Here is a 55858-nt window from a genome sequence, read left to right as displayed (position 1 = left end):
GGATGCCGCCATCGTGGAGACCACCCTGACGCTGGCCGCGAGCCTGGGCCTGGATGTGGTCGCCGAGGGCGTGGAGCATGCCGAGCAGCTCGATTGGCTCGCCTCGCGGGGCTGCCGGGTCTTCCAGGGCTACCACTTCCGGCGGCCGGCACCGCTCGAGGAGCTCACGCTCGGCTGAGCGTGAGCTCCTAGCCTCAGCTCCATAGCTGGCCCACCGGGGTGTCGGGGGAGTAGTGGTGGGCCACCTGGGCGTGCAGCAGCTCGGCGGTGGCCAGGGCGTCCACCAGGGCGTGGTGCCCTTGGTAGGCGGGCAGGCCGTAGCGCGCGCGGCTGTTGTGCAGGCGGATCGAGACCGGCGGGCGCCCCAGCCAGCGCCGGAAGCGTGCCCACAGCGGCTGGCGGTGCAGCCGCGCTTCCAGCGACATGGTGTCGATCACCGGGAAGCGCAGCCCCTCCCCCAGCCGGGACTGGATGGCAGCGTCGAGGAAGGGCCGCTCGATATGGCGGTAGTGCACCACCGCCACCCGCCCCTTCAGCACCTCGAGCAGCTCCGGCAGGATCGCGGCAAGATCGGGGGCGTTCTCCACCTCGCCGTGGGTGATGCGGTGCAGGATCACCGACTGCTCGGTGAGCTCCTGGACCGGCTTGAGCACCCAATAGCGTCGCTCGCGCAGGGGAATCCGGGCCAGGGTGAAGGGCACCACCCCGACGCTGACGATGGCATGGCGGCGCGAGTCGAGCCCGGTGGTCTCGATGTCGAGCGCCACCATTGGCACCTCGCCGATGGGCGTGGCCGGGTCCGGGCAGCCCGTGGCGAAATAGTCCTTGAGCAGCCTGTGTTGGACCCGGGCGGCGCGATCAGCCAGGTAGTCGGGCCAGCCGGGTGTCTGCTGGCGCACCGCGCCTGGCAGCCGAATCACCGGGTCCCTCGCGGGCGACGCGCCGCGCTGGCCGGGACCGGATAGCGGAACTTGAGAAACTTCTGGGCGTTGCTGAGCACCTGGAAGGCGTCCTTGAGGGTGTGGCGCTCGGCGTCGGAGACGTTCTCCGGCTCGATGTTGTTGTCCGGGGTGCGCTCCTGCTGCAGGTCGAACACCTGATGGCGAATGCGCGCCATGGCGAGGAACTCCAGGGCGTAGCGCAGTTTGTCGCTGACCCCCGGCGCCAGCAGCTGGGTGCGGTCGATGTCGTCGAGGCGCTCGAAGCTGTTCTGGGCCCGGGAGCCGCAGGCCAGGGCATGCACCCGGATCAGGTCGGTGAGCGGTGCGGTGCCGCGCCGCTTGAGGTTGATGGAGTTGTTCTGCTTGCCATCCTTCTCCATCACGAAGGTGCGGAAGAAGCCCAGCGGCGGGGTGCGATTGAGGGCATTGCGCGCCATGGCGGCCAGGAACAGCGGGCTCTTCGGCGCCTGCTCGGCCACCAGGTCCTGCAGCTGCTCGACGAAGACGTTCTCGCCGTGGACGACATCGAGGTCGAAGAAGATCGAGCTGTGCAGCAGCCGCTCCGGGGTCGGGTCGTGGATCCAGTCCTCGAAGTAGCCCTTCCAGACCGCCAGCGGCTGCCGCCAGCGCGGGTTGGTGGCCATGATGTCGCCGCTGCAGTAGGTGTAGCCGCAGGCGTCCAGGCCGTCGCTGACGATCTTCGCCATCGCCAGGAAGTAGGCGTCGTGGGCCTCGGGGTCGAAGGCGTCATCCAGCACCAGGGCGTTATCCTGGTCGGTGACGATGGACTGCTCGTTGCGCGCCATGGAGCCCATGGCCATGAAGCAGTAGGGCACCGGCGGCGGGCCCAGGGCCTCCTCGGCCAGCTCCAGCAGGCGGCGGGTGAAGCTGCGCCCGATGGTGGAGAGCGCGCTGCCGATCATGCGCGAATCGGCGCCATCCTCCACCATGCGCACGAAGGCGGCACGCACGTCCGGGGCCAGCCGGGCGAGCCCCTCCGCCGAGGACTGGTTGAAGATGTTGCTGACCAGGTAGAGGCTGGAGTGGGTCTCGTAGCGGATGATGTCGGAGAGGTGCACGATGCCCACCGGATGGCGCCGATGCATTACCGGCAGGTGGTGGATATTGTTGCGCAGCATGGTGAGCATCGCCTCGTGCACCGACTCGTCGGACTGGATCGCCACCAGGTGGTGGTCCACCACCTCCCCCACCGGCGTCTCGGGGCCGCGGCCCTCGGCGATCATGCGCCGGAAGTCGCTGTCGGTGAGGATGCCGCACACCTGCCAGGCGCGCTCCTCGCTGTCCCGGAAGGTGTAGCGGGGGTTGTCGCCGGGGGCATCCAACACCAGCACCGCCGAGGCGCCGAGGTCGCCCACCAGGCGCGCGGCCTCCTGCACCGTGGTGCTCGCCACCACCATCACCGGATAGCGGGTCAGCAGCTTGCGCACCCGAGTGATCATCATGTCGTTCTGCTTCTTGTGCTGCTCCACCGCCGACTCGAGGCGCGGGCGCTCCAGTTCCACGAACTCGGCGAAGTGCTCATCCTCCTCGCAGAGACGCTGGAAGAGCGCATCCGGGAGGAAGTAGATCAGGCTGTCCTCCAGCGCCCGCACGGGGTAGCGGACCCGGTGATTCCGCAGCAGGCTGAAGTGGCCGAATATATCGCCCTCACCGCGGCGGTCGTAGAGGTCGCCGTTGCGGCGATAGACCTCCACGGCGCCGCTGCGGATGTAGCCCAGTTCGTGGATCTCCTGATCGAGCAGCAGGATCTCGCTGCCGGCACGGTAGTAGGCCACCTCGACCTGGCCGGCGATCTCGTCGAGCAGGTCGTCCGAGAGGGCATCGAAGGGCGGGAAGCGCCCCATATGCTGGCGGATTTCCAGCAGTTCCACTTCCATGAGTCGCGCTCCCGTCCGGCTGGTCACATGCCGGAAGTCTGGGAGCTGCCGGCGGCGCTGTAAAGCCGGCACACATGCAAACGGCCACCCAGAGGGGTGGCCGTTCACGCTGCCGATGGGAGTCGGCGTGGAGTCAGGACCGGCTTACGACTGGGCCATCTCCTGAACACGCTGCATCAGCTCGGGATCCTGCTGGATGGCCTGACCGATGGCGTTGAAGGTATCCACGTCAAGACCGCTCTCCTCGACTACCTCGACCATCTTGTCGTTGGCTTCCATGCGCACCTCCTGCTGGGAGGCCTCATCCTCGGCGGAGTGCAGGCGCTCGGTGTACTCCTGGGAGATCACGGCGATCTCCTGGGAGGCATCGGCGAACTGCTGTAGCTGCTCGTCGGAGAAGTCCATGGCCGGGGCGGCGGCCTGGGGCTGCTCGGGAGCGGCTGCCGGGTCCTGTGCCGGATCCTGCTGGGCGTGGGCGGTGGCGGACATCAGGCCAGCGCTGAGCAGGGCGGCAGAGAAGAGAGCGGTCATCCGTTTCATGAGTTCCTCCAGACGTTATAGGACCCCGTCGGGGCGTTGCGTGCATGTGGGAACTGTGACGGCAGCGACCGGTCGGCGTTCAGAATTTTCGTGTAAAACTTTGAAACATGAAGTGTGAGCAACTTTACATTCGTTGCCGATAAGCGACACCCTGAGTCACCGCTTCGCCATCAGGCCCGGCATGGGCGGCTTCGAGGCATCGCCTGTGAATGGGAATGACATTCATTACGATAGAGAGCCGCCGACAGCCTGCCGGGGGCTAGGCGAAACTCGAGCGGCGCAGTATGGTCGTGGGCTGACCCGACTTCCTGACATGGATGTTTCGCATGCCCCCTGCCTCCCGCGCTGCCAGTCTCTGGCTTGCCGCCATGCCGCTGCTGTTCGTGGTGCTGTGGAGCACCGGCTTCATCGGTGCCAAGTTCGGCCTGCCCTACGCCGAGCCCTTCACCTTCCTGTTCATCCGCTTCGCGCTGACCCTGGCGCTGCTGATCCCCCTGGCCCACTGGCTCTCCGGGGAGTGGCCCCGGGGTGCGCGGCTGTGGGGGCATATCGCCGTCTCCGGTCTGCTGGTGCACGGCGCCTACCTGGGCGGGGTCTTCTACGGCATCTACCTGGGCATGCCGGCGGGGCTCGCCTCGCTGCTGGTGGGTCTGCAGCCGCTGCTCACCGCCGGGCTCGCCGGGCCGCTGCTGGGCGAGCGGCTGGGCGGGCGCCAGTGGCTGGGGCTGGTGCTGGGGCTCGTCGGCGTCACCCTGGTGCTGGGCGGCAAGCTCGACCCGGGCGAGGCGCTCTTCCAGGGCTTCGGCGCCGGCGCCCTGCTGGCCATCCTGATCGCGCTGCTGGGAATCGCCGGCGGCACCCTCTACCAGAAGCGCCACTGCACCGGCATGCCGCTGCTCTCCGGCACCGTGGTGCAGTACCTGGCGGCGGGCGCGGTGCTGGGGCTCGGGGCCCTGCTCTTCGAGGAGCGCAGCGTGACCTGGACGCCCACCTTCGCCCTCACCCTGGGCTGGCTGGTGCTGGTGCTGTCGATCGCCGCCATCCTGCTGCTGATGGCGCTGATCAGGCGCGGCGAGGCCTCGCGGGTGGCGAGCCTCTTCTACCTGGTGCCGCCGGTCACCGCCCTGCAGGCCTGGTGGCTCTTCGACGAGGCGCTGCCGCCGGTGTCGCTTGCCGGCATGGCCGTCGCCATCGCCGGGGTGGTGCTGGTGGTCAGGGGGCAGCCTTCGCCAGCCGGCAGGCAGCGTACTTGAACTCCGGGATCTTGCCGAAGGGGTCCAGCGCCGGGTTGGTGAGCAGGTTGGCCGCCGCCTCCACGTAGGCGAAGGGCACGAAGACCATGCCGTCGGGCATCCCCGGGTCGCTCCGGGTCGCCAGGGTGATCTCGCCGCGCCGGGTGGCGATGGTGATCGCCTCCCCCGGCGCCACCCCGAGGCGGTTGAGCTCCCCGGGGGAGAGGCTGGCCGTCGCCTCGGGCTCCAGGGCGTCGAGCACGCTGGCGCGCCGCGTCATGGCGCCGGTGTGCCAGTGCTCCAGCAGCCGCCCGGTGGTCAGCACCGTGGGGTAGGCGTCATCCACCGGCTCGTCCGGCGGCAGCGGCCGGGTGGGGGCGAACCTGGCCCGCCCGCCGGCCCGCGGGAAGGCATCGGCGAACACCACGTCCTCGCCCGGGGCATCCTCGGCGGGGCAGGGGTAGGTCACCGAGCCTTCGCGGGCCAGGCGCTCCCAGGAGATGTTGTCGAGGGAGTGCATGCCTCGCTTCATCTCGGCGAACACCTCGCTCGGGTGGGCATAGTCCCAGCCAAGGCCGAAACGCCGGGCGATCTCCTGGATGATCCACCAGTCGGGCCTCGCCTCCCCCGGCGGCGCCACGGCGGCGCGGCCCAGCTGCACCTGGCGGTTGGTGTTGGTCACCGTGCCCTCCTTCTCCGGCCAGGCGGTGGCCGGCAGGATGACATCGGCAAACTGGGCGGTCTCGGTGACGAACAGATCCTGCACCACCAGGTGCTCCAGGGCCGCCAGGGCCTGGCGGGCATGGTTCAGGTCCGGGTCGGACATGGCAGGGTTCTCGCCGAGGATATACATGCCGCGGATCCGGCCGGCGAGGATGGCGTCCATGATCTCCACCACGGTGAGCCCGGGCTCGGGGTCGAGCTCGGCGCCCCAGAGCTCCTCGAAGGCGGCGCGCAGCTGGGCGTCGCCCACCGGCTGGTAGTCAGGCAACACCATGGGGATCAGGCCGGCATCCGAGGCGCCCTGGACGTTGTTCTGGCCGCGCAGCGGGTGAAGGCCGGTGCCGGGGCGCCCGGTCTGGCCGCAGGCCAGCGCCAGCGAGATCAGGCAGCGGGCGTTGTCGGTGCCGTGCACGTGCTGGGAGATGCCCATGCCCCAGAAGATCATCGCCCGCTCGGCGGTGGCGTAGGCGCGGGCGATCTCGCGGATGACCTCGGGGGCCACGCCGCACAGGCCGCTCATTGCCTCCGGGGTCATGTCCACCACGCTCTGCTTGAGTGCCGCGAAGCCCTCGGTATGGGCGTCGATATAGGCCGGGTCGTACAGACCTTCACTGACGATGACGTTGAGCATGGCATTGTAGAGCGCCACGTCGCTGCCGGGGGAGAAGCGCACGCTGCGCCAGGCGTAGGCATCCAGCGCCTGGCCGCGGGGGTCGAGGATGATCAGCCGGGTGCCGTTTCTCGCCGCCTGCTTGAAGTAGGTGGCTGCCACCGGGTGGTTCACCGCGGGGTTGCAGCCGGTGAGGATCACCACATCCGCCTCGAGCGCCTGCATGAACGAGGCGGTGACCGCCCCGGAGCCCAGGCACTCCATCAGTGCGGCCACCGAGCTGGCGTGGCAGAGCCTTGTACAGTGGTCCACGTGGTTGGAGCCGAAGCCCACGCGCACCAGCTTCTGGAAGAGCCAGGCCTCCTCGTTGGAGCACTTGGCGCTGCCGAAGCCGGCCAGCGCCCCGGGGCCGTGGGCCGCCTTGAGGTCGACGAGCCCGGTGGCGGCCATCTCCAGCGCCTCCTCCCAGCTCGCTTCAAAGAAGTGGGTCAGCGGCCTTGCCGGATCGAAGTCGGGATCGAGCCCCTTGGCCACGCCGGGCCGGCGGATCAGCGGCCTGGTCAGGCGTGCCGGGTGATTGGGGTAGTCGAAGCCGAAGCGCCCCTTGACGCACAGCCGCCCCTGGTTGGCGGGGCCGTCCCGGCCCTCGACGAAGAGAATGCGCCCAGGCCCCGGAGCTGTTCCGGCGACAGGACTGCGGGGAGGCGCTACAAGTCCTTCCATGGAGGCTACCTCGGCCATCCCTGGTCCTCGGACCTCCCCTTCGTCCTGCCCCCGGCGCTCCTCGACGTGTGGTACGTCATCCTTCACATGGTAGGTAAGCTGGCAGCCCACCCCGCAGTAGGGGCAGACGGAATCCACGGCGCGGTCGGCCACGGCGGAGTCGCCGCGGCCCGCCTCGTCGATCAGGGTCGCCGGCATCAGCGCCCCGGTGGGGCAGGCCTGGACGCACTCGCCGCAGGCCACACAGGTGCTCTCCCCCATGGGGTCGTCGAAGTCGAAGACGATCTTCGCCGCCGCACCGCGATGGGCCAGGCCGATGACGTCGTTGCCCTGCACCTCGCGGCAGGCGCGCACGCAGAGCCCGCACTCGATGCAGGCGTCGAGATTGACGTTCATCGCGGTATGGGAGGCATCCTGGAAGCGCTGTGCCTCCCGCGGGCGCACATGGTGAACGGTGGGGGCGTCGCGCTCGTCGCGTGCCGGCAGCCACTCGCGTACCGCGCTGGCATCGATGGCCAGCGCCTCGGCCATGGCCCAGAGATGGCTGGCGCGGTCGGGGCTCGCCTTCCGCTCGGGCTGGTCGGCGAGCAGCAGTTCCAGCACGGATTCCCGCGCCTCGCGGGCGCGCTCGGAGCTCGCACTCCTCACCACCATGCCGGGGGCCGCCTCACGGAGGCAGCTGGCCGCCAGCACCCGCTCCCCCTCGATCTCCACCATGCAGGCGCGGCAGTTGCCGTCGGCCCGATAGCCCGGGGCGTCCTTGAAGCAGAGATGGGGAATGGTCTCGCCAAAGCGTCTGGCCACCTGCCAGAGGGTCTCGCCGGGACGGGCGCTCACCTCGACGCCGTCCAGGGTCAGGATAAAGGTCTCGGGGTTCGGGGTCTGCGTGGTCTGCATGGTCTGCCTCCCTACCCTTTCACGATGAGGTTCTGAGCTTCGAGCTCGCCGCGGAAGTCGCGCAGCAGGCTCAGCACCGGATTGGGCGCCGCCTGGCCCAGGCCGCAGATGGAGGCGTCCATCATCACCCGGGCGAGGCGCTCGAGCGCCTCGACGTCCCAGGCATCACGCTCGAGCAGGGTCAGCATCTTCTCGGTGCCCACCCGGCACGGGGTGCACTGGCCGCAGGATTCGTCGGCGAAGAAGGCCAGCAGATTGGCGGCCACCGCACGCAGATCGTCCTGGTCCGAGAGCACGATGATCGCCGCCGAGCCGATAAAACAGCCGTGCTCCTGCAGGGTATCGAAGTCCAGCGGGATATCCGCCTTGCCGGCCGGGAGTATGCCGCCGGAGGCGCCACCGGGCAGGTAGCCGGCGAGGCGGTGCCCATCGGCCATGCCGCCGCAGTACTCCTCGAGCAACTCGGCCAGGGTGATGCCGGCGGGGGCCAGGTGCACCCCGGGCCGCTTGACCCGGCCGGAGACCGAGAAGCTGCGCAGCCCCTTGCGCCCGTGCCGGCCCTGGCCGGCGAACCAGTCGGCGCCCTTCTCGTGGATCAGCGGGATCCAGTAGACCGTCTCGACGTTGTTGACCAGGGTCGGCCGACCGAAGAGCCCCCACTGGGCCACGAAGGGGGGCCGGTGGCGCGGCTTGCCGGGCTTGCCCTCCAGGGACTCGATCAGCGCCGACTCCTCGCCGCAGATGTAGGCGCCGGCGCCGCGGCGCAGCACCACGAAGCCGGGGGCGACCAGGCCCGCGGCCTCGAGCTCGGCGATCGCCTCGGTGAGCACACGGTGCAGCCCGGGATATTCATCGCGCAGGTAGATGTAGAGCGCGCTGGCCTCCACCGCCCAGGCGCTGACCAGGGCCCCCTCCAGGAAGCGGTGCGGCTCACGTTCGAGATAGAAGCGGTCCTTGAAGGTGCCGGGCTCGCCCTCGTCGGCGTTGATCACCGCGTAGCGGGGGCCGGGCTCGGCGCGCACCGCCTGCCACTTCTTGAAGGTGGGGAAGCCCGCCCCGCCCAGGCCGCGCAGGCCGGCGCGCTCGAGCTCATCGATCAGCACCTCGACGCCCACCTCGCCGGCGCGACACCGGGTCAGCAGCGAGTAGCCGCCACCGACGCGGTAGTCGGCCAGGCGCTGCCAGAGGATCGCCTCGGGATGGGTGTGGTTGGTATCCACCACCGCCTCGACCCCCTCCGGGGTGGCGTAGAGCAGGTGGTGATGGCCCACCTCGACCACCGGGGCGGTGTCGCAGCGTCCCATGCAGGGGGCACGCACCACCCGCACCCGCTCCGGGTCGAGGCCCGCCGCCAGCCGTTGGCGCAGGGCCTCGGCGCCGGCCAACTGGCAGGAGAGCGAATCGCAGACCCGCACGGTGACCTCCGGCGGCGGGGCCTCGCCGTCGTGGACCACGTCGAAGTGGGCATAGAAGGTGGCCGTCTCGTAGATGGCCGCCATGGGCAGGTTCATGTAGGCGGCCAGCGCCCTGAGCTCCACCAGGGAGAGGTGACCGTGGGCATCCTGGATGGCGTGCAGGTGCTCGATCAGCCTGTCGCGACGGCGCAGCTCCGGCGCCTCGCGCTCGTCGCCGAGCAGCACGCGCAGGGCGGCCAGCGCCACCGGCGCCAGTTCACGGCCGCGGGTCTTGCCGCGCAGGCGGCGCTTGGGGTTGACGGTCGATTCGGTCATGGCGGGCTCCCGGAGTCGGCGGGCAGACGAGGCTAGAGTCTTTCAAGATAGGCCGGCCCGCCCAGGTTGTTCATCTGCTGGCGGATCCAGGCGCTGCGCCGCTCCACGTGCGGGCTGGGGCGCGCCGCATCCCAACCCCGCGGGTTGGGCAGGATGGCCGCCAAGCGGCTGGCCTGCACGGTCGTGAGCTGGCCGGCAGAGACCCCGAAGTAGTGCTGGGCCGCGGCCTCCAGGCCGAACACGCCGCTGTCCCATTCGGCGATGTTCAAATAGACCTCGAGGATGCGCTGCTTGGGCCACAGGGTCTCGATCAGCAGGGTGAACCATGCCTCCAGCCCTTTGCGCGCCCAGCTGCGCCCGGTCCACAGGAAGAGGTTCTTGGCGGTCTGCTGGCTCAGGGTGCTGGCCCCGCGCAGCCGCCCCCCGGCACGGTTGGACTCCCAGGCGCGGCGCATCTCCACCAGGTCGAAGCCGCGATGCTCGGGAAAGCGCTGGTCCTCGGCAGCGATCACCGCCAGCTTGGCGTGGTCGGAGAGCGCCTCCCAGGGGCGCCACTGGTGGCGAAGCTCGATGGGCTCCCGGGAGATCCAGGACTGCACCTTGCGCTCCACCATCACCATGGAGCCGAACACCGGCAACTGGCGAAACAGCAGCACCAGCAGTACCGAGAACACCACGAAGCCCAGCACGACGCGCCACAGCCAGCCCCACAGCCGGCGGCCCCATGCCCTGACCATTCCTCTTCTCACTATCGCTCGACCCACGACCACTCGCCCCTGCGAACCCGACGCCAGACGACCAGTATACGGGCTCGCATCGCGGCAAGGGAGGCGAGCGGCCGGCGCATCCTCAACGCGCTAGAGATTCTTGTGCAGCCGTTCGGCGTGATAGCGCAGGTGATCCTCGATGAAGGAGGCGATGAAGTAGTAGCTGTGATCGTAGCCGGGCTGCCGACGCAGGGTGAGCGGGTGGTCGTGCTCGGCGCACACCGCCTCCAGCCGCTCCGGCCTGAGCTGCTCGTCGAGGAAGTCGTCGGCCTCGCCCTGGTCGATGAACAGCGGCTGGCGGGAGGCACCGCGGGCCACCAGCTCGCAGGCGTCGTACTGGGTCCACTTGCCGCGGTCCTCGCCCAGGTAGCCACCAAAGGCCTTCTGGCCCCAGGGGCACTCCGACGGATTGACGATGGGCGCGAAGGCCGACACCGAGCGGTAGTGGCCGGGCCGGCGCAGGGCCATGATCAGTGCCCCGTGGCCGCCCATGGAGTGGCCGCTAATCGACTCGCGCCCGTTCACCGGGAAGTGCTGCCTCACCACCGAGGGGAGCTCCTCGGCGACGTAGTCGTACATGCGATAGTGTTTCTTCCAGGGCGACTGGGTGGCGTTGACATAGAAACCGGCACCGCTGCCGAAGTCATAGCTGTCATGCTCGCCGGCCAGGTCGGTACCCCGCGGGCTGGTGTCGGGGCAGACGATGGCGATGCCCAGCTCCGCCGCCAGGCGATGGGCACCGGCCTTCTGCATAAAGTTCTCGTCGGTGCAGGTCAGGCCGGAGAGCCACCACAGCAGCGGCACCCGCTCGGTCTCGGCTTGGGGAGGCAGGTAGATGGCGAAGACCATCTCGCAGTCCAGCGCCCGGGAGCGGTGGCGGTAGCGCTTGTGCCAGCCGCCGAAGCTCTTGTTGGCCGACACCAGCTCCAGGTTCTCGGTCATGGTCATGGGAAATCTCCGGGCGGCCGGGACTCCTGTCCCAGCCGCGCTGTCAGGGGTCAAGGGCGATACGGCCCCCGGCGCATCAGTAATGGAGGACGGTGCGGATGCTCTCACCCCGATGCAGCAGCTCGAAGGCCTCGTTGATCTTCTCGAAGGGCATGTCGTGGGTGATGAAGTCGTCGATGTTGATCTCGCCCTTCATGTACTGCTCCACGTAGCCCGGCAGCTCCGAGCGCCCCTTGACGCCGCCGAAGGCGGAGCCCTTCCAGACCCGGCCGGTGACCAGCTGGAACGGACGGGTGGAGATCTCCTCGCCGGCACCGGCCACGCCGATGATGATCGACTCGCCCCACCCCTTGTGGCAGCACTCCAGCGCCGAGCGCATGACGTTGACGTTGCCGATGCACTCGAAGGAGTAGTCGACGCCGCCGTCGGTCAGGTCGACGATCACCTGCTGAATCGGGTCGCTGTACTCCTTGGGGTTGACGAAGTCGGTGGCACCGAACTGCTCGGCCAGCTTGAACTTCTCCGGGTTGACGTCGATGGCGATGATCCGGCTCGCCTTGGCCATCACCGCCCCCTGGATCACGGCCAGGCCGATGGCGCCGAGGCCGAAGACGGCCACGGTAGAGCCCGGCTCGACCTTGGCGGTGTTCATCACCGCGCCGATGCCGGTGGTCACGCCGCAGCCCAGCAGGCAGATCTTGTCCAGGGGCGCCTCCTTGGAGACCACCGCGAGCGACACCTCGGGGAGCACGGTGTACTCGCTGAAGGTGGAGGTGCCCATGTAGTGGTGCAGCATCTTGCCGTCCAGCGAGAAGCGGCTGGTGCCATCGGGCATCAGGCCCTTGCCCTGGGTGGCGCGCACGGCGCCGCACAGGTTGGTCTTGCCGGAGAGGCAGAACTTGCACTTGCCGCACTCGGCGGTATAGAGCGGGATGACGTGGTCGCCGGGACGCACGCTGGTCACCCCCTCACCCACCTCCTGAACGATGCCGGCGCCCTCATGGCCCAGCACCGCCGGGAAGTTGCCCTCCGGGTCGGCACCGGACAGCGTATAGGCATCGGTATGGCAGACGCTGGTGGCGGCCATCTTCACCAGCACCTCGCCGGCCTTGGGGCCCTCGACGTCGATCTCGACCAGCTCGAGGGGCTTGCCCGCTTCCAGGGCGACGGCGGCGCGTGATTTCATGGCGATATCCTCGTTGACGATGAACAGGCAGTGGGAACAGTGTAGGCAAAGCACCGGCCTGGGATAAACTGCACCAAATGCATGACATTATTGCTGTGAGGCAATAATCAACGAGGAACCTGCCATGCAGCGCTGGGATCGTATCGAAGCCTTCGTGGAAGTGGTGCGCCTGGGCACCTTCGCCGCCGCCGCCCGGGAGCTGTCCGTCTCGCCCTCCCACGTCAGCCGGCTTGTGGCCCAGCTCGAGCAGCAGCTCGGTACCGCCCTGCTCTACCGCACTACGCGCCAGACCCACCTGACCGACGAGGGGCGGCTCTATTTCACCCACTGCCGCCAGCTGTTCGACGGCTTCCGCGAGGCCGAGGCGGCTCTCAGCGACCTCCAGGAGCGCCCTCGGGGCCTGCTCAGCCTCACCTCGGCCACCACCTTCGGCGAACGCTTCATCGCCCCCCTGGTCAACGACTTCCTGCTGGCCCACCCGCGCCTCGAGGTGCGCATGCATTTCACCAACCGCCAGGTGGACATCATCGACGAGGGCTTCGATATCGCCATCCGCATGGGGCGGCTGGAGGACTCGAGCCTGGTGGCCCGTCGGCTCTGCGAGCGGCGCGAGTACGTGGTGGGAGCACCAGCCTACTTCGCCCATGTTTCCCAGCCCCACGCCCTGGCGGAGCTCTCCCGCCACCGCTGTCTGATCGGCACCCGAGACCACTGGCGCTTTGCCGTGGAAGGCGTACGTCGCGAGGTAAGGGTATCCGGAGCATGGCGCGCCAACTCGGGTCCTGCCCTGCTGGATGCCGCCCTCAAGGGGCTGGGCCTGGCCCAGCTGCCCGACTACTACGTGGAGGAGCACCTGGCCAGCGGCGCCCTCATTTCGGTGCTCGACGCCTATCGCCATGACGATACTGCCGTCTGGGCGGTCTTTCCACGCCACCGCCAGCGCTCCCCAAAGGTACGCCAGTTCATCGATCATCTGGTGGCGCATCTGCCCAGCAGCCTGCCAGGACGAACCGGCACCGGTGCGGGCAGCGGCGTGATGGCCTCGAGCTTTCTCTGGCACCGGTGAGCGCCGCGCCAGGCGCATCAAAAAAGGCGCCCCGGGGGGCGCCTGAAGGTAGAAGTGAAGAGTATGGTCGGGGCCTCGGCGTTGCGCGACCGGACGCCCCTTGCCGACTACTTGAAGTTCTTGCGGTAGGACTTGAGGATCTCGCCGACGATACCGCTGCGGAAGCTCAGCACGCAGATCACGAAGATCACCCCGAGGATCGGCCCCACCCAGTTGCCCAGCGGCGACTGCGCCAGCAGGTGCTGCAGGCTGACCACGATGCCGGCGCCGACCACCGGGCCGAACAGGGTGCCCACCCCGCCCAGCAGGGTCATCAGGATCACCTCGCCGGACATGTGCCAGTGGGCATCGGTCAGCGAGGCGAGCTGGAAGACCACCGTCTTGGTGGAGCCGGCCAGGCCCGCGAGGCCCGCGGAGAGGACGAAGGCCACCAGCTTGTAGGCGTCGACGTTGTAGCCCAGCGAGATCGCCCGCGGCTCGTTCTCGCGGATCGCCTTGAGCACCTGGCCGTAGGGCGAGTGCACGGCGCGCTGGATGACCGCGAAGCCGAACAGGAAGACGGCGAACACGAAGTAGTACATCGCCAGGTTGTTGCGCAGGCTGATGATGCCGAACAGCTCGCCCCGCGGCACCCCGTGCAGGCCATCCTCGCCGCCGGTGAAGGGCGACTGGACGTAGACGAAGAACACCAGCTGGGCCAGCGCCAGGGTCACCATGGCGAAGTAGATGCCCTGGCGACGGATCGACAGCGCCCCGAACACCGCCCCCAGCGCCACGGCGACCAGGGTGCCGGCGATGATGCCGAGCTCAGGGGTCAACCCGGGATAGCTCGCCAGCAGGTAGCCGGTGATATAGCCACCGGTGGCCAGGAAGGCGGCGTGGCCGAAGGAGAGCAGCCCCGCGTAGCCGAGCAGCAGGTTGAAGGCGCAGGCGAAGAGCGCGAAGCACAGCACCTTCATCAGGAACACCGGGTAGGCGACGAAGGGCGCCACCAGGCCGATGCCGATCAGCACCAGGTAGAAGACGTTGCGGCGAATATCGGCGCGGCGCTGACGCTTCATGGAGGGAGTCAGCGTCTGGGTCTGGGTCGCGGACATGGTCATGCCTCCTTGCCGAACAGGCCGGCGGGTCGCAGCAGCAGCACCAGGATCATCACCAGGAAGATCACGGTGTTGGCCGCCTCGGGGTAGTACACCTTGGTGAGGCCCTCGATCAGGCCCATGCCGAGGCCGGTGAGCACGGCGCCCAGGATCGAGCCCATGCCGCCGATCACCACCACCGCGAAGACCACGATCAAGAGGTTGGAGCCCATGGTGGGCGACACCGGATAGAGCGGTGCGGCCAGCACCCCGGCGAAGGCGGCCAGCGCCACGCCGAAGCCGTAGGTGAGGGTGATCAGCAGCGGCACGTTGACGCCGAAGGCCTGCATCAGCGCCGGGTTCTCGGTGCCGGCGCGCAGGTAGGCGCCGAGGCGGGTGCGCTCGATCATGTACCAGGTGGCGAGGCACACCACGATGGCCGCCACCAGCACGAAGGCGCGGTACTTGGGCAGGAACATGAAGCCAAGCTGGAAGCCGCCCTGGAGCGCCTCGGGAGTCGGGTAGCGAGCCCCTGAGACGCCGAAGAAGTTGACCAGGGTGCCCTCGAAGATCAGCGCCAGGCCGAAGGTCAGCAGCAGGCCGTAGAGGTGGTCCAGGTGGGCGATGCGGCGCAGCAGGGTGCGCTCGAGCAGCATGCCGAACAGGCCGACGAAGAGCGGCGCGAGCAGCAGCGCCGCCCAGTAGTTGATGCCCAGGTAGCGCATGCCGAGCAGGGTGGCGAAGGCCCCCAGCATGTACATGGCACCGTGAGCGAAGTTGACGATCTTCAGCAGGCCGAAGATCACCGCCAGGCCCAGGCTGAGCAGGGCGTAGAAGGCACCGTTGATCAGGCCGAGCAGGAGCTGGCCGAGGAACACCGCCAGCGGCACCCCGAATATCATCGTCATGTCAGGAATCTCCCGTCAGAGGGGGCGGCGGCTCGCGCCGCCGCCGGTCTGCTCGCTTCAGTTCTGCACCAGCTTGCACTGGCTCTCGGAGAGCGGACGGAACGCCTCCTCGGCGGGAATGGTGGCGAGGATCTCGTAGAGGTCCCACTCGTGCTCGGACTCCTCCGGCGACTTCACCTGGGCCAGGAACATGTCGTGGACCATGCGGCCGTCCTCGCGAACGCGACCGTTGCGGGAGAAGAAGTCATTGATCGGCTTCTCGCCCAGGGCAGCGCGCACGGCGACAGGATCATCGGTGCCCAGCTCGGCCACGGTCTCCAGGTAGTGCATGGTGCTGGAGTAGATGCCGGCCTGGACCATGGTCGGCATGCGACCCACGCGCTCGTAGTAGCGCTCGGCCCACTCGCGGGACTCGTCGTCCATGTTCCAGTACCAGCCGGTGGTCAACAGCAGCCCCTGGGTATCCTCGAGGCCCATGGCGTAGACGTCGTTGAGGAAGACCAGCAGACCGGCGAGCTGCTGGCCAGCCTCGACTACGCCGAACTGGCTGGCGGTCATGATGGAGTTGACGGTATCGGAGCCGGCGTTGGCCAGGCCGATGATCTTGGCGCCGGAGCCCTGGGCCTGGAGGATGTAGGAGGAGAAGTCGTCGGTGGGGAAGGGATGACGCACGCCACCAATGATCTCGCCACCGGCCTCCTCGACCACCCGGGTCACGTCGCCTTCCAGGGCGTGACCGAAGGCGTAGTCGGCGGTGAGCATGAACCAGGTGTCGCCACCCTGCTCGACGATCGCCTTGGCGGTGCCGTTGGCCAGCGGGTAGGTGTCATAGACCCAGTGGATATGGTTCGGGGTGCAGTGCTCGTTGGTGATGCTGGAGGCCGCGGAGCCGGAGATGATGCCCAGGCCGTTGTTCTCCTCGATCACCCGGGTAGCGGCGATGACCACCGAGGAGGCCACCAGGCCGGAGACCAGGTCGACGTTGCGGGTATCGAACCACTCGCGCACGGTATTGGCGCCCACGTCGGCGCTGTTGCGGTCGTCGGCACTGAAGACCTGGATCGGGGCGCCGTTGACGTTGCCGCCGAAGTCTTCCACGGCCATGCGCAGGGCCTCGAGGCCACCGGGGCCGGCCAGGTCGCGGTAGGTGCCGGACATGTCGGCCAGGTAGCCGATACGCACCTCTCCGTCGCTGATCTCGGCCTGGGCGGTGGTAGCCATGGCAGCGGTGGCGGCCAGGGCAACGGCGGCGGTGAGGCTCTTCTTGATGAAGGTCATGCTGATCTCCTCTGCCCCGAAGCGGGGCTCTTGTTGTTGTTGCGATGTGGTGTTGCGGCGTGTTGTTGGGATTCGGTGTTGTGAATTGCGGTGGCGCTGCGACGCTGGCCCGGCCTACACCCCCAGCAAGGTGTGCAGGTGCTCGCGCCGGCTCGGCAGCTCGGCCGCCGAGATCTCCTCAACGATCAGGCCGTGATCCATCACGAAGTGGCGGTCGGCCAAGGGGGCGGCAAAGCGGAAGTTCTGCTCCACCAGCACGATGGTCATGCCGCGCTCCTTGAGCTTGACCAGCACCTCGCCCAGCTTCTGGACGATGACCGGCGCCAGCCCCTCGGTGATCTCGTCGAGCAGCAAGAGCCGCGCCCCGGTGCGCAGGATCCGCGCCATGGCCAGCATCTGCTGCTCGCCCCCGGAGAGCCGCGTGCCCTGACTGCGCCGCCGCTCGTAGAGGTTGGGGAACATCGCGTAGATCTCGTCGATCGACATCCCGCCGGAGCGCACCGTGGGCGGCAGCAGCAGGTTCTCCTCGACGTCGAGGCTGGCGAAGATGCCGCGCTCCTCAGGGCAGTAGCCAATCCCCAGCCGCGGGATGCGGTGCGCCGGCATGCCCAGCGTCTCGGTGCCGTTGATCATGATCGAGCCGGTGCGCCGGCCGACCATGTTCATGATCGCCTTGAGGGTGGTGCTGCGCCCGGCGCCGTTGCGCCCGAGCAGGGTCACGAGCTCGCCGCGCTTCACGTTGAAGTCGACACCGTGGAGGATGTGCGACTCGCCGTAGAAGGCGTGCAGGTCGCTGACCCGCAGCATCTCGGCGCCGTCGCGGTCCTGGTACTGCAGGGCCGGGGCCTGCATCGCCTGGGCTGCCTGGTTCATGCCGTGGCCTCCTCTTCCGCCGCTTCGCTGCCCATGTAGGCCTCCTTGACCCGCGGGTCGGCGGAGACGGTGGCGTAGTCGCCCTCAGCCAGCACCGCGCCGCGGGCCAGCACGGTGATGCGATCGCACAGCCGGCTCACCACACTGAGGTTGTGCTCCACCATCAGCACGGTGCGCCCCCGGGCGACCCGGCGGATCAGCTCGACGATGCGGTCGACGTCCTCGGCGCCCATACCCTGGGTCGGCTCATCAAGCAGCATCAGGGTGGGGTCCATGGCCAGGGTGGTGGCGACCTCCAGGGCCCGCTTGCGGCCGTAGGGCATCTCCACGGTGAGCACGTCGGCGTACTCGGCGAGCCCCACCTCCTCGAGCAGCTCGATGGCGCGGTCGTTGAGGTGGTCGAGGGTGCGTTCGGACTTCCAGAAGTGGAAGGAGGTGCCCATGGGACGCTGCAGCGCCACGCGCACGTTCTCCATGGCGGTCATGTGGCCGAACACCGCGGAGATCTGGAAGGAGCGCACGAGGCCCAGGCGGGCGATCTCGTTGGCCTTCATGCCGGTGATCGGCTTGCCGCGGTAGAGGATCTCGCCGCGGGTGGGCGGCAGGAACTTGGTGAGCAGGTTGAAGACCGTGGTCTTGCCCGCCCCGTTGGGGCCGATCAGGGCATGGATATGCCCCTCCTGGACCTGCAGGTTGACATCGTCCACGGCGGTGAAGCCGCGAAACTCCTTGGTCAACCCCCGAGTCTCCAGAATGAAGTCCTGGGTCATGTGACGTCCTCTCTGGATCGCAGAAGCGATCCGCCGTTATTGCTGTTGTCGTTGTTGTGCGCCGTTGTCGTTGTTATGGCCATCTCGGCAGCGGACTGGCCGATGCGTCTCCGCGTTCGGCACTTTACGTTAACGTAAGCTAGAGGAGTCGAGACGTCACGGCAATAGCCTGTTGGGCATGACTCGACCAATGGCGTAGTTCCAGGCTTTTCAATAGCTTGAAAACAAACCGTCCAGCTGATACAGAGCCTTGAAAAGAAAGAAGTTTACCCGACCATGGACAACATGAGACCTAGGTAGTAGAATACATGCAATCATGAATGTCTCGATCCGGAAGCCCCTACACGCCATGTCTCAGCTCCCCCCTCCCGGCCAGCCCTGGCCGATCGGCTTTACCGCTACCTGCCTGCGCGCCACCCTCTATATCCTGCTGATCGCAGGGCTTGCCCAGGGCGCCTACATCGAGGCGCTGCACTTCCCCGAGGTGCGCTTCTCGGAGTACGGCTTCACCGAGCTCGCCCAGAGCGCGGTGCTGCTCACGGCGTCGCTGCTGCTGCTCTATACCCGCCAGGTGCTGAAGGTGCTGCCCACCGTCACCCTGCTGATGTTCGCCTTCACCTTCAGCTCCTTTATCCGGGAGCAGGACTACTTCCTGGATACTCGGGTGGCCTACCATACCTGGAAGGTGCTGGTGGCCCTGGTGATAGTGCCGATCCTCTTCTGGGTGATCCGCGAGCGCAAGCGCTTCGTCGAGGAGTTCGCCAGCTACGCCAACAGCTTCTCCTTCGGCCTCTTTGCCGCAGGGGTGCTCACTACCTACGTCTTCTCGCGCCTCTACGGCCGCCAGGACTTCTGGATGGCGGTCATGGAGGAGCACTATGTGCGCACCTTCAAGGACGCCGCCGAAGAGGTGGTGGAGCTGCTCGGCTATGCGCTGATCCTGATCGCGGTCATCGAGCTGACCCTGCTCGCCCGGCGCTGGGCCCTGGCCCGCCGTAACGGCTGAGCCGGACGTCGCGAAAAGCAAGAAGCCCCGCAGGCTGTGCCTGCGGGGCTTCTTCGTTGCGGCGGGACATTCGCCCCGAGCCTGCTCCCTGACCCTACTCGTCGAGGAAGGAGCGCAGCGGCTCCGAGCGCGACGGGTGGCGCAGCTTGCGCAGCGCCTTGGCCTCGATCTGGCGGATTCGCTCGCGTGTGACATCGAACTGCTTGCCGACCTCCTCGAGGGTGTGATCGGTGTTCATGTCGATGCCGAAGCGCATGCGCAGCACCTTGGCCTCGCGCGCGGTGAGGCCACCGAGCACGTTGCGGGTCGCCTCGATCAGCCCCTCGCCGGTGGCGGAGTCGATGGGCAGGATCATGGTGCTGTCCTCGATGAAGTCGCCCAGGTGCGAGTCGTCGTCGTCACCGATGGGGGTCTCCATGGAGATCGGCTCCTTGGCGATCTTGAGCACCTTGCGCACCTTGTCTTCCGGCATCTCGAGACGCTCGCCCAGCTCCTCGGGGGTGGGCTCGCGGCCCATCTCCTGGAGCATCTGCCGGGAGACCCGGTTGAGCTTGTTGATGGTCTCGATCATGTGCACCGGAATACGGATGGTGCGCGCCTGGTCGGCGATGGAGCGGGTGATCGCCTGACGAATCCACCAGGTGGCGTAGGTGGAGAACTTGTAGCCGCGGCGATACTCGAACTTGTCCACCGCCTTCATCAGACCGATATTGCCCTCCTGGATCAGGTCCAGGAACTGCAGGCCACGGTTGGTGTACTTCTTGGCGATGGAGATCACCAGGCGCAGGTTGGCCTCGACCATCTCCTTCTTGGCACGGCGCGCCTTGGCCTCACCGATGGAGAGGCGACGGTTGACCTCCTTGATCTCCTGCACCGGCAGGCGAACCATCTCCTCCTCGAAGGCGATCTTGCGCTGGGCACGCTGGATGTCGGTGCGCAGCGGCTCGAGGCGGTCGGCGTACTTGGGGAACTCCTGCCCGAAGGCGTCGAGCCACTCGGGGTCGGACTCGCTGCCCGGGAAGGCCTTGATGAAGGTCTTGCGGGGGATGCGCGCCTTCTTGACGCACAGCTGCATCACCGCCTTCTCCTGGGCACGCACCTGCTCGACGCTGATACGCACCTGGTTGACCAGGCGCTCGAAGTGCTTGGGCACCAGCTTGATCGGCGAGAACAGCTCGGCCAGGCGCGCCAGCTCTTCCTGGGCCTGCTTTGAGCCGCGTCCATGGGCCTCGATGGCGGCCTGAGCCGCGGCGCTCTGCTCGCGGATCTGCTCGAAACGCGCGCGCGCCTCCTCCGGGTCCGGACCGCCTTCGTTGCTGGTGGTGTCTTCCTCGTCCTCGTCGTCCGCGCCGTCGCTCTCCTCGTCCAGCTCGTCGCTGACCTCGGGCTCGGGCACCTCGGCTTCGGCCACCCCGGGGATGCCCTCGTCGGGATCGATGAAGCCGGAGAAGAGGTCCGACAGGCGACCGGGCGCCTCCTCATCCTGCGTGGCGTCGTAGGCCTCGAGGATGGAGTCGACGGCACCGGGCAGGTAGGCCAGCGCGGACATCACCTCGCGGGTCCCCTCCTCGATGCGCTTGGCGATCTCGATCTCGCCCTCGCGGGTCAGCAGCTCCACGGTCCCCATCTCACGCATGTACATGCGCACCGGGTCGGTGGTACGGCCCACGTCGCTCTCCACCGCCGCCAGGGCCGCCACGGCCTCCTCGGCGGCAGACTCGTCGGTGGAGTGATCCGACATCATCAGGGTATCTTCATCGGGGGCTTCCTCGACGACGCTGATACCCATGTCGTTGATCATGCCGATGATGTCTTCCACCTGATCGGGGTCGGCGATATCCTCGGGTAGATGGTCGTTGACCTCGGCATAGGTCAGGTAGCCCTGTTCCTTGCCGCGCGCGATCAACTCCTTCAGACGTGACTGCTGCTGCGCATTTCCAGCCATAGAAACCCTATCTCGACGAAGAAGAATGAAGCACCTGAAGCGCTCGGTGGAGAAAACTCGTGAAGCCGAACAGTATAGCGCCGTAACGCCCCTTTCTGCCAGTTCGCTCTATTTGCGCAGTCAATCAGGTGTGTTAGGTTGTCAGGTTGCCCCTTGGGTGGCGCTCTCTCCTATGTGGTGATGGTAGGAGAAAAATCAACCCTGGCGCCAACCTGAATAATGCTAGTTGACCTTCCGGTCAGCCATGCAGTTCGGTGAGCAGGACCATCAGCCGCTGCTTCTCCTCCCGCGAAAGCCGTTCCCCGCTCCTCTCCCTGGCCAGCAGGGCGTCGATCTCCTCCTGGGGAGAGCGCCGCTGCCGCGTCCTGCGAAAGTGAGCCACCAGCCCTTCCAGCTCGGCGCCACGCGCCTCCCTCGGGATCAGCAGCTCGCGGCGCGCCAGGGCGGCGAGGCGCTCGCCCTCGGCGCTGCCATGGAAGTGAGCCAGCAGCACCTGGGCGCTGCGATAGCGACCGGCCCGCAGCAGGCGAATCACCTCACGGCACAGGCGGCCGTCGGACTCCTCCTCCGGGCACCAGTCGTCCTCCTCCGGCAGCCGCGCCACCAGCGCCGGCTCGTGAACCAGCAACTGCAGGGCGCGGGCCACCAGGCTCAGCGCCCCGCCGGAGGGCGCCACCGGGGCCGCACTCTCCCCCAGCGGCGGCGCTTCGGACATGCCGGCGGGCTCGTCCAGCGGCGCACCCGCACCGGGCACCTCCCGCCCCGGCGCAGACTCGGCGGCGGCCGAGCGCGCCAGCAGAGCGCTGAAGTCTGCCGCCTCGACGCCGGTACGCCGCGAGAGCTCGCTGAGCATCAGCGACTTCAGCACCCCCTCCGGCAGGCGGGCCAGCGCCGCCAGCACCTGGCTGGCATAGCGCTCGCGATCCTCGATCCTCGCCAGGTCGCGCCCCGCCGCCGCCTGGTCGAAGAGGAACTCCGACAGCGGGCTGGCGCAGGTGATGCGGTCCTGGAAAGCCTCGGCCCCCTCGCGACGCACCAGGGTGTCCGGATCCTCGCCCTCGGGCAGGAACAGGAAGCGCGCCTGGCGCCCGTCGATCATCAGCGGCAGCACCGTCTCCAGTGCCCTTGAGGCGGCCTGGCGCCCGGCGCGGTCGCCGTCGAAGCAGAACACCACCTCCCTGACCAGGCGGAACAGCCGGATCAGGTGCTCCTCGCTGGTGGAGGTGCCCAGGGTGGCCACCGCATTGCGGATGCCGAACTGGGCCAGGGCCACCACGTCCATGTAGCCCTCCACGATCACCAGGCGCTCCAGGCGATGGTCGGCCTGGCGGGCTTCAAAGAGGCCGTAGAGCTCGCGCCCCTTGTGGAACACCGGGGTCTCGGGCGAGTTGAGGTACTTGGGCTTGGCATCGCCCAGCACCCGGCCGCCGAAGGCGATGGTGCGGCCCTTGATGTCGCGGATCGGAAACATCACCCGGTCGCGGAAGCGGTCGTAGGTGCGTCCGCTCTCCTCGCGATGCACCAGCAGGCCATACTCCACCTGCACCGCCTCGCCGATGCCCCGCTCGGTCAGGTGGCGCTTGAGCGACTCCCAGTCGTCCGGGGCATAGCCGATGCCGAAGGTCTGCTGTACCTCCGGCGAGAGGCCGCGCCGCTCCAGATAGCCCCGGGCGCCCTGGCCCTCGGGCATCTTCAGCCGCTCGCGGAAGAAGCTGGCGGCCAGCTCGAGCAGGTTGACCCCCTCCTTGCGCTTGCGTTCCCGCGCCTGGGCCCGCGGGTCATCGGCGCCCTCGCGAGGCACCTCCAGACCCAGCCGGCCGGCGAGCTGCTCCACCGCCTCCGGGAAGCGCAGCTTGTCGTACTCCATCAGGAAGCGCAGGGCGTTGCCGTGGGCGCCACAGCCGAAGCAGTGATAGAACTGCTTGTCGGCGCTGACGGTGAACGACGGCGTCTTCTCCTGATGGAAGGGGCAGAGCCCGGAGTAGTTGCGGCCGGCCTTCTTCAGCTTGACCCGCTCGCCCACCACCTCGACCACGTCGACGCGGGCCAGCAGGTCATCGAGGAAGCGCTGGGGAATCTGTCCTGCCATGGAATCGGATCACCTCGACGAGCCGCGATGCGATCGCTTCAGGGCGTCGGCACCCGCTGGGTACCGCCACCCAGGAAAAAACAAGCGGCCACCGGATGGCGGCCGCTTGGCGTCCTCCTGAGACGGCCGGGTCCGGAGCCCCGACTATCTCCAGCACGGATCAATAGAGCCGTTCGAAACGCTTGCGCTCACGCTGGACCTTCTTGGCGTGACGCTTGACGGCAGCCGCCGCCTTGCGCTTGCGCTCTGCGGTGGGCTTCTCGTAGGACTCGCGACGACGTACCTCGGAGAGAACACCGGCTTTTTCGCAGGAACGCTTGAAGCGACGCAGTGCGACGTCAAACGGCTCGTTATCACGTACTTTGACAGAAGGCATTAAGCACTCACCTACCTTAGGTAACTAGAGTTCGGTTAGTACGCACACCCCTGCGGGTGGCAGCTTTCGCGACGAGAAAGCACCCGGAACGCCGGGAGGCGAGCCGGAAGGCGAAAACGGTCGCGGGAAATCGCCACCTGGGTGCACGACCCAGTCTTGCAGCGCACAGTAGTCTAGTCGTGCCCCCCACCCTTTGCAAATGCTTTCCACCCCCAAACCGCGTAGAATGCCGGGCTGTTCCGCACAACCGAGCCGACACCATGCGCGTACTGGGCATCGAGACCTCCTGCGACGAGACCGGCGTCGCCCTCTTCGACACCGAGCACGGCCTCGTCGCCGATGCGCTCTACAGCCAGGTGGCCATGCACGCCGAATACGGCGGCGTGGTGCCGGAGCTGGCCTCCCGCGACCACACCCGGCGCCTGCTGCCGCTGATCCAGCAGGTGCTCGACGAGGCGGGGCTCTCCCGCGGCGAGCTGGATGCCATCGCCTACACCGCGGGCCCCGGCCTGGTGGGCGCCCTGATGGTGGGCGCCGCCACCGCCCATGGCATGGCCCGGGCGCTGGGCATCCCGGTGCTCGGGGTTCATCACATGGAGGGCCACCTGCTGGCGCCCATGCTGGAGGATGAGCGCCCCGAGTTCCCCTTCGTGGCGCTGCTGGTCTCAGGCGGCCACACCCAACTGGTCGAGGTGAGGGGCCTTGGCGACTACACCCTGCTGGGCGAGTCCGTGGACGACGCCGCCGGCGAGGCCTTCGACAAGGCGGCCAAGATGCTCGGCCTGGACTACCCCGGCGGTCCCCAGGTGGCGCGACTGGCCGAGCAAGGAGACCCCAAGCGCTTCCGCTTCCCGCGGCCGATGACCGACCGCCCGGGGCTCGACTTCAGCTTCTCGGGCCTCAAGACCCACACCCTGACCGCCATCCGCCAGCTGGAGGAGGCGGGCGAACTGGACGATCAGGCCCGCGCCGACGTGGCCCGCGCCTTCGAGGAGGCGGTGGTGGACACCCTGGTGATCAAGTGCCGCCGCGCCCTGGATCAGACCGGCCTCAAGCGCCTGGTGATGGCCGGCGGGGTCAGCGCCAATGCGCGGCTGCGCGAGCGGCTGGAGCACGAGTGCGCCAAGCGCAGCGCCCGGGCCTACTACCCCCGCGGGCGCTTCTGCACCGACAACGGCGCGATGATCGCCTATGTGGGGGCACAGCGGCTGCTGGCCGGCGAGCGCGACGAGCAGGGCGTGATGAAGGCGGTGCCGCGCTGGCCGATGGATACGCTGAAAGCGCCTTAAAGCCTACGCCTGAACGCCGGGTAACGAGACTCGCGATCCCGGGGGCGAAACCCTGCCACTTCGCTTGCCGCTTGCACGTCGGGGCACAACATAATCCTTCACGGGTGCCCCTCAATCGACATCCCTGTCGATTGACGTGCGCGGCGGCGCTCGTTGCCAGCGCCCCCGGGTAGATATCGCTTCGCTTCGTTACCCGGCCGTCCTCGGCACACACCAGACAAAGCTAAAGCCCCGGTTCGTCGCCGCGGCCCAGACGCTGGATATTGAGCACGTGGCGCACCAGCACCAGCAGCGTGAAGGCGATCACCACGATCACATGATCCGGCGCCAGCCACAGGCTGGCGAGGGGCGCGGCGGCGGCGCTGGCCAGCGACGCCACCGCGGCGGTGCGCACGCGCCAGGCAAGCAGCGCCCAGAGCAGCGCGCATACCAGCGCCACCCCCGGGGTCAGCACCAGCATCACCCCGAAGGCGCTGGCCACCGCCTTGCCGCCCCGGAAGCGGTGCCAGAGCGGATAGCTGTGGCCCAGCAGGACCGCCAGCCCCACCAGGCCCTGGGCCCAGGGCGGCATGCCCAGCAGGATCGCCAGCAGCAGCACCGGCATGCCCTTGGCGGCATCCACCAGCAGGGTGGCCAGCGCCAGGCGTCGGCCGTGGAGGCGCAGCACGTTGGAGAACCCCGGGTTGAAGGAGCCGTCCAGGCGTGGGTCGCCGACGCCGGCCAGCCGGCAGACGGTCAGGGCCCCCAGCCAGCTCCCGCTGAGATAGCCCAGCGCTACCAGCGGCAGCATCGGGGCCCAGAGCGGCAGCGACAAGATGAGCGGCGCTTCCATGGCCGGCCTCCCGAGAAGGAACAGGCCCCATTCTGCCAGGCACAGCGAGGCGCGCCCAGCGCCTGCGGTGTTCGCCGGCGGGCGGCTCGCGTACAATCCCGCCACGCCTGCCGCAGGCGATTCGACGACTGCGGCGCCCACCCTCTGACTGCGGAAGTACCCCCACCATGGATCTCGTGCTGATCGAGTCCCTCGGCGTCGACACCGTCATCGGAGTCTACGACTGGGAGCGCACCATCACCCAGCGCCTGGTGCTCGACCTGGCGCTGGCCACGGATATCCGCCCGTCCGCGACCGCGGACGACATCACCCTGACGCTGGACTATGCCGCCATCAGCGAGCGCATCCAGGCCTTCGCCGCCGCGCACGACTTCGCCCTGGTGGAGACCTTCGCCGAGCGGCTGGCCGCCACCCTGCGCGAGGAGTTCGCCATTCCCTGGCTGCGGCTGACCGTGCGCAAGCCGGGAGCGGTGCCCGCCGCGGCGGCCGTCGGCGTACAGATCGAACGCGGCACTCGCCCGGAGGCAAGCTGATGGCCCTGGTCACGGTGAGCATCGGCAGCAATATCGAGCGCGACCGCCACGTGCACGCCTGCCTGGATGCCCTGGCGGAGACCTTCGGAGAGCTCCGGATCTCGCGGGTGTTCGAGAGCGAGCCGGTGGGCTTCGAGGATGGGCGCAACTTCTACAACCTGGTGGCGGCCTTCGACAGCGACTGGACGGTGGGGGAGCTGCAGGCCTGGTGCAAGCGCCTGGAATTCGCCAACGGCCGGCGCAAGGAGAGCCCCAAGTTCAGCCCGCGCACCCTGGACATCGACCTGCTCACCGTGGGTGAGCTCACCGGCGAGCATGACGGCGTCGCCCTGCCCCGCGACGAGATCAGGCATCACGCCTTCGTGCTGCAGCCCCTGGCCGAGCTGCTGCCCGAGGCCCGCCACCCCGAGAGCGGCGAGACCTATGCGGCGCTGTGGGCCGGCTTCGAGGCCGGCAGCCAGCGCCTGTGGGCGGTCGAGTTCCACTGGGCCGGGCGAATGATCTCCCGGGCCCACTGACCCGACTCAGGACGCCGGGGGCGCCAGCGCCGCCTCAATGACCTCGCACCGCCGCCGGGCCAGCTCCTCGCCCAGCGCGCGCCCCTGGAAGCCCTCCTCCACCAGCGTCGTCGGCAGCACCTGGGCCGCCAGCCGCCAGGCCAGCGCCAGGTCGTCGGCCAGCGCCGGCGCCTCGAGGCTCACCAGGCTCACCAGCGGGGCCACCCGCTCGCCGCGCCGCCAGGCATCGATGGCATCCAGCCAGCCCAGTATCCGCTGCCCCGGCAGCGCCCCCTCGCGCGCCTCCCGGCACAGTTCCCGGGTCAGCGCCGCCTGGCGAGCCAGGGCGGCATGGGCCCTGGGCAGGCGCAGCCGTTCGGCCAGGGCGCTTCGCGCCGCCTCGTCCAGGTGCTCCACCAGTCGCGCCCAGCGCCAGCGCGCCAGCGCCTCGCCATCGAGCTCTTCCGGCAGGCAATGGAGCCTGCCCAGGGCCTCGTCCAGCGCCTCGGGGTCGGCCGCGAGTTCCGGCATCAGTACCGCCAGGGCACCGCACGCCTCCAGCGCCTGGAAGTAGACCTCCGGCCAGGGCTCGGCGAGCGCCTTCTCGGTCTCGGTCCAGACCCGCTCGGCCACCAGGTGGCCGATCTCACCGCTGGCCACCAGCTCCCGCATCAGCGCCCGGGTCTCCTCGGCGATGGTGAAGCCGAGCCCGGCATAGCGGGCCAGGAAGCGCGCCGCCCGCAGCACTCGCAGCGGGTCCTCGACGAAGGCCGGCGAGACATGGCGCAGCACTCGCGCCTCCAGGTCGGCCAGGCCGCCGTAGGGGTCGATCAGCTCCCCCTCGGGGCTCTCGGCCATGGCGTTGAGGGTCAGGTCGCGGCGGGCGAGATCCTCCTCGAGGGTCACCTCGGGGCTGGCGTGCACCACGAAGCCGGTGTACCCGTGGCCGGCCTTACGCTCGGTGCGCGCCAGGGCATACTCCTCGTGGGTCTCGGGATGCAGGAAGACCGGGAAGTCGCGCCCCACCGGCTTGAAGCCGCGGCGGCGCATCTCCTCCGGCGTGGCCCCCACCACCACCCAGTCGTGGTCGTAGACCGGCCAGCCCAGACGCGCATCGCGCACCGCCCCGCCCACGCAGAAGACCTCGAGGCCCTCCACGGCGGGGTCCCGCGTCACGTCCAAGGGTCAGGCCTCCACGCGGTCGGGATGGCGAAGCTGCCACTCGGTGAAGCCGCCGTCGAGGCTGTAGACCTCGGACAGCCCCTGGCCGGCCAGCCAGGCGGCAGCCTGCTGGCTGGAGTGACCGTGATAGCAGACCACCACTACCGGCCGCTCGGCCGGGGTCTCGCCGAGGAAGGCGCCGACGCTGTCGTTGTCCAGGCGCCGGCTGCCGGGGATGTGCCCCTGGGCGTAACTCATGGGGTCGCGGATATCGACCAGCGCCGCCTCGCGGCCCTCGTCGAGCCAGGCCTGCAGGGTCGGGATATCGAGATGCTGGAAGCTCATGGTGGCCTCTCGTGGTCAGGGCTTGAAGGGTATCGCCGGCGTCAGCGCCGCCGGCTGGGCACGCTTGTGCGCTCGCCGCTCTCGAGGGCCAGGGCGGTGAGCGCCCCGCCCCACACGCAGCCGGTATCCAGGGCCTGGGCGTCGACGCGACTGTGCGGGGTCGCCCCCTGCAGGGCCGCCCAGTGGCCGAACAGCAGCCGGGCGCCGTCGCCGCGGGGGTACTGGAACCAGGGAGCGAAACCCGGCGGGGCGCTGCCGAGCCCCTCCTTGGCGGAGAAGTCGAGCCTTCCCTCGGCATCGATGAAGCGCATGCGGGTGAAGACGTTGACGATGGCCCGCAGCCGGTCGACGCCATCGAGGTCGTCGCGCCACAGCGCCGGGGCGTTGCCGTACATGCGCTCGAGGAAGGCCCCGGCGTGCTCGCCGCCGAGCACGGCCTGGACCTCCCGGGCCAGGCCGGCGGCCTGGTCCAGCGACCACTGGGGCAGCAGGCCGGCGTGGGTCATCAGGGTGTCCTGCCCGAGGGTGTCGCGCACCAGCAGCGGCCGCGACTGCAGCCAGTCCAGCAGCGCCTCGCGGTCCGGTGCGGCGAGGATGGCGTCCAGGGTGTCCTTGCGGTTGAGGGCCGCGCCGCCGCGGGCCACGGCGAGCAGGTGCAGGTCGTGGTTGCCGAGCACCACCCGGGCCGCCTCACCCAGTGCCATCACCTCGCGCAGGCAGGCCAGCGACCCCGGGCCGCGGTTGACCAGGTCGCCGGCCAGCCACAGTCGGTCGCGGCGGGGATCGAAGTCGAGGGCCTCGAGGAGCTCGACGAACTCGGCGTGACATCCCTGGAGGTCGCCGATGGCATAGGTGGTCATATGGCGCTCCCGGCAAGGGTGAAACAGTGGATTCAGTGTACCTGGTTGGGGCCGGCCAGGCGGAAGGGGGCGATGGCCACCTCGAAGGGGCGCTGGGAGGCGGTATCCACGCAGGTGTAGTCGCCCTCCATCACCCCCACGGGGCCATCGAGGATCGCCCGGCTGGTGTAGCGGAACTGCTGCCCCGGCCCGATCATCGGCTGCTGGCCCACCACCCCCTTGCCGCGCACCTCCTGGACCTTGCCGCTGCCCTGGGTGATCTTCCAGTGGCGGGCCATCAGCTGGATGCTGTGGCGCGAGGCGTTGTGCACCGTCACCGTGTAGCTGAACACGTAGCGCCCCTCGCCCGGCGCGGACTCCTCCTCGCGGAATTCGGGCTCCACCTCGACCCTGATCTGGCCCTGCAGGGCCTCGGGCAGCACCGGCCTCATTCCGGCACCTCCTCGCCCGCCTCGGCGCCGCTTTGGGCCAGGTGGTTGGCGATGCGCACGAACTCTTCCACGGTGAGGGTCTGGGGGCGGCGGGCGGGATCGATGCCGAGCGCCTCGAGCGCCTCCGCCGTGATGCGTCCCTTGAGGTTGTTGCGCAGGGTCTTGCGGCGCTGGCCGAAGGCCTCGCGCACCAGGGTGAAGAGCAGCGCCTCGTCGGTGGCCGGATGGGGCAGCTCGGCATGGGGCGTCAGGCGCACGATGGCGGAGTCCACCTTGGGCCGAGGCACGAAGGCCTCGGGCGGCACCACGAACAGCGAGTCCACCCGGCAGCGGTATTGGGCCATCACCGAGAGCCGCCCCCAGTCGGGGCCGCCCGGTTCGGCGGCCAGGCGCTCCACCACCTCCTTCTGCAGCATGAAGTGCATGTCGGCGATGGCATCGCCGGACTGCAGCAGGTGGGCGATCAGCGGGGTGGAGATGTTGTAGGGCAGGTTGCCCACCACCCGCAGCCGCTCGCCCTCGCCTCGCAGGGCGCGGAAGTCGAACTTGAGGGCGTCGCCCTCGTGGATCACGAAGCCGGGGTAGTTGAAGAACTGCACCCGCAGCCCGGGAATCAGGTCGCGGTCGAGCTCGATCACCTCGAGATGACCCTCGGCGGCCTCCAGCAGCGGCTCGGTGAGGGCGCCCTGGCCGGGGCCGATCTCCACCAGGCGCTCGCCGGGGCGCGGCCCGATGGCACGCACGATGCGCGAGATGATGCCGCGGTCGCACAGGAAGTTCTGGCCGAAGCGCTTGCGGGCCCGGTGAACCGGGGGGCGAGATGACATTCAGGGGTGTCCTTCTATATCTGTCTTAGATGCGGTATTGACTTCAATGCGGGGCTGATCTGGCGGCAAGCCTGCGAGCGGGGCCGGCCTTCCGGAGGCGCTGTAAATACATCCTTGTACGCTACCGACGCCATCCCTGGCGTAGGACCTCCTCTTTGGCTTGCCCCCAGCGCCCCTCGCGTTGGTATTAAAAAGAACTTCCGGCCATCTCCGCGCCCAGGGCCACGGCCACGCGCAGGCTGCCGGGGTCGGCGCGCCCCGTGCCGGCGAGATCCAGGGCGGTGCCGTGATCCACCGAGGTGCGCACGAAGGGCAGCCCGAGGGTAATATTGGCCGCGCTGCCGAAGCCGGCGTACTTGAGCACCGGCAGGCCCTGGTCATGATACATGGCCAACACCGCGTCGACCCCCTCGAGGTGACGCGGCGTGAACAGGGTATCGGCGGGGAGCGGGCCGTCCAGCCGCAGCCCCTCGGCGCGCAGCGCCGCGAGCGCCGGCTCGATCACCTCGAGCTCCTCGCGGCCCAGGTGGCCACCCTCGCCGGCGTGGGGGTTGAGCCCGCACACCGCGATGCGCGGCGCCGGGAGGCCATACCAGCGCTTCAGCTCCGCATCGAGGATGCGCAGTACCCGCGAGAGGCGCTCGGCGGTGATGGCATCGGCCACCTCGCGCAGCGGCAGGTGGGTGGTGGCCAGCGCCACCCGCAGCGCCGGCGAGCCCCGCCAGCCGGGTCGGGTGGCGTGCAGCGCGAGGTCGGTGGCGAGCATCATCACCACTTCCTCCACCCCGCAGGCGTCGCGCAGGTACTCGGTGTGACCGGTGAAGCCGGCGTGGCCGGCATCGAGGATCACCCCCTTGTGCAGCGGTGCGGTGACCATCCCCGCGGCGTGGCCGGCGCGACAGGCGGCGATCGCCACGTCCAGGGTCTCGAGCACATAGGCGGCATTGGCTGCGTCCAACTGGCCGGGGCGGGACGGCGTCCGCAGGGCCACCGGCCACACCGGCAGTCGCCCGGGAGCGGCCTCGGGCACCGCCTGGCCGGGGGCGAGCACGAGAGGCTCGAGGGCGATGCCGAGCCCGGCGGCGCGCTCGGCCAGAAGCCCCGGGTCCCCCACCGCGACCACCCGGGCCGCCGGCCGTGACTGAGCCGCCAGCATCACGACCAGCTCCGGACCGATGCCGGCCGGCTCGCCGGTGGTCAGCGCCAGCAGCGGAGGCTCGGCCAGCGACATCAGCGGCCGTCGAGCCGGTTGTCGACGAAGGCCTGGGAGCGGATCTCCTGCAGCCAGACCTCCAGCTCCTCGTTGGCGCGGCGCTGGAAGAGTGCCTGCTGGGCCTGCTGGCGGCTGGCGCCCTCCTGCTCCATGAAACGCTCCACCTCCCGTTCGGAGAGGTTGACCCGGCTGCCCACCCGGCGCTGCTGCAGCTCGCGCAGCACCAGCTCGCGGCGGATCTCCTCGCGCACGGCGGCGAGTGCCAGGCCGTCGGCCTCCAGGGCGTCGGCAAACTGCTCAAGGCTCATGCCATTGCTCTCGGCGATGGCCCGCACCTGGCGGTTGAGCTCGGTGTCGTCGATGGAGAGCCCGGCCTCCCGGGCCATCTGCAGCTGGATCTCCTCGAGGATCATCTGCTCGAGGAGCTGCTCGCGCAGCACCCGCTCGGGGGGGAGGTCGATCTGCTGGGCGGTGAGCTGGCTGCGGGTCTGGGCCAGGCGCTCCTCCAGCTCGCTCTCCATGATCGCCCCCTGGTTGACCACCGCCACGATGCGATCCAGGGCCTGGCGCTGCATGGACTGGAACTGCTGGGCCTGGATGTCCAAGGGGGCGACGGCAAGGCCCAGCGCCAGGGCGAGCCCGGCGGCCAGGAAGGGGGTCCGGCGGCGCAATGTCTGCTTCTGTTTCATCTTTCCTCTCTGGAAGTTGGCAACGGCAGGGGCACCCGGGTCAGAAGGCGGTGGAACGGTAGCCCGGGATGGCCTCCTCGAAGTAGCTGTCGGCCTCACGGCCCACGCCGCCCAGACCCTTGAAGACGAAGCGCAGGAAGATCCCGCGATCGGTGAAGTCATCGTCGATGCGTGCCGTGTCGTTGTCGTCGATCCACTCCCGCCACACCAGCTGCAGACCGTAGCAGCAGTCGTTCCACTGCACACCCGCCAGCTGCTCCAGGGAGCGGTCGTTGGTGTGGTCGTAGAGGAAGCGGCCGATCAGGTCGACGCGGTGGTTGGCCTTCCAGGCGAACGACAGGTCGTACTCCTCGCGGTTGAAGTCGCGGAACTCGTCGTCTCCCGGCTCGGCCGAGGGATCGAAGCCTTGGAGCTCCCAGCGGTAGCCGAGGTTCAATGCGTGGCCCGCCGGGGATCGGTACTGCAGGTCGAGGGAGGTGCGCTCGGTCTGCTCGAAGTTGTCGTCGTAGAGCCACTGCCAGCGGGTGCGCCAGCGGTCGGTGATCTGCCAGTCGGCCCGCGCCACCACCGGCGAGCGGTCCCGAGTGGCCCGGTACCAGCCCTGGAAGTCCCGGTCGGGGTCGGGAATCACATCGGGATCACCGTTCATGTCGATGGTGCGATCCTCGAAGTAGTAGGCCTGGCCGAGGCCCACGGCGAGCCGCTGGCGCCCGCGCTCGTCCTCGAGGAGCCGCGAATCGACGCCCAGCGAGAGGCGATTGAGATCGCCGACGCGGTCGCTGCCCGAGAAGCGGTGGGGCGACCAGAGCTGGCCCCAGGAGAAGGCGCGCTCGCTGGTATCGAAGTCGGGGAACTCCGACTGGTCCCGGGCCGGCACATAGGCGTAATTGGCGCGGGGCTCCAGGGTCTGGCGGTAGCCGCGCCCCCCCAGCTCCAGCTCGCGCTCGAAGACCAGGCCACCGTCGAGGGAGGCCACCGGCACCTCGCGAGTCAGGGAGGTGTCGCGGTCGGTCTGGCGCTCGCCATAGTCGAGCTCGTAGGCGGTGGCCAGCCACTCCAGGCGCGGCTCCAGGTGCCCCCAGCTCTCATCGAAGCGCCAGCCCATCGCCGGCGTCAGGTGCAGCCGCGAGCCGATGGCGGACTCGCGCAGCGGCACCCGGTTCTCGTCCACGTCGCGCCAGAAGTAGGTGTAGTTGGAGCCCCACTGCTGGTAGAAGCCCCCCTGGTTCCAGCGCGCACTGGCGGAGAGGCTTGGCAACCGGTAGAAGGGCTTGTCACGGTCGGCCAGGGGGTCGTCGAGCCTCTGGAAGCCCTGGGCCCGGGCGTCGAGGCGCCAGACGTCGCCGCGGTAGTCGATCTGGGCCAGGCGCGGCATGGCAGAGGTATTCTGCTCGGCGAAGTCGCTGCCGAAGTCGTCGAAGTAGCGTCCGTCGCTGGCCGCCCCGTAGCGCAGCTGGTAGCGGCTGCGCGGGTTGAGGGTGCCGGCGTGACGGTAGTCGACATACCAGCGATCCTCGCCCTCGTAGCGGCGCGAGGCGGCGTTCGGGTCGTCACTGCTGCCGCCGTCGTCCCGATTCAGATAGGCCCCCTCGATCTGACCGGCATCGCTGGGGAAGAGGTAGCGGTATTCGCCGCCCAGCAGCAGGCCCCGATCGGTGATCCAGCGCGGCGTGATGGTGGCGTCGTGGTTGGGCGCGATGTTCCAGTAGAAGGGCTGGGCGTAGTCCACGGCATCGCTGGAGATCCCCACGGCCGGCCACAGGAAACCGGTGTGGCGGCGATCGTCGATAGGAAAGCGCACCCAGGGCCAGTAGAAGACCGGCACCCGCCCCACCTCGAGCCTTGCATTGCGGGCGGTGCCGAAGCCGCTCTCGCGGTCGAGCACCACGTCGCCCCCCACCAGGCGCCAGAGGTTGTCACCGGGGTCGCAGGTGGTGAAGCTCGCCGAGGAGAGCCGGTAGCGACCATCCTCCAGGCGCTCCAGCTGCAGGGCATCGCCGCGCAGGTGGCGGTCGTGGACCACGTAGTGGGCGTTGTCGATGCGCGCCGCATCGCTGACCAGCGACAGCTCGGCGGCCTCACCGCGCACCAGCAGGTTCTGGTCGCGCAGCGCCAGGGGACCCTCGGCGAAGGCGCGCTCGCGGCTGCCGGGCACTCGCACCTGGGGGGTCTCGAGCTGGGCGGTGTCGCGACGCAGCACCACCTCGCCGCGCAGGATCGTCTCGCCATCCTCGCCGTAGCTGGCGCTGTCCGACTCGCTGGCCACGCGCCCCGGCGGCGGCTCGGCAAGGCGGTAATCGGGCATCACGTAGACGCCGCGGCACAGGGCGCCGGCGGGGCGACCATCGCCCCAGGGGCGGAAGTCCAGCGACTCGGCGGGCAGGGAGGCGGGCGAGGCCGCCGCATAGGGAGCGCCGGCCAGGCTCAGGGTCGCCAGGCCGGCCAGAGCCGTCCATGTGAGTCGCTTGCCCATGTTCCTCGATGTCCTTGGCGGGGTGAATCGGTATTATACAGGCCGCACCGCGCCAGTGCTGCCGGCGGACCACGCAGCGCCCAGCATGCGGCGAGCCCCCGCGGCCGTCAACCGACCCGCCGCCGGACCCTTCACGTCACCCAGGAGCCAGCCACCATGTCCGACGCCGCCCCCTCGCGCCTCGCGCTGCTCAGCCGGTGGGCCGCCGAGCGCCACGGCCTGCCGGCCGGAGAGATCGACCTGCACCTGGCCGCCGGCGACGCCAGCTTTCGCCGCTACTATCGGCTGTCGCTGCCGGGTGGCGTTACCCGCATGCTGATGGACGCCCCGCCGGAGCAGGAGGACAGCCACCCCTTCGTGGCCATCGCCCGGCGCTGGGCCGCCGCCGGCCTGCCGGTGCCACGTCTTCACGGTGAGGACCTCGCCCGCGGCTTCCTGGAGCTCGATGACCTGGGCGACACCCCCCTGCAGGCCTGCTTCGGCCACGAGGACGACGCCGCCACCCTGGCCTGGCACGAGCGGGCCATTGCCCTGATCCATGAGCTGCAGAACCGCGCCGGCCCGGACGAGCTGCCCCGCTTCGACAGGGCCCTGCTGGGCCGCGAGCTCGATCTCTTCCCCGAGTGGTGCCTGGGCGAGTGGCTGGATCTGGCGCCGCCGCCCGGGTGGGGCGACCTGCGCGAGGCGCTGATCGCCTCGGCCCTGTCTCAGCCGGTGGTCACGGTGCACCGCGACTATGACGCCATGAACCTGATGGTGCACGGCGACACCCTGCACCTGATTGACTTCCAGGACGCGGTGGCCGGCCCGCTCAGCTACGACCTGATCTCGCTGCTGCGCGGGCGCTACTGCCGCTTCGACGCGGACCGCTTCGCCACCTGGGTGGAGGCCTTCCGCCGCCGCGCCCAGGCCGACGGCCGCCTGCCCGCCGGGGTGGAGGCGGCCACCTTCCTGGCCCAGGCCCAGGCCATGGCCGCCCAGCGCTCACTGAAGGTGCTGGGGATCTTCTGCCGGCTGACCCTGCGCGACCACAAGAGCGGTTACCTTGAGCGCCTGCCCCACTTCCTGGGCCATCTGGAGGAGAGCCTGGCAGGGCTCGACGGGCACGCCAACGTCAAGGCCTGGCTGGCCGACACCTTCCGCCCCGCCCTGGCGGCGCGCCTGGAGGGCGCGGCATGAAGGCGATGATCCTGGCCGCGGGGCTCGGCACCCGCATGCGCCCGCTCACCGACCGCTGCCCCAAGCCGCTGCTGCCGGTGGGCGGCCGGCCGCTGATCGTGCACCACCTGGCGCGGCTGCGGATAGCGGGCATCACCGAGGTGGTGATCAACGTGAGCTACCGCGCCGAGCAGATCATCGCCGCCCTGGGCGACGGCACCGAGTACGGGGTGCGGATCGCCTGGAGCCGCGAGGAGGCGCCACTGGAAACCGGCGGCGGCATCCGCCAGGCGCTGCCGCTGCTCGGCGAGGCGCCCTTCCTGCTGGTCAACGGCGACATCTGGTGCGACCTCGATCCGGCCGACCTGCCCGCCCTGGGTGACGACCTGGCGCGCCTTGTGCTGGTGACCAATCCCGACCACCACCCGACCGGCGACTTCCATCTGGATGCCGCCGGTCGGGTCCACGCCGAGGGCGAGCCGCGCCTCACCTTCGCCGGCATCAGCCTGATGCATCCCGCGCTGGTGGCCGCCGAGCCCCCCGGCGCCTTCGCCCTGGCGCCGCTGCTGCGCCGCGCCATGGCCGCGGGTCGGGTGGGCGGCCACCACCATCGCGGCGAGTGGGTCGACGTGGGCACCCCCGAACGGCTGGCCGAACTCGACCAGCGCCTGCGGGGCTGAAGGCCCCCTCTCCGACCTGTCCCCGGCGCCTCTCGTTATGGGCAGCTGCGAACCACCTGTATGCTAGCCATCCTTAACCGACAATCGAAAAGGAACCCTTGCCATGAAAGCCAGCGTAAAATGGACCGATGGACGTCAATTCGTTGCCGAAAGCGGCAGCGGCCACAGCGTGGTGATCGACGGCCCGCCCGACCACGGCGGCCGCAACACCGGCCCGCGCCCCATGGAGATGCTGCTGATGGGCCTGGGCGCCTGCACCTCCTTCGACGTGCTGGAGATCCTCGAGAAGTCCCGCGCCCCGGTGAGCGATTGCGTGGCGAGCCTGGAGGCGGAGCGCGCCGATGAGGTGCCCAGCGTCTTCACGAAGATCCACGTGCACTTCACCGTCACCGGCAAGGGGCTGAAGGAGAAGCAGGTACAGCGCGCCGTGGAGCTCTCCGCGGAGAAGTACTGCAGCGCCTCCATCATGCTGGTGAAGGGCGGCGTCGAGGTGACGCACTCGTATACCATCGTTGAGGAATAAGCCTGCGCAGAAGGCTGACCCGGGAGTAGGCCTGCGAGGAGGCGCTGTAAATACACCCTTGTACGCTACTTCGGCCATCCCTGGTCCTCAGACCTCCTCTTCGGCCTACTACCGGCGCCTCCCGCTGAATCGTGGCCCTGACCCTTGGTTCCTGGCGTTCGGCGCCTAGACTCGATAGACGCTCTTGGTCATCACCTTGGACATCAGCGTCATGCCGAACTTGACCGGGGCGGGGAAGCGGGCGCCACCGGCCTCCAGCGCCAGCTGGGCGTGGTGGGCCTCGTCGATGGCCATCTGGCGCAGCACCGCCCGGGAGCGCTGATCCCCCGCCGGCAGCTTCACCAGGTGGTCCTCCAGATGGCGGCCCACCTGCTCCTCGGTGGCGGCCACGAAGCCGAGGCTAATGCGGTCGCCCACGGCTCCGGCCACCGCGCCAATGCCGAAGGAGGCGGCATAGAAGAGCGGGTTGAGCAGGCTGGGGCGGTCGTGCAGCTCGACGAGCCGCTCGTCGCACCAGGCCAGGTGGTCGATCTCCTCCCTGGCCGCCTCCTCCATCTGGTCACGCACATCGGGCAACTTGGCGGTCAGCCCCTGGCCCTGGTAGAGCGCCTGGGCGCACACCTCGCCGGTGTGGTTGATGCGCATCAGCCCGGCCGCATGGCGGCGCTCCTCCTCGTCCATGGGCGCATCCTGCACCTCTGGGGTCGCCGGAGACGGCCGCGATGCCCGGGCGGCATGGGGCACCAGGGTGCGCAGCACGGTATCGAACTGGTGGATCAGGTTGTCGCTGGGAGAGAGCTTGCGGTTCATGACGACCTCGTCGCGCCTCGGTCCGGAATGGATGCCCCATTGTAGCCGAGGCCACCTACCGCCTGAAGCACCGCCCTGAACGGCCGACGCCACCTGGCGGTGGCGTCGAAAAGAAGCTGCACCCGATGCGTCGAACGCCTGGGCTTGCGCGGTTGCCCGCAGGGCGCCGGCTAGCCAGCCGGCCAAGTGAAGCGTCGACCGCCCATCAGGTGCATATGAATATGATAGACCGTCTGGCCGCCGTCGTCATTGCAGTTCATCACCACCCGGTAGCCCGCCTCATGGAAGCCCCGCTCGCGGGCCAGCCTGGCGGCCACGATGGGCAGCCGGCCGACTAGGGCGCGGTCGCCCTCGTCGAGGTCGTTGAGGGTTGCGATATGGCGCTTGGGGATCACCAGCAGGTGGACCGGGGCCTGGGGAGCGATGTCCTCAAAGGCCAGCACCTCGTCGTCCTCGAAGACGATGGTGGCGGGGATCTCGCGGTTGATGATCCGGCAGAATAGGCAGGCCATGGCGTCTCTCCCTGGTCGGAGCTCTGGAGGGTGGTGCTCAGCGGAAGCGCCGCTGGGCCAGCAGGTGGCGCACCAGCGGCGCGAGGATCAACTCCATGGCCAGCGACACCCGCGCCCCTGGCACCACCAGGGTATGGGGGCGGCTCATGAAGGAATCCGGAATCATCGCCAGCAGGTAGGGAAAGTCCACGGTGGCGGGATCGCGGAAGCGGATCACCGCGAAGGACTCGGCATCGGTGGGGATATCCTGCACCTCGAAGGGGTTGGAGGTATCCACCGTGGGGACTCGCTGGAAATTGATGTGGGTGCGCGAGAACTGCGGCTGGATGTAGCGCACGTAGTCGTCCATGCGCCCGAGGATAGTGTCAATCACCGCCTCCTGGGAGTGGCCGCGCAGCTTGGTGTCGCGCACAATCTTCTGGATCCACTCCAGGTTGATGGTGGGCGCCACCCCCACCAGCAGATCCACATGGCGAGCGATGTCGTGTTCGGGCGTCACCAGGCCACCGTGGAGCCCCTCGTAGAAGAGCAGGTCGGTGCCGTAGGGCAGCGACTGCCACTCGGTGAAGGTGCCGACCCGGTAGCCGGCCTCAATCATCCGCTTGTCCTCGGCGTGGATATAGTGGCGATAGGTGCCACTGCCCTGCTCGCCGTACTCCTGGAACAGCGCCTCGAGCTCGTCGAGCAGGTTGGCCTCCACGGCGAAGTGGGAGAGCTCGTCCTTGCGCTCGGGCTCCTCGCGGAAGATCCGCGCCAGCTCCTCCCGGGTATAGCGATGGAAGGCGTCGCCGTCGACCACGGCGGCATGGACGTCCTCGCGGGCGAACATGCGCTCGAAGGAACGCTTGACCGTGGTGGTGCCGGCCCCGGAGGAGCCGGTTACGGCGATGATCGGATATTCGCGGGACATCAGGCGCCCCCTGCTCCGGCAAGCGCCGCGACCACGGCCTCGGGCACCGCCACCGGGCGCCCGGTGGCCGGGTCGACCAGCATCACGTTGAGCCGGGCGGTGGCCACGGGGCGGCCGCCCTCGGCGTGGCGCACGCGGTGGTAGACGGTGATCGCCCGCCCGACGGGGGTCGGGATCGCCGTCTCCACCACCAGGGCATCGGGCCAGCGCGCCTCGGACTGGTACTGCACGGCGAGGTCCGCCACCACGCTTGGGTAGCCGCCGAGGTCCCACTCGGTGAGGCCCAGGGCACCGAAGGCCTGGATCCTCGCCTCGTGGAGCAGCGACACCAGGGTGTCATGGCCCAGATGGCGGCCGTAGTTCATGTCGGTGACGCGCACCGTCAGCGGATGACGGTGCACGATGGCCGTCTCGGGAAACTCGAGCCTGACGCGCTCCATGCCTGCCTCCTTGTATCGCTCTTGTTGTGGTCGAGGGCGCTTGCGGGTGGGGGCGGCCTCAGGCCTGATCGCGCTCCCGGGCAATGGCCCGGTAGGCGATGTCGCGACGGCAGAGCACGCCTTCCCAGCGGATGGCGTCGACGCCGCGGTAGGCCTGCCCGGCCGCGGCCGAGACCCCCTCGCCCAGGGCGGTGACGCAGAGCACCCGCCCGCCGGCGGTGACAAGCTGGCCATCCTGCTCCGCCGTGCCGGCATGGAAGACCTTGCAGCCGGTGGCCTCGGCGGCCTCGATGCCCTCGATCACATCGCCCTTGCGGTAGCTGCCGGGATAGCCGCCGGCGGCCAGCACCACGCCCACCGCGGCGCGGGGATCCCAGTCGCACGCCTTGCCGGCCAGTTCGCCCCGGGCGCCGGCCAGGCACAGCTCGGCCAAGTCGGACTGCAGCCGCAGCATGATCGGCTGGGTCTCGGGGTCACCGAAGCGGCAGTTGTACTCGATCACCTTGGGGTTGCCCTCGGCGTCGATCATCAGCCCCGCGTAGAGGAAGCCGGTGTAGGGGTGCCCCTCGGCCGCCATGCCCTTCACGGTGGGCAGGATCACCCGCTCCATGATGCGGCGATGCACCTCGTCGGTGACCACGGGGGCCGGGGAATAGGCGCCCATGCCCCCGGTGTTGGGGCCGGTGTCGCCCTCGCCCACCCGTTTGTGGTCCTGGCTGGTGGCCATGGGCAGCACGGTCTCGCCGTCTACCATGACGATGAAGCTGGCCTCCTCGCCGTCGAGGAACTCCTCGATCACCACCCGCGCGCCGGCGTCACCGAAGGCGTTGGCCTCCAGCATGTCGCGCACCGCGGCCTCGGCCTCGTCGAGGGTCATGGCCACGATCACGCCCTTGCCGGCGGCCAGGCCATCGGCCTTGATGACGATGGGGGCGCCCTGCTCGGCGAGGTACGCAAGCGCCGGCGCCACCTCGGTGAAGGTGCGGTAGTCAGCGGTGGGAATGGCGTGGCGGGCCAGGAAGTCCTTGGTGAAGGACTTGGAGCCCTCGAGCTGGGCGGCGCCGGCCGTGGGGCCGAAGATCGCCATGCCCGCCTCGCGGAAGCGATCGACCACACCGACCACCAGCGGCGCTTCCGGACCGACGATGGTCAGGTCGATGCCCTCGTCCCGGGCGAAGGCCACCAAGCCATCGAGGTCATCCACCGCGATGTCAACGTTGGCCAGGCCAGCCTCCCGGGCGGTTCCGGCATTGCCGGGCGCCACGAAGACCTGTGCCACCAGAGGCGACTGGGCGACCTTCCAGGCCAAGGCATGTTCGCGGCCACCGCCGCCGATGATCAGCACCTTCATTCGTTCCACCTGCATTCTGCGAATCGAAAGCTCGACGAGCCGTAACGAGGCGGCATTATGTCAGAAAGCGTGCGCCTGCGCCCGGGCCTTACTTCGTCTCATCATCGTTCTTGCCGCCGGCCTGGCCGATGGTCTGCTGCCAGAACTTCATGTTCTCCTCGGCCAGCTCACGCATCAGCTCCATGGGCGAGTGGCGCATGGCCTGCTGCCACTGATCCTGCATGCGCTGCTGCTGCTCCATCATCAGCCGGGTCCCCTGCTCCAGATAGCGGGCCAGAGGCAGCGGCTGGGCCATATCGTAGACGCGGATGAACTGGGCCAGCAGGTCATTGGAGAACACCTCGGCATCACCGTCGGCCTGCTCCTGCTCGATGATGATCGACAGCAGGATGGTGCGCGTCAGGTCCTCGCCGCTCTTGGCGTCCTCGACGCGGAAGGGCACGTCATCGAGCACCAGCTGGCGCAGATCCTCGAGGGTCACATAGCGGCTCTGTTCGGTATCATAGAGCCTGCGGTTGGCATACTTGCGAATCACGCGCACGGCGCTGCTCCTCGGTCGATGTGAGGGCGTGTGCCCCTGTACGGCTATTGTGCACCGCGACACCATCCATGCAAGGCCATGCACGACATTGCCGCCAACGCGAGGCACCGATGAACCTGATCCTGCTTGCTCTGGAGGATATCGAGAACCACCGCCTGGCCCGGATCACCGACCCGCGCCGGCTGCGCCACCTGCGCGAGGTGCATCGCGCCACGCCGGGCGACCGCCTGACGCTGGGGGTGCTGGGTGGCGGCATCGGCCAGGGCGAGCTGCTCGCCCTCGACGACCGGGAAGCCACCTTCCGCCTGGACGGCCTCGACCAGCCGCCGCCCCCGGCCCTGCCGGTACACCTGGTGCTGGCCCTGCCGCGGCCGCGCATGCTGGCGAGAAGCCTGGAGCATGCCACCGCGCTGGGCGTGAAGGCGATCACCCTCTTGCACACTCGCCGAGTGGAGAAGAGCTACTGGCAATCGCCGGAGCTGGCCGCGGAGAAGATCCACCAGCACCTGGTGCTGGGGCTCGAACAGGCCCGCGACACCCTGCTGCCCACAGTCACCCTGGAGAAGGGCTTTCGCCCCTTCATGGAGGAACGCCTGCCCGGCCTGCTCGAGAGGCGGCGCGCCCTGCTGGCCCACCCCGGCATGGCCCAGGCCTGCCCGCGGGGGATAGACGACCCCACCCTGCTGCTGGTGGGGCCGGAGGGCGGGTTCATTCCCTGGGAAGTGGAGAAGCTGCTCGAGGCGGGCTGCGAGGGCATCCACCTGGGGCCGCGCATCCTGCGCGTGGAGACCGCGGTGACCGCCCTGCTGGCCCGGCTGTTCTAACCCCGGACGCGGCGGCGTCAGCCGTCGTGGCCCTCGCCCATCTCGTCGGGCTCATGCTCGCGAAGCGGTGACTCCTCGCTGCAGTTCGGGGGCTGCATGAAGGTCTCGCGCACGTCCAGCAGGCCCAGGTGAGAGATGGTGCGCCGGCCCAGCAGCAGCGGATAGTTCATCTCCTCGCGGTCACGCAGGCTGAACTGCTCCTCATAGACAGTATCACCCAGGCAGACCTTCATCAGCACCACCGGCCGCTCGTCGCGCCCCCCCGCCCCGCGCACGCGCAGGTCGCGATAGAGTGGCAGCTCGAGCTCTTCGGTGAAGGCCTCGCCGCTGGCGGTATCCTCCAGCTTGAGCCGGAACCTCACCCACTCCTCGCCGTCGCGCTCGAAGGTCTCGATCTCCCGGGCATCCAGCGACGAGGTCAGCGCCCCGCTGTCCAGCTTGGCCTTCACCGCCACGCCCCAGGGTTCGATGGTGGCGCGCTCGACCCAGCCGAACACCTTGTCGTCGGCGCCGGCCTGGGCCATGCCAGCCAGAAGCCCGGCAGCCAGGACGAGGGGGCGCGCCATGCGGCGCGTCGAGGCAGCGAAACCCATGGGTGGCCTCCTTTCAGGGACAGAGAGAAAATGCACAAAACGTGCAGATGGACCGCATGGAGGACCGAGGGTTCCCCGCTGGCGCACCGAGCGGCAAACCCGACGCGCTCGCCGCCCTCATCGCTGGAGGCGCTCCAGCAGCCGCAGGGTGGCGAAACCGTCCGGCGTGGCGCCGATCGACTGCTGGTAGGCCCGCAGCCCACGCTGGGTGTTGGGGCCCATGATGCCGTCCGGGGTTCCCACATCGAAACCGCGGGCGTTGAGCGAGCGCTGCATCTCGCGCACCTGATCACGGCTCAGCGGCTGCTCGTCCCGGGGCCAACCGGCCTGGATGCCGCCGCGGCCGGCGATCTGGTCGGCCAGGGACCCCACCGCCAGGGCATAGCTGGTGGCGTTGTTGTAACGCAGGATCGCCCGGTAGTTGGGACCCACCAGGAAGGCCGGGCCGCGGGCCCCGGCGGGCACGATCACCGAGGCCGCCTCGAAGTCGGGCAGGCGACCGCCGCCGAGCGGGCGCACGCCGAGGTCGGCCCACTCCCGGGCCGAGCGCCGGTTGGCGAGCTCCGCCTGGGCGTAGTCGAAGTCGTCCGGCAGCACGACCTCCACGCCCCAGGGCTGGCCCGGGACCCATCCGGCCCGGGCCAGGTAGTTGGCGGTGGAGGCCATGACGTCGGGAATGCTGTCCCAGATGTCGCGGCGTCCGTCACCGTCGCCGTCCACGGCGTAGGCCTCGAAGCTCGAGGGAATGAACTGGGTATGGCCCATGGCGCCGGCCCAGGAGCCGACCATGCGCTCCGGGGCGATGTCGCCGGCCTCGATGATGCGCAGGGCGGCGAGCAGTTCGCCGCGGGCGAAGTCGCGACGGCGACCGTCGAAGGCCAGGGTGGAGAGCGCGTCGAGGGTCGAGAAGCTGCCGAAGTTGCCGCCGTAGTTGCTCTCGATGCCCCAGATCGCCACGACCACCTCGGCGGGAACGCCGTAGCGCTGCTCCATGCGCCGTGCGGTGTCGCGATGCTCGGCCAGCTTGGCGCGCCCCTGGGTGACCCGCTGGGCGGAGACGGCGCTGTCCAGATACTGCCAGATGGGACGCACAAACTCCGGCTGTGAGCGGTCCAGCTCGATCACCCTCGGCCGGTAGCGGACACCATCCAGAGCGCGCGCCAGGGTCGCCTCGGAGATGCCTTCCTGGCGGGCTTCCCGGCGGAACTGGGCGCGCCAGGCGTCGAAGTTGGCAGGCGGGGCCGGCTCGGCCTCGCTGGCGGTCGCCTCGGCCACCGTCGGGGTGGCGTCGGCGGCAGGCTCATCCGCCGCCCGGGCGTCCCGGGCCGGGCCGCTCTGGCAGCCGGCAAGCAGGCCCAGCATCAGGCCGAGGGTCGCTGTCCGTTTCATCACGCTTACGCTCTCCATGGCATGGCATTGCGCCGATCATCGCGCAGAAACGGTACCACCACCACCCCCTAGCCGCCGGCGAGGCGCAGGTCGTGGCGCAGCCAGGCGAGGTTTGAGGTGCACGACGGGGCCCATCTTCATGGACAGAATATTGTTATCGTACAACAAATGCATAACTCAACCCCCCCCCTACCCTCCTCACGGCAGAAGGCCGCCCGGAGGCGGCCTTCGACGGGCAGCGTCAGCATGGATCAGGAGGGGTCGCTCTCCTTCGGCTCGCGCCGGGCGTTGGCCTCGGTCTCGTGGCCGCTCTTCAGCTCGTGGGTGAGCGGGTCATAGTTGGGACGCAGCTCATCCTTGACCGTGCCGCTCCACAGCTTGGAACCCACGAAGTAGCCGGCTCGGCCGATGATGTGGGCCGCCACCGGGGCGGTCATCAGGATGAAGACGATGATGGCGAAGGCGCGAGCCGCCACCCCCACCTCGGCGAAGTGCATCGCCACCGCCAGCATGACCAGGATCACCCCCAGGGCCGCGGCCTTGGTGGTGGCGTGCATGCGGGTCAACAGGTCGGGCAGGCGCAGGATGCCCAGCGACGCCAGCAGCATCAGCAGGGCGCCGGCGATGACGAAGGTGCCCTTGATGAACTCAATCATCGCGCGGTCCTCCACGTTCCAGGAAGCGGGCGAAACCGATGGCGGCCAGGAAGCCCATCAGGGCGATGACGATGGCCGCATCGATGAAGCTCGAGACGTCGGACTTGATGGCGTAGACGCCCACCAGGCCCACGACGATGCTGGCGAAGAGCTCCAGGGCCACCACCCGGTCGGGCAGGCTCGGCCCGCGCACCACGCGCACGAAGCAGAGGATCAGGGCGAGGCTCATGATGACCTGGCTGATCAGTATCACGATATCCATGCGGGTACCTCGCGGCCAGGCTCAGCGAAACAGTTCCAGGGCACGGTATTCCATTTCCTTGAGGTTGCGGCGCAGCTCCTCCTCATCGTCGAGGAACATGGCGTGGATGTAGAGCACCTTGCGGTCGTCGGAGACGTCCAGGCTCAGGGTGCCGGGGGTCAGGGAGATCAGGTTCGCCACCATGGTGATCTCGAGCTCGGTACGCGCCTCCAGGGGCATGGCGATCACCCCGGGCTTCATGTGCCAGGGCGGGGTCAGGATGTCGAAGGCCACCTTGAGGTTGGCCATCAAGAGCTCCTTGATGAAGAAGCCGATGAAGCCCAGGATCCTCGGGATACGCGCGGGATAGCCCTGCAGGGCCTCCACCTGGGGCTCGATCAGCACCAGGGCGATGTAGCCGAACACCAGCCCCACCACCAGGTTGAGGCCGGTGAAGTCGCCGCTCAGCACGACCCAGGCCAGGGCCAGCAGCAGGTTCCAGATGGCTCCGGTCATGGGCTTGCCTCCTCGCTTGCCGGCGCCTCGATGAGGGCCTCGCTGACATCCACGTTACCGCCCAGCACGGCCTCGATGTAGCCCTGGGGGTTCATCAGCTGCTCGCCGATGGTGTTCATCAGGCCCATCAGCGGCTCGGCGAAGACGCCGATCAAAAGCGACAGCGCCGCCAGCACCCCCACCGGCAGGGTCATCAGCCACAGGCTGGGCTTGACCATGCGGCCATCGTCGCCCACCACGGTCTCCTGCTCGGGCACCAGGTTCTCCTCGGGCAGCGCCTTCCAGAACACCTCGTTCCAGATCTTGACCATGGAGTAGAGGGTCATCAAGCCCACCGCCAGGGCGATGCCGGTGACCACGTAGGCCTCGGCCTCGATGCCGGCGCGCACGATCACGAACTTGGCGAAGAAGCCCGACAGCGGCGGGATGCCGGCCAGGGAGAAGGCGGAGAGGAAGAAGGCCACGGCGAGCCAGGGGCGCTCCTTGTAGAGCCCGCCCATCTTCTTGAGCTGGTAGGTGCCCTGCAGGCGCCGGGTGATGCCGCTGATCAGGAAGAGGTTGGTCTTGACCACGATGTTGTGCATCACCGCGAAGATGCCGCCGGCGATCGCCAGGGGCGTGTAGAGCGCCAGGCCCAGGATCATGTAGCCGATCTGGCTGACGATATGGAACGACAGGATGCGGCGGAACTCGTACTGGGCCGCCGCCCCCAGCACCCCGGTGACCATGGTCAGGGCCGCGCCCCAGATCAGCAGGTCCTGGGTGTAGTCCAGGGTCTCGTCGAACATCAGGGTGAAGACCCGGAACAGCGAGTAGACCCCCACCTTGGTGAGCAGGCCGGCGAACAGCGCCGACACCGCCACCGGCGGCGTGTGGTAGGAGGCCGGCAGCCAGAAGAACAGCGGGAAGGCCGCCGCCTTGATGCCGAAGGCCACCATGAACATCACCGCCAGCACCTCCACCATGCCCTGGTGCTCCGCCTCGTGGAGGCGCAGGGCGATGTCGGCCATGTTGAGGGTGCCTACCATGCCGTAGGTCAGGCCGATGGCGGTCAGGAAGATCACCGAGGCCAGCAGGTTGAGGGTCACGTACTTGATCGCCCCCTCCATCTGGGCCTTCTCGCCGCCGAGGATCAGCAGCGCGAAGCTCGCCACCAGCATCACCTCGAACCAGACGTAGAGGTTGAAGATGTCGCCGGTGAGGAAGGCACCGGCGACCCCGGCCAGCAGCAGGTGCATCAGCGGGTAGTAGCCGAACTTCTCGTGATCCGGCCCGGTGGAGGCCAGCGAGTAGACGGCCAGCGCCAGGCCGATCAGGGCGGTGAGCACGATCATCACCGCGCTGAGCATGTCGGCCACCAGGGTGATGCCATAGGGGGCCTCCCAGCCCCCCATCTGGATGGTCACGTAGCCATCCTGGTGCACCGAGGTGAACAGCCACAGCGAGACCACCAGCAGGGCCAGGTTGCCGGCCACGGCGGTGAAGCGTTGCATGGGCCGCGAGCGCCAGAAGAGCAGCGAGATGGCGCCCGACAGCAGCGGCAGGAGGACGGGAAGTGCGACTTCGGGCCTCACGTGTCGGTATCCTTCATCTTGTCCAGGTCATCGGCCTTGACGATCTCGTAGGCCCGGCGAATCAGCACCACGGCGAAGGCCAGCACGCCGAAGGCGATCACGATGGCGGTCAGCACCACCGCCTGGGGCAGCGGGTCGGCCACCGCCCCGGCGGGCGCCAGCATGCCCTCGGGAATCAGCGGCGGCGCCCCGCGGGTCATGCCCGCCGAGGTGAAGATCAGCAGGTTGGCGGCGTTCGACAGCAGCATCAGCCCGATCACCAGCTTGACGATGGAGCGACGCAGCATCAGGAAGATCGCGGCGGCATACATCATGCCGATGGCCAGCGCCATCACGGGTTCCATGGGGCATCTCCTGTCCGGTGGGCGGCGTTCTCAGGGCTCATCCTTGTCCACCTCCATCAGCGTCATCACCATGGTCAGCACCGAGCCGAGCACGGCCAGGTAGACGCCGATATCGAAGATCAGCGGCGTCGAGGCCTTGAAGTCGATGCCGGGAATCTCCCACCACTGGGCGGTGAGGAAGGCTTCGCCGACGAACCAGGCCGGCACCACCGAGATCATGCCCAGCAGCAGGCCCATGCCGACCAGGTCCCGTGGGTCGATCATGCGCAGCACCCCCTTGGTGGCGCTGACCCCGAAGGCGAACAGGTAGAGGGTGAAGGCACCGGCGGCCACCAGGCCGGCGATGAAGCCGCCGCCGGGCTCGTCGTGGCCGCGCAGCAGCAGGAAGATAGAGAACAACAGTTGCAGCGGCATCAGCATCCGTGCCGCCGTGTTGAGGATGATGGTGCCGGACTTAACCATCGGCGTTCTCCTTGGTCGCAGCACTCTTCTTCGGCTTCTCCGGGGCGCGCAGCTTGAGCATGGCGAAGACCCCGATGGCGGCCAGCGCCAGCACGAAGATTTCGCCCAGGGTATCCAGCGCACGGTAGTCCACCAGAATCACGTTGACGATATTGCGCCCGTAGGCCAGGGGCGCGCTGTTGGCGATCATGTAGTCGGAGATCGGCACGAACTGGTCGATGCTCCAGGAGGTGAGCACCAGCAGGGTGATCAGCCCGCCCAGGCTGCCGGCCACGGCCACGTCGCGCACCCGCTCCAGGGGAGTGGAGAGGCTCGAGAAGCGCGGCAGGCGGAACAGCACCAGCACCAGCAGGATCACCGTCAGGGTCTCCACCAGCAGCTGGGTGATGCCCAGGTCGGGGGCGCTGAAGAGGATGAAGATCAGCGCGATGGAGAAGCCCATGATGCCCACCGAGACCACCGCGCCGAGCCGCGAGCGGGAGATGGCGGCAAACAGCGCCCCCAGCACCATGGTGCCGACCACGATCGCCTCGTGGAACTGGACATCGAGGTCGAAGGCCAGCTGGGGGGAGTGGCGCAGCAGCAGCGAGTTGCCGATCAGGGCGATCAGGGTGACGATCATCACCAGGATGTAGTTGCGCATATAGCCGTTTTGCAGGATACGGGTCTGCCATTCGGAGACCACCACCACGCCGTCCATGAAGGCGTCATAGCCGGACTCGGGACCCCGGGCGATCAGCGGGTCGAGCCGTGCCAGGCGGGCCCGCACCCGATCCCAGCGCTGGAAGAGCAGATAGCCCAGTACCAGGCTCACCACCGACATCAGAAGCGGCAGGTTGATGCCGTGCCACAGTGAGAGCTTGACCTCCACCGGCGCGCCGACCACCGCCGAGGCGGCGGCGGTGAGCAGGCCGGTGCCGGCCAGGGCAGGCAGCAGGCCCAGCAGCAGCGAGAGCGTGGCCAGCACCGCCGGCCCCAGCAGCATGGAGGCCGGCGCCTCGTGGGCCACCCGCGGCGTCTGGCGTCGCTGGCCGAAGAAGGGGCGCAGGGCAATGATGGCCGCCACGGCGATGGTCAGGATGGCCGCACTGAAGGCTAGCAGCACCACCAGCGCCCGCCAGGCGCTGGCGTCGAGCACCGATTCGAACATCAGCTCCTTGCCGATGAAGCCGAACAGCGGCGGCACCCCGGCCAGCGACAGCGCCGCCACCATGGCGATCACCGCTGTGATCGGCATCAGCGGCCGCAGGCCGCCCATGGCGGTGACGTCCTTGGTGCCGGTCTCGTGGTCGAGGATGCCGGCCACCATGAACAGGGCCCCCTTGTAGAGCGAGTGGGCCAGCAGGAAGGTGACGAAGGCGATCATCGCCCCCTCGGTGCCGATGCCCAGCAGCATGGTCAGGGTGCCCAGGGCCATCACCGTGGAGTAGGCCAAGAGCTTCTTGATATTGGTGTGGCGGATGGCCAGGAAGGCGCCGGTGAACATGGTCAGCGCCCCCACCACCGAGAGCGTCACCGTCCACATCTCGGTGCCGCCGAGGCCCGGCTGCAGCCGCGCCAGCAGGTAGATGCCCGCCTTGACCATGGTGGCCGAGTGCAGGTAGGCCGACACCGGGGTGGGCGCCGCCATGGCGTTGGGCAGCCAGAAATGGAAGGGAAACTGGGCCGACTTGGTGAAGGCGCCCAGCAGCAGGCAGATCAGCAGCGGCGTGTAGAGGCCATGGTCGCGCAGCACGTCGTCCATGGCATTGAGCTCGGAGAGCGACCAGCTGCCGCCGGCCACCCCCAGCATCGCCAGGCCCGCCATCAGCGCCAGCCCCCCCGCCACGGTGACGAAGAGCCCCTGCCGGGCCGACTTGCGCGCCTCCAGATCGGTGTGGTTGAAGCCGATCAGCAGGTAGGAGGTGATGCTGGTCAGCTCCCAGAAGACGAACAGGGTGAAGAGGCCGTCGGCCAGCACCAGCCCCAGCATGGAGACCATGAAGGCGAGGATCGCCAGGTGGAAGCGCACCAGGTCCGGGTGCCCCTTCAGGTAGCCCCCGGCGTAGATCAGCACGAAGGTGCCGATGCCGGTCACCAGCAGGGCGAACAGCATCGAGAGGCCGTCGACCACGAAGGTCAGGCTCATGCCGAGCGACGGCACCCACTCCATGGCAAACACCAGGGTCTCGCCGGCCATCACCGCCGGCAGCTGGGTCAGGAACCAGAGCGCCAGGGAGGCGGGGAAGGCGGCCAGGAAGAAGCTGGTGCGATCGCCGAACCAGCGATGGAAGAGCGGCGCCAGGGCGGCCAGCAGGAATCCCGACAGCACGGCAAATTGGATCAAGGGGGCTCTCCTGGTCGTGTTCGTCCTAGGGTCCAAGGGCGCATGGCAGGCGGCCTGATCTGGATCAGCATTCGCCTAATGGATGACGCAGCGCAGCACCCCGGAGCCTGTTTATCAATAGAGAAAGCCTATAGACTCTCGCCGGCGAGTGGCAAGAACGGGCTGCGCCTTACCTTAAACGGAAGTCGGCATCTTATCATTAGTGAATGATTACCATGCGATTTTCTGGCCTGCCCGGTTGCCGCACCCCAGCGCTCCGATGGCCCCTGGCCAGCGGAATGAAGATGAGCCGGGCGGTGACGTGACTGCCCGGGCCACAGGCACCGGGGCGGTGTCCGCGGCCTGGAAGGTACGCTCCCGCCACTGAGTGGATGAGCATACCGATGGCACTGCTGTGGATTCCCCTTCTCACCCTGCTCGGCGCCCTGGTGCCGGTTGCCACCTCTCGCCACGGCCGACGCTTCTGCACCCTTGCCACCCTGGCGGCCCCCCTCCTCGCCCTCTTCCTGGTGCTGATCCATGCCCCGGCGGTGCTGGCCGGTGAGATCGTCTCCGTCTCGCTTGCCTGGATGCCCCTGCTGGGCCTCGACCTGGCGCTGCGCATCGACGGCCTGACGCTGCTCTTTGCGCTGCTGATTCTGGGCATCGGCAGCCTGATCCTCTACTACGCCGGCCACTACCTCAGCGCCGACGAGGATGACGGTCGCTTCCTCGCCTACATGATGCTGTTCATGACCGCCATGGTCGGCATCGCCATGGCGGACAACCTTATCCTGCTGTGGCTCTTCTGGGAGCTGACCAGCGTCTCCTCCTTCCTGCTGATCGGTTTCTGGGGCCACAGGAGCGACGCCCGCCGCGGTGCGCGCATGGCGCTGGCGGTCACCGGCGCCGGCGGCCTGGCGCTGCTCGCCGGCCTGCTGCTGATCGGCAACGTGGTGGGCAGCTTCGCCATGGCGGACGTGCTGGCCGCCGGCGACGTCATCCGCGCCTCGGCGCACTACCCGCTGATCCTGGCGCTGGTGCTGTTCGGCGCCTTCACCAAGTCCGCCCAGTTCCCCTTCCACTTCTGGCTGCCCCACGCCATGGCGGCGCCCACCCCGGTCTCCGCCTTCCTGCACTCGGCCACCATGGTCAAGGCGGGGGTCTTCCTGATGGCCCGGCTCACCCCGGCGCTGGGCGACAGCACGCTGTGGGCAGTATCGCTCTCCCTGGTGGGCCTCGCCACCATGCTCTATGCCGCCTGGTTCGCCCTCATGGAGCGCGACCTCAAGGGCATCCTGGCCTTCTCCACGGTGAGCCACCTGGGCCTGATCACCCTGCTGTTGGGGCTGGGCAGCCCGCTGGCCATCGTCGCCGCGGTGTTCCACATCCTCAACCACGCCACCTTCAAGGCGGCGCTGTTCATGAGCGTGGGCATCATCGACCACGAGACCGGCACCCGTGACATCGACCGCCTGGGCGCCCTGTGGTCGATGATGCCGCTCACCGGCACCATGGTGATCCTGGCGGGCGCCGCCATGGCCGGCTTCCCCCCCTTCAACGGCTTTCTCTCCAAGGAGATGCTCTTCGAGCAGAGCCTGATCAACGACGTGCTGGGGGCCCTGAGCGGCCTGATTCCGCTGCTGGTGATGGTGGCCGCCACCCTCTCGGTGGCCTACTCGCTGCGCCTGATCTGGAGCCTCTTCTTCGCCGCGCCCAAGCTCACCCGGGAGCAGAAGGCCGAGCCGCCCATGCACGTCCATGACCCGGCCCGGGGCATGCTGGCTCCTGGCCTCTTCCTGGCCGCCATGAGCCTGGCAGTGGGGCTCTTTCCCATGACCCTGGCCGCCCCGCTGGTCAACGCCGCCAGCCTCGCCGTCCAGGGTGATACCACCCCGCTGATCTCCCTAGCGCTGTGGCACGGCCTCAACCTGCCCCTTGCCATGAGCCTGATGGCGGTCATCGGCGGCATCCTGCTGGTGCGTCACCATCGCCGCCTGGCCAACATCGCCGCCCTCTTCCCGGCACGGGATGCCGGGCGCATCTTCGAGGCCGCCGTGCTGAGGGTGATCAAGGCCGCACTGTGGCTCACCCAGCGCCTGGAGAACGGCTCCCTGCAGCGCTATCAGGCGCTGCTGCTGCTTACCGCCCTGGCCATGGTGGCCGTGGGCCTGACCCGGCTCGACGCCCTGACAGGCCCCCTGGGCCAGCAGCCGGTGGACGGCATGCTGGTGCTCGGGGCGGCACTGATCACCTTCGGCGCCATCGGCAGCGCCCTGAGCCACCGCTGGCGGCTGGTCTCCCTGCTGATGCTCTCGGTGGTGGGCCTCACCGTCTCGCTCACCTTCGTGCGCTTCTCCGCCCCCGACCTGGCACTGACCCAGCTCTCGGTGGAGGTGGTCTCGATGATCCTCTTCATCCTGGCGCTCTTCTTCCTGCCCCAGCGCCCGCCGCTGCTGGTCTCCCAGCGGCGCATCCTGCGCGATCTGGTGCTGGCGGTCTCCCTGGGCCTGGCGGTGGCGATGCTCAACTACGCCCTGCTGACCCGGGAGACCATCTCCATCGCCGACTACTTCCTGCGCGAGGCGGTGCCCGGCGGCGGCGGCACCAACGTGGTCAACGTCATCCTGGTGGACTTCCGCGGCTTCGATACCCTGGGCGAGATCACCGTGCTGACCCTGGCGGGCCTGGCCACCTTCAAGCTGCTCAACCGCATGAAGCTGTTCATGCCGGCGGGCAACCTGGAGGGGATCCGCTGGTCGCGCCACCGCTACCCGATGATCCTCGCCGTGATCGCCCAGATCCTGCTGCCGCTGGCGCTGCTGGTGTCGGTGTACATCTTCCTGCGCGGCCACAACCAGCCCGGAGGCGGCTTCATCGCCGGTCTGATCACCGCCGTGGCGCTGATCCTGCAGTACATGGCTCGCGGCCACGACTGGACCCGGGAGCGGCTGCCGATCTCCTACCCGGTGGTGGCGGTCTCCGGCCTGGTCGTCGCCGTGGCCACCGGCCTTGCCAGCTGGCTCTTCGGCTACCCCTTCCTGACCTCGACCTTCGGCCACTTCCATATCCCGCTGATCGGTGAGATCGAGCTGGCCTCGGCCATGCTCTTCGACCTCGGGGTCTACCTGGCCGTGGTCGGCGCCACCCTGATGATCCTGATCAACCTGGGCCGGGTCACCACGATCCACCGCCCGACGCTGGAGGAACGCTGATGGAAGCCCTCTTTTCCCTGGTGGTCGGCGTGCTCACCGCCAGCGGCATCTACCTGCTGCTGCGCGGACGCACCTTCCCGGTCATCATCGGCCTGGCCCTGCTCGGCTACGCGGTGAACCTCTTCCTGTTCTCCACCGGGGGGCTCAACACCCACGCCGCCGCGGTGATCGGCGAGTCGATCAGCCCGGCCGATCCGCTGCCTCAGGCGCTGGTGCTCACCGCCATCGTGATCGGCTTCGCCATGACCGCCTTCGTGGTGATCCTGGCGATCCGCGCCCGCAGCGAGCTGGGCAGCGACCATGTGGACGGCCAGTCCGGCGAGACGGGGGACACCAAATGAGCCAGCACCTCGTGACCCTGCCGATCCTGATCCCCATGATCGGCGCCCTTGCCCTGCTGCTCTTCAACCAGGCCAGCGATACCCGGAGGCGCCAGCTCAGCACCGCCCTCTGCGTGGCCCAGGTGCTGGTGGCGGCCTGGCTGCTGTCGGTGGCGGGCGGCGGCGAGATGCTCTTCTATGCGCTGGGCAACTGGCACGCCCCCTTCGGCATCGTGCTGATGCTCGACCGCCTCTCGGCGCTGATGCTGACCCTGACCGCCGTGCTGGCACTGGGCAGCGTGCTGTTCGCCTGCGCCGGCGAGGACGCCCGCGGCACCAACTTCCACGGGCTCTTCCAGCTGCAGCTGATGGGGCTCAACGGCGCCTTCCTGACCGGCGACATGTTCAACCTCTTCGTCTTCTTCGAGATCACCCTGCTCGCCTCCTACGCCCTGATGATGCACGGCGGCGGCAAGGAGCGCATCGGCGCCGGCCTGCACTATGTGATCCTCAACCTGGCCGGCTCGGCGCTGTTCATCGTCGCCCTGGGGGTGCTCTACGGCGCCACCGGCACCCTCAACATGGCCGACATGGCGCGCCGGGTGGCGCAGATGTCCGGCGACCAGGCGGCCCTGGTCACCGCCGGCGCCCTGCTGCTGATCGTGGTCTTCAGTCTCAAGGCGGCGCTGCTGCCCCTCTACTTCTGGCTGCCGCGCACCTATGCGGCGGCGCCGGCGCCGGTGGCCGCCCTGTTCGCCATCATGACCAAGCTCGGCCTCTACGCCATCCTGCGCGTGCAGTCGCTGATCTTCGCCGACACCCCGGTAGCCGAGGCGATTGCGACCTGGCTGTGGTGGTCGGGGCTGGCCACCATCGCCCTGGCGGGCGTCGGGGTGCTGGCGGCCCGTGACCTGCGGACCCTGGTGGCCTACCTGGTGCTGGTCTCGGTGGGCACCCTGATGGCCGGTACGGCGCTGGGCTCCATCGATGCCATCGGCGCCCTCCTCTACTACCTGCCCCATACCACCCTGATCTGTGGCGCCCTCTACCTGATCGCCGAGCTGATCAGCCAGCAGCGCGGCAAGGCGGGCACCCGCCTGGTGCGGGGCCGCCGGCTCCATCAGCGCCACCTGCTGGGCGGCATGTTCCTGGTCGCCGCCGTGGCGGTGGCGGGCCTGCCGCCCCTGGCCGGGGCGCTCGGCAAGGCCCTGCTGATGCAGGCCGCCGAGGGGTCGGCGCGGCTGTGGCTCTGGCCGCTGCTGCTGCTGGCCGGCCTCTGCGCGCTGATCGCCATGTCCCGGGCCGGCTCGGTGTTCTTCTGGGCCAGCTACAAGGGCGAGGTCGATAGCGGTCGCGTCACCCGGCCCCAGCTGGCGGGGGTGCTCTGGCTGCTGGCCAGCGCCCCCCTGCTGGTCGCCTTCGCCGGGCCGGTCAGCGGCTATACCCAGGCCACCGCCGAACAGCTGGCCGAGCCCCAGGCGGTGATCGCCCGGCTGCTCGGCGAATCCCCCGCCCTCCAGTTCGGACGGCTCACCATCGAGGGAGAGTCACCATGAAAGCCATGGGTCGCCTGCTGCCCACTCCTACCCTGTCGCTGGTGCTGCTGATCACCTGGCTTCTGCTGGTGCGCAGCATCGCGCCCGGCCAGCTGATTCTCGGCGCCGTCCTGGCCGTGGTGATTCCGCTGCTCACCCGCGGCTTCTGGGAGCCCCTGCCCCAGGTCAGGCACCCCATCAAGCTGGCCTGGTTCGTGCTGGTG

Annotated in this window: 55 protein-coding genes (2 of these 55 running past the window's edge); 15 read left to right on the top strand and 40 right to left on the bottom strand. The window is 68.8% G+C overall.

The window, feature by feature from the left end; all coding sequences use genetic code 11:
- On the top strand, positions 1-178 hold the 3' end of the coding sequence (locus DER72_RS03215; protein WP_258306172.1) for a bifunctional diguanylate cyclase/phosphodiesterase. 1691 nt of this gene lie to the left of the window's left edge; only the last 178 of its 1869 coding nucleotides appear in the window; its start codon lies beyond the left edge, outside the window; its stop codon occupies positions 176-178.
- A gap of 16 nt (positions 179-194) precedes the next feature.
- Here the strand turns inward: DER72_RS03215 and DER72_RS03210 are convergent, their stop codons facing one another.
- The 3 genes from DER72_RS03210 to DER72_RS03200 all read right to left on the bottom strand — a co-directional run bounded on the left by DER72_RS03210 (position 195) and on the right by DER72_RS03200 (position 3379).
- Positions 195-917, bottom strand: a complete 723-nt coding sequence (locus tag DER72_RS03210; protein WP_181395597.1) for a 3'-5' exonuclease — start codon at positions 915-917, stop codon at positions 195-197.
- Positions 917-2839: a DUF294 nucleotidyltransferase-like domain-containing protein gene (locus DER72_RS03205; RefSeq protein ID WP_110068553.1), complete on the bottom strand. Its 1923-nt coding sequence runs from the start codon at positions 2837-2839 to the stop codon at positions 917-919. The genes DER72_RS03210 and DER72_RS03205 overlap by 1 nt, the downstream gene beginning before the upstream one ends.
- Positions 2840-2983: 144 nt before the next feature.
- Positions 2984-3379: a DUF4168 domain-containing protein gene (locus DER72_RS03200; RefSeq protein ID WP_110068552.1), complete on the bottom strand. Its 396-nt coding sequence runs from the start codon at positions 3377-3379 to the stop codon at positions 2984-2986.
- Positions 3380-3705: 326 nt separating this feature from the next.
- On the opposite strand from DER72_RS03200, the gene DER72_RS03195 reads away from it, so the two are divergent.
- Positions 3706-4632, top strand: a complete 927-nt coding sequence (locus DER72_RS03195) for a DMT family transporter (RefSeq protein WP_110068551.1) — start codon at positions 3706-3708, stop codon at positions 4630-4632.
- Here the strand turns inward: DER72_RS03195 and DER72_RS03190 are convergent.
- The 5 genes from DER72_RS03190 to DER72_RS03170 form a co-directional block, all read right to left on the bottom strand.
- Entirely contained in the window at positions 4592-7564 is a 2973-nt protein-coding gene (locus tag DER72_RS03190) for a molybdopterin-dependent oxidoreductase (protein ID WP_110068550.1), read from the bottom strand. The two genes, DER72_RS03195 and DER72_RS03190, sit on opposite strands and share 41 nt — an antisense overlap.
- Positions 7565-7575: 11 nt before the next feature.
- Positions 7576-9294, bottom strand: coding sequence for an NADH-ubiquinone oxidoreductase-F iron-sulfur binding region domain-containing protein (locus tag DER72_RS03185; protein WP_110068549.1), 1719 nt, complete (start codon positions 9292-9294; stop codon positions 7576-7578).
- Between the two features lie 32 nt (positions 9295-9326).
- Positions 9327-10031: a monofunctional biosynthetic peptidoglycan transglycosylase gene (gene mtgA / locus DER72_RS03180; RefSeq protein WP_110068548.1), complete on the bottom strand. Its 705-nt coding sequence runs from the start codon at positions 10029-10031 to the stop codon at positions 9327-9329.
- Positions 10032-10151: 120 nt separating this feature from the next.
- Complete coding sequence (gene fghA, locus DER72_RS03175; RefSeq protein ID WP_110068547.1) at positions 10152-11009, bottom strand: S-formylglutathione hydrolase; 858 nt, start codon at positions 11007-11009, stop codon at positions 10152-10154.
- 76 nt (positions 11010-11085) lie between these two features.
- A complete protein-coding gene (locus DER72_RS03170; protein ID WP_110068546.1) occupies positions 11086-12195 on the bottom strand; it encodes an S-(hydroxymethyl)glutathione dehydrogenase/class III alcohol dehydrogenase in 1110 nt (369 codons plus the stop codon).
- Between the two features lie 124 nt (positions 12196-12319).
- Between DER72_RS03170 and DER72_RS03165 the strand changes: the two genes are divergently transcribed.
- Entirely contained in the window at positions 12320-13261 is a 942-nt protein-coding gene (locus tag DER72_RS03165; RefSeq protein WP_110068545.1) for a LysR family transcriptional regulator, read from the top strand.
- Between the two features lie 107 nt (positions 13262-13368).
- Here DER72_RS03165 and DER72_RS03160 read toward each other — a convergent pair whose 3' ends face one another.
- The 5 genes from DER72_RS03160 to DER72_RS03140 all read right to left on the bottom strand — a co-directional run bounded on the left by DER72_RS03160 (position 13369) and on the right by DER72_RS03140 (position 18169).
- Entirely contained in the window at positions 13369-14358 is a 990-nt protein-coding gene (locus tag DER72_RS03160; protein WP_258306171.1) for a branched-chain amino acid ABC transporter permease, read from the bottom strand.
- Between the two features lie 2 nt (positions 14359-14360).
- On the bottom strand, positions 14361-15248 hold the full coding sequence (locus DER72_RS03155) for a branched-chain amino acid ABC transporter permease (RefSeq protein WP_110068543.1): 888 nt from the start codon (positions 15246-15248) through the stop codon (positions 14361-14363).
- A gap of 57 nt (positions 15249-15305) precedes the next feature.
- Positions 15306-16526 carry an ABC transporter substrate-binding protein gene (locus DER72_RS03150; protein ID WP_110068542.1) on the bottom strand — a complete coding sequence of 407 codons (1221 nt, stop codon included), beginning with the start codon at positions 16524-16526 and terminating at the stop codon, positions 15306-15308.
- 114 nt (positions 16527-16640) lie between these two features.
- Complete coding sequence (locus tag DER72_RS03145; protein ID WP_110068588.1) at positions 16641-17378, bottom strand: ABC transporter ATP-binding protein; 738 nt, start codon at positions 17376-17378, stop codon at positions 16641-16643.
- A 17-nt stretch (positions 17379-17395) separates the two neighbouring features.
- Positions 17396-18169 (bottom strand): ABC transporter ATP-binding protein, encoded by a 774-nt coding sequence (locus DER72_RS03140; protein WP_110068541.1) that lies wholly within the window; start codon positions 18167-18169, stop codon positions 17396-17398.
- A gap of 349 nt (positions 18170-18518) precedes the next feature.
- On the opposite strand from DER72_RS03140, the gene DER72_RS03135 reads away from it, so the two are divergent.
- A complete protein-coding gene (locus DER72_RS03135; protein WP_110068540.1) occupies positions 18519-19175 on the top strand; it encodes a hypothetical protein in 657 nt (218 codons plus the stop codon).
- A gap of 94 nt (positions 19176-19269) precedes the next feature.
- On the opposite strand, the gene rpoD is transcribed toward DER72_RS03135, so the two are convergent.
- The 3 genes from rpoD to rpsU form a co-directional block, all read right to left on the bottom strand.
- On the bottom strand, positions 19270-21120 hold the full coding sequence (rpoD, locus tag DER72_RS03130) for an RNA polymerase sigma factor RpoD (protein WP_110068539.1): 1851 nt from the start codon (positions 21118-21120) through the stop codon (positions 19270-19272).
- 238 nt (positions 21121-21358) lie between these two features.
- Positions 21359-23209 (bottom strand): DNA primase, encoded by a 1851-nt coding sequence (gene dnaG / locus DER72_RS03125; protein WP_110068538.1) that lies wholly within the window; start codon positions 23207-23209, stop codon positions 21359-21361.
- A 160-nt stretch (positions 23210-23369) separates the two neighbouring features.
- Positions 23370-23585 carry a 30S ribosomal protein S21 gene (gene rpsU / locus DER72_RS03120; RefSeq protein ID WP_110068537.1) on the bottom strand — a complete coding sequence of 72 codons (216 nt, stop codon included), beginning with the start codon at positions 23583-23585 and terminating at the stop codon, positions 23370-23372.
- A gap of 260 nt (positions 23586-23845) precedes the next feature.
- On the opposite strand from rpsU, the gene tsaD reads away from it, so the two are divergent.
- Positions 23846-24874 (top strand): tRNA (adenosine(37)-N6)-threonylcarbamoyltransferase complex transferase subunit TsaD, encoded by a 1029-nt coding sequence (tsaD, locus tag DER72_RS03115; protein WP_110068536.1) that lies wholly within the window; start codon positions 23846-23848, stop codon positions 24872-24874.
- 223 nt (positions 24875-25097) lie between these two features.
- On the opposite strand, the gene plsY is transcribed toward tsaD, so the two are convergent.
- Entirely contained in the window at positions 25098-25706 is a 609-nt protein-coding gene (gene plsY / locus DER72_RS03110) for a glycerol-3-phosphate 1-O-acyltransferase PlsY (RefSeq protein ID WP_258306170.1), read from the bottom strand.
- Positions 25707-25873: 167 nt separating this feature from the next.
- Between plsY and folB the strand changes: the two genes are divergently transcribed.
- Both folB and folK read left to right on the top strand, forming a co-directional pair.
- Positions 25874-26239 (top strand): dihydroneopterin aldolase, encoded by a 366-nt coding sequence (gene folB / locus DER72_RS03105; RefSeq protein ID WP_110068535.1) that lies wholly within the window; start codon positions 25874-25876, stop codon positions 26237-26239.
- Complete coding sequence (gene folK, locus DER72_RS03100) at positions 26239-26757, top strand: 2-amino-4-hydroxy-6-hydroxymethyldihydropteridine diphosphokinase (RefSeq protein WP_110068534.1); 519 nt, start codon at positions 26239-26241, stop codon at positions 26755-26757. The genes folB and folK overlap by 1 nt, the downstream gene beginning before the upstream one ends.
- Positions 26758-26763: 6 nt before the next feature.
- Here folK and DER72_RS03095 read toward each other — a convergent pair whose 3' ends face one another.
- The 8 genes from DER72_RS03095 to DER72_RS03060 form a co-directional block, all read right to left on the bottom strand.
- Positions 26764-27918, bottom strand: a complete 1155-nt coding sequence (locus tag DER72_RS03095) for a polynucleotide adenylyltransferase (protein WP_110068533.1) — start codon at positions 27916-27918, stop codon at positions 26764-26766.
- 3 nt (positions 27919-27921) lie between these two features.
- A complete protein-coding gene (glpE, locus tag DER72_RS03090; protein ID WP_110068532.1) occupies positions 27922-28242 on the bottom strand; it encodes a thiosulfate sulfurtransferase GlpE in 321 nt (106 codons plus the stop codon).
- Between the two features lie 41 nt (positions 28243-28283).
- Positions 28284-29102, bottom strand: coding sequence for a symmetrical bis(5'-nucleosyl)-tetraphosphatase (locus tag DER72_RS03085; protein WP_110068531.1), 819 nt, complete (start codon positions 29100-29102; stop codon positions 28284-28286).
- Between the two features lie 32 nt (positions 29103-29134).
- Positions 29135-29533, bottom strand: coding sequence for a Co2+/Mg2+ efflux protein ApaG (gene apaG / locus DER72_RS03080; protein WP_169957576.1), 399 nt, complete (start codon positions 29531-29533; stop codon positions 29135-29137).
- On the bottom strand, positions 29530-30360 hold the full coding sequence (gene rsmA, locus DER72_RS03075) for a 16S rRNA (adenine(1518)-N(6)/adenine(1519)-N(6))-dimethyltransferase RsmA (RefSeq protein WP_110068530.1): 831 nt from the start codon (positions 30358-30360) through the stop codon (positions 29530-29532). Before rsmA ends, apaG begins: the two co-directional genes overlap by 4 nt.
- 187 nt (positions 30361-30547) lie before the next feature.
- A complete protein-coding gene (gene pdxA / locus DER72_RS03070; RefSeq protein ID WP_110068529.1) occupies positions 30548-31591 on the bottom strand; it encodes a 4-hydroxythreonine-4-phosphate dehydrogenase PdxA in 1044 nt (347 codons plus the stop codon).
- Positions 31591-32262, bottom strand: a complete 672-nt coding sequence (locus tag DER72_RS03065) for a SurA N-terminal domain-containing protein (protein WP_110068528.1) — start codon at positions 32260-32262, stop codon at positions 31591-31593. The genes pdxA and DER72_RS03065 overlap by 1 nt, the downstream gene beginning before the upstream one ends.
- Positions 32263-32302: 40 nt before the next feature.
- Positions 32303-34735, bottom strand: a complete 2433-nt coding sequence (locus DER72_RS03060; protein WP_110068527.1) for an LPS-assembly protein LptD — start codon at positions 34733-34735, stop codon at positions 32303-32305.
- Between the two features lie 156 nt (positions 34736-34891).
- Here DER72_RS03060 and DER72_RS03055 point away from each other — a divergent pair, with 156 nt between their 5' ends.
- The 3 genes from DER72_RS03055 to DER72_RS03045 all read left to right on the top strand — a co-directional run bounded on the left by DER72_RS03055 (position 34892) and on the right by DER72_RS03045 (position 37096).
- Complete coding sequence (locus tag DER72_RS03055; protein WP_110068526.1) at positions 34892-35914, top strand: aminoglycoside phosphotransferase family protein; 1023 nt, start codon at positions 34892-34894, stop codon at positions 35912-35914.
- On the top strand, positions 35911-36573 hold the full coding sequence (murU, locus tag DER72_RS03050) for an N-acetylmuramate alpha-1-phosphate uridylyltransferase MurU (protein WP_110068525.1): 663 nt from the start codon (positions 35911-35913) through the stop codon (positions 36571-36573). Before DER72_RS03055 ends, murU begins: the two co-directional genes overlap by 4 nt.
- A 103-nt stretch (positions 36574-36676) precedes the next feature.
- Positions 36677-37096: an OsmC family protein gene (locus DER72_RS03045; RefSeq protein ID WP_110068524.1), complete on the top strand. Its 420-nt coding sequence runs from the start codon at positions 36677-36679 to the stop codon at positions 37094-37096.
- Positions 37097-37261: 165 nt separating this feature from the next.
- Here the strand turns inward: DER72_RS03045 and coq7 are convergent, their stop codons facing one another.
- From coq7 to phaR, 6 genes are all read right to left on the bottom strand, one after another.
- Positions 37262-37906: a 2-polyprenyl-3-methyl-6-methoxy-1,4-benzoquinone monooxygenase gene (gene coq7 / locus DER72_RS03040; protein ID WP_110068523.1), complete on the bottom strand. Its 645-nt coding sequence runs from the start codon at positions 37904-37906 to the stop codon at positions 37262-37264.
- A gap of 170 nt (positions 37907-38076) precedes the next feature.
- Positions 38077-38418 (bottom strand): histidine triad nucleotide-binding protein, encoded by a 342-nt coding sequence (locus tag DER72_RS03035; protein WP_110068522.1) that lies wholly within the window; start codon positions 38416-38418, stop codon positions 38077-38079.
- A gap of 37 nt (positions 38419-38455) precedes the next feature.
- Positions 38456-39328 (bottom strand): phosphoribulokinase, encoded by an 873-nt coding sequence (locus tag DER72_RS03030; protein WP_110068521.1) that lies wholly within the window; start codon positions 39326-39328, stop codon positions 38456-38458.
- Positions 39328-39768, bottom strand: a complete 441-nt coding sequence (locus DER72_RS03025) for a thioesterase family protein (protein ID WP_110068520.1) — start codon at positions 39766-39768, stop codon at positions 39328-39330. Before DER72_RS03025 ends, DER72_RS03030 begins: the two co-directional genes overlap by 1 nt.
- Before the next feature lie 58 nt (positions 39769-39826).
- Positions 39827-41119 carry a phosphoribosylamine--glycine ligase gene (gene purD, locus DER72_RS03020; RefSeq protein ID WP_110068519.1) on the bottom strand — a complete coding sequence of 431 codons (1293 nt, stop codon included), beginning with the start codon at positions 41117-41119 and terminating at the stop codon, positions 39827-39829.
- Between the two features lie 88 nt (positions 41120-41207).
- Complete coding sequence (gene phaR, locus DER72_RS03015) at positions 41208-41660, bottom strand: polyhydroxyalkanoate synthesis repressor PhaR (protein WP_110068518.1); 453 nt, start codon at positions 41658-41660, stop codon at positions 41208-41210.
- A 110-nt stretch (positions 41661-41770) separates the two neighbouring features.
- Here phaR and DER72_RS03010 point away from each other — a divergent pair, with 110 nt between their 5' ends.
- Positions 41771-42484, top strand: a complete 714-nt coding sequence (locus DER72_RS03010; RefSeq protein WP_110068517.1) for a 16S rRNA (uracil(1498)-N(3))-methyltransferase — start codon at positions 41771-41773, stop codon at positions 42482-42484.
- Positions 42485-42501: 17 nt separating this feature from the next.
- Here DER72_RS03010 and DER72_RS03005 read toward each other — a convergent pair whose 3' ends face one another.
- From DER72_RS03005 to DER72_RS02965, 9 genes are all read right to left on the bottom strand, one after another.
- On the bottom strand, positions 42502-43077 hold the full coding sequence (locus tag DER72_RS03005) for an ATP-dependent zinc protease (RefSeq protein ID WP_375153252.1): 576 nt from the start codon (positions 43075-43077) through the stop codon (positions 42502-42504).
- A 117-nt stretch (positions 43078-43194) separates the two neighbouring features.
- Complete coding sequence (locus tag DER72_RS03000; protein WP_110068516.1) at positions 43195-44466, bottom strand: lytic murein transglycosylase; 1272 nt, start codon at positions 44464-44466, stop codon at positions 43195-43197.
- A gap of 251 nt (positions 44467-44717) precedes the next feature.
- The gene (gene mnhG / locus DER72_RS02995; protein WP_110068515.1) at positions 44718-45122 is read right to left on the bottom strand and encodes a monovalent cation/H(+) antiporter subunit G; all 405 of its coding nucleotides are present in this window, start codon (positions 45120-45122) and stop codon (positions 44718-44720) included.
- Entirely contained in the window at positions 45115-45384 is a 270-nt protein-coding gene (locus tag DER72_RS02990) for a monovalent cation/H+ antiporter complex subunit F (protein ID WP_110068514.1), read from the bottom strand. Before DER72_RS02990 ends, mnhG begins: the two co-directional genes overlap by 8 nt.
- Before the next feature lie 21 nt (positions 45385-45405).
- Positions 45406-45879, bottom strand: coding sequence for a Na+/H+ antiporter subunit E (locus DER72_RS02985; RefSeq protein WP_110068513.1), 474 nt, complete (start codon positions 45877-45879; stop codon positions 45406-45408).
- Positions 45876-47453 (bottom strand): Na+/H+ antiporter subunit D, encoded by a 1578-nt coding sequence (locus tag DER72_RS02980; RefSeq protein WP_110068512.1) that lies wholly within the window; start codon positions 47451-47453, stop codon positions 45876-45878. Before DER72_RS02980 ends, DER72_RS02985 begins: the two co-directional genes overlap by 4 nt.
- A complete protein-coding gene (locus DER72_RS02975) occupies positions 47450-47797 on the bottom strand; it encodes a Na+/H+ antiporter subunit C (RefSeq protein ID WP_110068511.1) in 348 nt (115 codons plus the stop codon). Before DER72_RS02975 ends, DER72_RS02980 begins: the two co-directional genes overlap by 4 nt.
- Positions 47798-47827: 30 nt before the next feature.
- A complete protein-coding gene (locus tag DER72_RS02970; RefSeq protein ID WP_110068510.1) occupies positions 47828-48259 on the bottom strand; it encodes a Na+/H+ antiporter subunit B in 432 nt (143 codons plus the stop codon).
- Entirely contained in the window at positions 48252-50582 is a 2331-nt protein-coding gene (locus DER72_RS02965) for a putative monovalent cation/H+ antiporter subunit A (protein ID WP_110068584.1), read from the bottom strand. Before DER72_RS02965 ends, DER72_RS02970 begins: the two co-directional genes overlap by 8 nt.
- Before the next feature lie 386 nt (positions 50583-50968).
- On the opposite strand from DER72_RS02965, the gene DER72_RS02960 reads away from it, so the two are divergent.
- The 4 genes in view from DER72_RS02960 to DER72_RS02945 are tightly spaced (each overlapping or abutting the next) and all read left to right on the top strand, a layout consistent with a single transcriptional unit that may run on beyond the window.
- Positions 50969-53779, top strand: a complete 2811-nt coding sequence (locus tag DER72_RS02960) for a monovalent cation/H+ antiporter subunit A (RefSeq protein ID WP_110068509.1) — start codon at positions 50969-50971, stop codon at positions 53777-53779.
- A complete protein-coding gene (locus DER72_RS02955; RefSeq protein WP_110068508.1) occupies positions 53779-54120 on the top strand; it encodes a Na+/H+ antiporter subunit C in 342 nt (113 codons plus the stop codon). Before DER72_RS02960 ends, DER72_RS02955 begins: the two co-directional genes overlap by 1 nt.
- Positions 54117-55655: a monovalent cation/H+ antiporter subunit D gene (locus tag DER72_RS02950; protein ID WP_110068507.1), complete on the top strand. Its 1539-nt coding sequence runs from the start codon at positions 54117-54119 to the stop codon at positions 55653-55655. The genes DER72_RS02955 and DER72_RS02950 overlap by 4 nt, the downstream gene beginning before the upstream one ends.
- Positions 55652-55858: the beginning of a Na+/H+ antiporter subunit E gene (locus tag DER72_RS02945; RefSeq protein ID WP_110068506.1), read on the top strand. Its footprint extends 291 nt past the window's final position; only the first 207 of its 498 coding nucleotides appear in the window; the start codon lies at positions 55652-55654; its stop codon lies off the right edge, out of view. The genes DER72_RS02950 and DER72_RS02945 overlap by 4 nt, the downstream gene beginning before the upstream one ends.

Origin of the sequence: Halomonas sp. A11-A (assembly GCF_003182195.1) — a bacterium.
Taxonomy (GTDB): Bacteria; Pseudomonadota; Gammaproteobacteria; order Pseudomonadales; family Halomonadaceae; genus Halomonas; species Halomonas alkalicola.
Note: the sequence above shows the minus strand (reverse complement) of the source record. Positions and strands in the feature narration are given on the sequence as shown.

Coding starts and splice junctions, on each gene's coding strand:
- DER72_RS03205 (WP_110068553.1), bottom strand. CDS start 2,839: ATGGAAGTGGAACTGCTGGAAATCCGCCAGCATATGGGGCGCTTCCCG.
- DER72_RS03200 (WP_110068552.1), bottom strand. CDS start 3,379: ATGAAACGGATGACCGCTCTCTTCTCTGCCGCCCTGCTCAGCGCTGGC.
- DER72_RS03195 (WP_110068551.1), top strand. CDS start 3,706: ATGCCCCCTGCCTCCCGCGCTGCCAGTCTCTGGCTTGCCGCCATGCCG.
- DER72_RS03190 (WP_110068550.1), bottom strand. CDS start 7,564: ATGCAGACCACGCAGACCCCGAACCCCGAGACCTTTATCCTGACCCTG.
- DER72_RS03185 (WP_110068549.1), bottom strand. CDS start 9,294: ATGACCGAATCGACCGTCAACCCCAAGCGCCGCCTGCGCGGCAAGACC.
- mtgA (WP_110068548.1), bottom strand. CDS start 10,031: ATGGTCAGGGCATGGGGCCGCCGGCTGTGGGGCTGGCTGTGGCGCGTC.
- fghA (WP_110068547.1), bottom strand. CDS start 11,009: ATGACCATGACCGAGAACCTGGAGCTGGTGTCGGCCAACAAGAGCTTC.
- DER72_RS03170 (WP_110068546.1), bottom strand. CDS start 12,195: ATGAAATCACGCGCCGCCGTCGCCCTGGAAGCGGGCAAGCCCCTCGAG.
- DER72_RS03165 (WP_110068545.1), top strand. CDS start 12,320: ATGCAGCGCTGGGATCGTATCGAAGCCTTCGTGGAAGTGGTGCGCCTG.
- DER72_RS03160 (WP_258306171.1), bottom strand. CDS start 14,358: ATGTCCGCGACCCAGACCCAGACGCTGACTCCCTCCATGAAGCGTCAG.
- DER72_RS03155 (WP_110068543.1), bottom strand. CDS start 15,248: ATGACGATGATATTCGGGGTGCCGCTGGCGGTGTTCCTCGGCCAGCTC.
- DER72_RS03150 (WP_110068542.1), bottom strand. CDS start 16,526: ATGACCTTCATCAAGAAGAGCCTCACCGCCGCCGTTGCCCTGGCCGCC.
- DER72_RS03145 (WP_110068588.1), bottom strand. CDS start 17,378: ATGCAGGCCCCGGCCCTGCAGTACCAGGACCGCGACGGCGCCGAGATG.
- DER72_RS03140 (WP_110068541.1), bottom strand. CDS start 18,169: ATGACCCAGGACTTCATTCTGGAGACTCGGGGGTTGACCAAGGAGTTT.
- DER72_RS03135 (WP_110068540.1), top strand. CDS start 18,519: ATGTCTCAGCTCCCCCCTCCCGGCCAGCCCTGGCCGATCGGCTTTACC.
- rpoD (WP_110068539.1), bottom strand. CDS start 21,120: ATGGCTGGAAATGCGCAGCAGCAGTCACGTCTGAAGGAGTTGATCGCG.
- dnaG (WP_110068538.1), bottom strand. CDS start 23,209: ATGGCAGGACAGATTCCCCAGCGCTTCCTCGATGACCTGCTGGCCCGC.
- rpsU (WP_110068537.1), bottom strand. CDS start 23,585: ATGCCTTCTGTCAAAGTACGTGATAACGAGCCGTTTGACGTCGCACTG.
- tsaD (WP_110068536.1), top strand. CDS start 23,846: ATGCGCGTACTGGGCATCGAGACCTCCTGCGACGAGACCGGCGTCGCC.
- plsY (WP_258306170.1), bottom strand. CDS start 25,706: ATGGAAGCGCCGCTCATCTTGTCGCTGCCGCTCTGGGCCCCGATGCTG.
- folB (WP_110068535.1), top strand. CDS start 25,874: ATGGATCTCGTGCTGATCGAGTCCCTCGGCGTCGACACCGTCATCGGA.
- folK (WP_110068534.1), top strand. CDS start 26,239: ATGGCCCTGGTCACGGTGAGCATCGGCAGCAATATCGAGCGCGACCGC.
- glpE (WP_110068532.1), bottom strand. CDS start 28,242: ATGAGCTTCCAGCATCTCGATATCCCGACCCTGCAGGCCTGGCTCGAC.
- DER72_RS03085 (WP_110068531.1), bottom strand. CDS start 29,102: ATGACCACCTATGCCATCGGCGACCTCCAGGGATGTCACGCCGAGTTC.
- apaG (WP_169957576.1), bottom strand. CDS start 29,533: ATGAGGCCGGTGCTGCCCGAGGCCCTGCAGGGCCAGATCAGGGTCGAG.
- rsmA (WP_110068530.1), bottom strand. CDS start 30,360: ATGTCATCTCGCCCCCCGGTTCACCGGGCCCGCAAGCGCTTCGGCCAG.
- pdxA (WP_110068529.1), bottom strand. CDS start 31,591: ATGTCGCTGGCCGAGCCTCCGCTGCTGGCGCTGACCACCGGCGAGCCG.
- DER72_RS03065 (WP_110068528.1), bottom strand. CDS start 32,262: ATGAAACAGAAGCAGACATTGCGCCGCCGGACCCCCTTCCTGGCCGCC.
- DER72_RS03060 (WP_110068527.1), bottom strand. CDS start 34,735: ATGGGCAAGCGACTCACATGGACGGCTCTGGCCGGCCTGGCGACCCTG.
- DER72_RS03055 (WP_110068526.1), top strand. CDS start 34,892: ATGTCCGACGCCGCCCCCTCGCGCCTCGCGCTGCTCAGCCGGTGGGCC.
- murU (WP_110068525.1), top strand. CDS start 35,911: ATGAAGGCGATGATCCTGGCCGCGGGGCTCGGCACCCGCATGCGCCCG.
- DER72_RS03045 (WP_110068524.1), top strand. CDS start 36,677: ATGAAAGCCAGCGTAAAATGGACCGATGGACGTCAATTCGTTGCCGAA.
- coq7 (WP_110068523.1), bottom strand. CDS start 37,906: ATGAACCGCAAGCTCTCTCCCAGCGACAACCTGATCCACCAGTTCGAT.
- DER72_RS03035 (WP_110068522.1), bottom strand. CDS start 38,418: ATGGCCTGCCTATTCTGCCGGATCATCAACCGCGAGATCCCCGCCACC.
- DER72_RS03030 (WP_110068521.1), bottom strand. CDS start 39,328: ATGTCCCGCGAATATCCGATCATCGCCGTAACCGGCTCCTCCGGGGCC.
- DER72_RS03025 (WP_110068520.1), bottom strand. CDS start 39,768: ATGGAGCGCGTCAGGCTCGAGTTTCCCGAGACGGCCATCGTGCACCGT.
- purD (WP_110068519.1), bottom strand. CDS start 41,119: ATGAAGGTGCTGATCATCGGCGGCGGTGGCCGCGAACATGCCTTGGCC.
- DER72_RS03010 (WP_110068517.1), top strand. CDS start 41,771: ATGAACCTGATCCTGCTTGCTCTGGAGGATATCGAGAACCACCGCCTG.
- DER72_RS03005 (WP_375153252.1), bottom strand. CDS start 43,077: ATGGGTTTCGCTGCCTCGACGCGCCGCATGGCGCGCCCCCTCGTCCTG.
- DER72_RS03000 (WP_110068516.1), bottom strand. CDS start 44,466: ATGAAACGGACAGCGACCCTCGGCCTGATGCTGGGCCTGCTTGCCGGC.
- mnhG (WP_110068515.1), bottom strand. CDS start 45,122: ATGATTGAGTTCATCAAGGGCACCTTCGTCATCGCCGGCGCCCTGCTG.
- DER72_RS02990 (WP_110068514.1), bottom strand. CDS start 45,384: ATGGATATCGTGATACTGATCAGCCAGGTCATCATGAGCCTCGCCCTG.
- DER72_RS02985 (WP_110068513.1), bottom strand. CDS start 45,879: ATGACCGGAGCCATCTGGAACCTGCTGCTGGCCCTGGCCTGGGTCGTG.
- DER72_RS02975 (WP_110068511.1), bottom strand. CDS start 47,797: ATGGAACCCGTGATGGCGCTGGCCATCGGCATGATGTATGCCGCCGCG.
- DER72_RS02970 (WP_110068510.1), bottom strand. CDS start 48,259: ATGGTTAAGTCCGGCACCATCATCCTCAACACGGCGGCACGGATGCTG.
- DER72_RS02960 (WP_110068509.1), top strand. CDS start 50,969: ATGGCACTGCTGTGGATTCCCCTTCTCACCCTGCTCGGCGCCCTGGTG.
- DER72_RS02955 (WP_110068508.1), top strand. CDS start 53,779: ATGGAAGCCCTCTTTTCCCTGGTGGTCGGCGTGCTCACCGCCAGCGGC.
- DER72_RS02950 (WP_110068507.1), top strand. CDS start 54,117: ATGAGCCAGCACCTCGTGACCCTGCCGATCCTGATCCCCATGATCGGC.